General features: G+C 62.3%; 44 protein-coding genes and 1 tRNA gene. 24 read left to right on the top strand and 21 right to left on the bottom strand.

The features are described 5' to 3' along the window. Positions 1–79: 79 nt before the first annotated feature. Positions 80–1381, bottom strand: coding sequence for an ATP-dependent protease ATPase subunit HslU (gene hslU / locus SCH01S_RS13850; RefSeq protein ID WP_046349416.1), 1302 nt, complete (start codon positions 1379–1381; stop codon positions 80–82). A gap of 96 nt (positions 1382–1477) precedes the next feature. Then, the gene (gene hslV, locus SCH01S_RS13845) at positions 1478–2041 is read right to left on the bottom strand and encodes an ATP-dependent protease subunit HslV (RefSeq protein ID WP_046349415.1); all 564 of its coding nucleotides are present in this window, start codon (positions 2039–2041) and stop codon (positions 1478–1480) included. Positions 2042–2124: 83 nt separating this feature from the next. Here hslV and SCH01S_RS13840 point away from each other — a divergent pair, with 83 nt between their 5' ends. Both SCH01S_RS13840 and SCH01S_RS13835 read left to right on the top strand, forming a co-directional pair. Beyond that, positions 2125–2766, top strand: a complete 642-nt coding sequence (locus tag SCH01S_RS13840) for a Yip1 family protein (protein ID WP_046349414.1) — start codon at positions 2125–2127, stop codon at positions 2764–2766. A 66-nt stretch (positions 2767–2832) separates the two neighbouring features. Then, positions 2833–4101, top strand: a complete 1269-nt coding sequence (locus SCH01S_RS13835) for a NupC/NupG family nucleoside CNT transporter (protein WP_046349413.1) — start codon at positions 2833–2835, stop codon at positions 4099–4101. Here the strand turns inward: SCH01S_RS13835 and SCH01S_RS13830 are convergent. Together SCH01S_RS13830 and SCH01S_RS13825 are read right to left on the bottom strand one after the other, a co-directional pair. Further along, positions 4098–4493: a type II toxin-antitoxin system VapC family toxin gene (locus SCH01S_RS13830; RefSeq protein WP_046349412.1), complete on the bottom strand. Its 396-nt coding sequence runs from the start codon at positions 4491–4493 to the stop codon at positions 4098–4100. The genes SCH01S_RS13835 and SCH01S_RS13830 overlap by 4 nt on opposite strands. Beyond that, positions 4490–4738: a type II toxin-antitoxin system Phd/YefM family antitoxin gene (locus SCH01S_RS13825; RefSeq protein WP_046349424.1), complete on the bottom strand. Its 249-nt coding sequence runs from the start codon at positions 4736–4738 to the stop codon at positions 4490–4492. Before SCH01S_RS13825 ends, SCH01S_RS13830 begins: the two co-directional genes overlap by 4 nt. Before the next feature lie 98 nt (positions 4739–4836). Between SCH01S_RS13825 and SCH01S_RS13820 the strand changes: the two genes are divergently transcribed. Further along, positions 4837–5604 carry a MerR family transcriptional regulator gene (locus tag SCH01S_RS13820; RefSeq protein ID WP_046349411.1) on the top strand — a complete coding sequence of 256 codons (768 nt, stop codon included), beginning with the start codon at positions 4837–4839 and terminating at the stop codon, positions 5602–5604. Here SCH01S_RS13820 and SCH01S_RS13815 read toward each other — a convergent pair. Together SCH01S_RS13815 and SCH01S_RS13810 are read right to left on the bottom strand one after the other, a co-directional pair. Then, entirely contained in the window at positions 5601–6449 is an 849-nt protein-coding gene (locus SCH01S_RS13815; protein ID WP_084689585.1) for a helix-turn-helix domain-containing protein, read from the bottom strand. The genes SCH01S_RS13820 and SCH01S_RS13815 overlap by 4 nt on opposite strands. Positions 6450–6643: 194 nt before the next feature. After that, positions 6644–8029: a sensor histidine kinase gene (locus SCH01S_RS13810; RefSeq protein WP_157032975.1), complete on the bottom strand. Its 1386-nt coding sequence runs from the start codon at positions 8027–8029 to the stop codon at positions 6644–6646. 101 nt (positions 8030–8130) lie between these two features. Here SCH01S_RS13810 and SCH01S_RS13805 point away from each other — a divergent pair, with 101 nt between their 5' ends. From SCH01S_RS13805 to SCH01S_RS13795, 3 genes are all read left to right on the top strand, one after another. Further along, a complete protein-coding gene (locus tag SCH01S_RS13805; RefSeq protein ID WP_046349409.1) occupies positions 8131–9375 on the top strand; it encodes a threonine ammonia-lyase in 1245 nt (414 codons plus the stop codon). Between the two features lie 108 nt (positions 9376–9483). Then, on the top strand, positions 9484–10239 hold the full coding sequence (locus SCH01S_RS13800) for an arginyltransferase (RefSeq protein ID WP_046349408.1): 756 nt from the start codon (positions 9484–9486) through the stop codon (positions 10237–10239). Positions 10240–10434: 195 nt separating this feature from the next. After that, on the top strand, positions 10435–10653 hold the full coding sequence (locus tag SCH01S_RS13795; RefSeq protein WP_046349407.1) for a hypothetical protein: 219 nt from the start codon (positions 10435–10437) through the stop codon (positions 10651–10653). 163 nt (positions 10654–10816) lie between these two features. Here SCH01S_RS13795 and ctrA read toward each other — a convergent pair whose 3' ends face one another. Further along, positions 10817–11524: a response regulator transcription factor CtrA gene (ctrA, locus tag SCH01S_RS13790; protein WP_046349406.1), complete on the bottom strand. Its 708-nt coding sequence runs from the start codon at positions 11522–11524 to the stop codon at positions 10817–10819. A gap of 319 nt (positions 11525–11843) precedes the next feature. On the opposite strand from ctrA, the gene SCH01S_RS13785 reads away from it, so the two are divergent. From SCH01S_RS13785 to SCH01S_RS13770, 7 genes are all read left to right on the top strand, one after another. Further along, a complete protein-coding gene (locus SCH01S_RS13785; RefSeq protein ID WP_245612276.1) occupies positions 11844–13094 on the top strand; it encodes a tyrosine-type recombinase/integrase in 1251 nt (416 codons plus the stop codon). Between the two features lie 411 nt (positions 13095–13505). After that, complete coding sequence (locus tag SCH01S_RS16610; protein ID WP_157032973.1) at positions 13506–13769, top strand: hypothetical protein; 264 nt, start codon at positions 13506–13508, stop codon at positions 13767–13769. Between the two features lie 459 nt (positions 13770–14228). Continuing rightward, entirely contained in the window at positions 14229–14585 is a 357-nt protein-coding gene (locus SCH01S_RS16605) for a hypothetical protein (RefSeq protein WP_157032971.1), read from the top strand. A 21-nt stretch (positions 14586–14606) separates the two neighbouring features. Further along, positions 14607–14891, top strand: coding sequence for a hypothetical protein (locus tag SCH01S_RS13780; protein ID WP_245612275.1), 285 nt, complete (start codon positions 14607–14609; stop codon positions 14889–14891). A gap of 638 nt (positions 14892–15529) precedes the next feature. After that, the gene (locus tag SCH01S_RS16230) at positions 15530–19273 is read left to right on the top strand and encodes an RHS repeat-associated core domain-containing protein (RefSeq protein ID WP_169746400.1); all 3744 of its coding nucleotides are present in this window, start codon (positions 15530–15532) and stop codon (positions 19271–19273) included. A 24-nt stretch (positions 19274–19297) separates the two neighbouring features. Further along, positions 19298–19795 (top strand): hypothetical protein, encoded by a 498-nt coding sequence (locus tag SCH01S_RS16600; protein ID WP_157032969.1) that lies wholly within the window; start codon positions 19298–19300, stop codon positions 19793–19795. Positions 19796–20303: 508 nt separating this feature from the next. Continuing rightward, the gene (locus SCH01S_RS13770; protein ID WP_052733947.1) at positions 20304–20552 is read left to right on the top strand and encodes a hypothetical protein; all 249 of its coding nucleotides are present in this window, start codon (positions 20304–20306) and stop codon (positions 20550–20552) included. 694 nt (positions 20553–21246) lie between these two features. Here SCH01S_RS13770 and SCH01S_RS16225 read toward each other — a convergent pair. From SCH01S_RS16225 to traA, 3 genes are all read right to left on the bottom strand, one after another. Further along, positions 21247–21411: a sigma-70 region 4 domain-containing protein gene (locus tag SCH01S_RS16225; RefSeq protein WP_169746399.1), complete on the bottom strand. Its 165-nt coding sequence runs from the start codon at positions 21409–21411 to the stop codon at positions 21247–21249. Between the two features lie 1387 nt (positions 21412–22798). Next, on the bottom strand, positions 22799–23242 hold the full coding sequence (locus SCH01S_RS13760; protein WP_046349403.1) for a hypothetical protein: 444 nt from the start codon (positions 23240–23242) through the stop codon (positions 22799–22801). Between the two features lie 8 nt (positions 23243–23250). Further along, on the bottom strand, positions 23251–26109 hold the full coding sequence (gene traA, locus SCH01S_RS13755) for a Ti-type conjugative transfer relaxase TraA (protein WP_046349419.1): 2859 nt from the start codon (positions 26107–26109) through the stop codon (positions 23251–23253). 172 nt (positions 26110–26281) lie between these two features. Here traA and SCH01S_RS13750 point away from each other — a divergent pair, with 172 nt between their 5' ends. From SCH01S_RS13750 to SCH01S_RS13740, 3 genes are read left to right on the top strand one after another with little or no spacing between them, the layout of a single operon-like run. Then, positions 26282–26605, top strand: coding sequence for a conjugal transfer protein TraD (locus SCH01S_RS13750; RefSeq protein WP_046349402.1), 324 nt, complete (start codon positions 26282–26284; stop codon positions 26603–26605). Further along, positions 26580–26849, top strand: coding sequence for a conjugal transfer protein TraD (locus tag SCH01S_RS16995; protein WP_245612274.1), 270 nt, complete (start codon positions 26580–26582; stop codon positions 26847–26849). The genes SCH01S_RS13750 and SCH01S_RS16995 overlap by 26 nt, the downstream gene beginning before the upstream one ends. Before the next feature lie 55 nt (positions 26850–26904). Then, a complete protein-coding gene (locus SCH01S_RS13740) occupies positions 26905–27180 on the top strand; it encodes a CsbD family protein (protein WP_046349401.1) in 276 nt (91 codons plus the stop codon). Positions 27181–27225: 45 nt separating this feature from the next. Here SCH01S_RS13740 and SCH01S_RS13735 read toward each other — a convergent pair whose 3' ends face one another. Then, positions 27226–27546: a DUF736 domain-containing protein gene (locus tag SCH01S_RS13735; protein WP_046349400.1), complete on the bottom strand. Its 321-nt coding sequence runs from the start codon at positions 27544–27546 to the stop codon at positions 27226–27228. Between the two features lie 282 nt (positions 27547–27828). Between SCH01S_RS13735 and SCH01S_RS13730 the strand changes: the two genes are divergently transcribed. Next, entirely contained in the window at positions 27829–28095 is a 267-nt protein-coding gene (locus tag SCH01S_RS13730) for a hypothetical protein (protein ID WP_046349399.1), read from the top strand. Here the strand turns inward: SCH01S_RS13730 and SCH01S_RS13725 are convergent, their stop codons facing one another. The 3 genes from SCH01S_RS13725 to SCH01S_RS13715 form a co-directional block, all read right to left on the bottom strand. Next, positions 28096–29001 (bottom strand): HEPN domain-containing protein, encoded by a 906-nt coding sequence (locus SCH01S_RS13725; RefSeq protein ID WP_046349398.1) that lies wholly within the window; start codon positions 28999–29001, stop codon positions 28096–28098. An 83-nt stretch (positions 29002–29084) separates the two neighbouring features. Next, complete coding sequence (locus tag SCH01S_RS13720; RefSeq protein ID WP_046349397.1) at positions 29085–29327, bottom strand: RNA polymerase sigma factor; 243 nt, start codon at positions 29325–29327, stop codon at positions 29085–29087. 55 nt (positions 29328–29382) lie between these two features. Further along, positions 29383–31149, bottom strand: a complete 1767-nt coding sequence (locus SCH01S_RS13715; RefSeq protein ID WP_046349396.1) for a ParB/RepB/Spo0J family partition protein — start codon at positions 31147–31149, stop codon at positions 29383–29385. Between the two features lie 578 nt (positions 31150–31727). Between SCH01S_RS13715 and SCH01S_RS13710 the strand changes: the two genes are divergently transcribed. After that, entirely contained in the window at positions 31728–31940 is a 213-nt protein-coding gene (locus SCH01S_RS13710; protein WP_046349395.1) for a helix-turn-helix transcriptional regulator, read from the top strand. 68 nt (positions 31941–32008) lie between these two features. Here SCH01S_RS13710 and SCH01S_RS13705 read toward each other — a convergent pair whose 3' ends face one another. The 3 genes from SCH01S_RS13705 to SCH01S_RS13695 all read right to left on the bottom strand — a co-directional run bounded on the left by SCH01S_RS13705 (position 32009) and on the right by SCH01S_RS13695 (position 35380). Beyond that, the gene (locus SCH01S_RS13705) at positions 32009–32854 is read right to left on the bottom strand and encodes a trypsin-like serine peptidase (RefSeq protein WP_046349394.1); all 846 of its coding nucleotides are present in this window, start codon (positions 32852–32854) and stop codon (positions 32009–32011) included. Between the two features lie 48 nt (positions 32855–32902). After that, positions 32903–34087: a hypothetical protein gene (locus SCH01S_RS13700; protein WP_169746398.1), complete on the bottom strand. Its 1185-nt coding sequence runs from the start codon at positions 34085–34087 to the stop codon at positions 32903–32905. 942 nt (positions 34088–35029) lie between these two features. Continuing rightward, positions 35030–35380 carry a hypothetical protein gene (locus SCH01S_RS13695; RefSeq protein ID WP_157032964.1) on the bottom strand — a complete coding sequence of 117 codons (351 nt, stop codon included), beginning with the start codon at positions 35378–35380 and terminating at the stop codon, positions 35030–35032. A gap of 339 nt (positions 35381–35719) precedes the next feature. Here SCH01S_RS13695 and SCH01S_RS16595 point away from each other — a divergent pair, with 339 nt between their 5' ends. Continuing rightward, entirely contained in the window at positions 35720–35866 is a 147-nt protein-coding gene (locus tag SCH01S_RS16595; RefSeq protein WP_157032962.1) for a hypothetical protein, read from the top strand. 137 nt (positions 35867–36003) lie between these two features. Then, positions 36004–36666 carry a PEPxxWA-CTERM sorting domain-containing protein gene (locus SCH01S_RS17270; RefSeq protein ID WP_245612273.1) on the top strand — a complete coding sequence of 221 codons (663 nt, stop codon included), beginning with the start codon at positions 36004–36006 and terminating at the stop codon, positions 36664–36666. 1839 nt (positions 36667–38505) lie between these two features. On the opposite strand, the gene SCH01S_RS13675 is transcribed toward SCH01S_RS17270, so the two are convergent. Further along, positions 38506–39768 carry a cation:proton antiporter gene (locus SCH01S_RS13675; RefSeq protein ID WP_084689580.1) on the bottom strand — a complete coding sequence of 421 codons (1263 nt, stop codon included), beginning with the start codon at positions 39766–39768 and terminating at the stop codon, positions 38506–38508. A gap of 661 nt (positions 39769–40429) precedes the next feature. Continuing rightward, positions 40430–40567, bottom strand: a complete 138-nt coding sequence (locus SCH01S_RS16585; protein WP_157032960.1) for a hypothetical protein — start codon at positions 40565–40567, stop codon at positions 40430–40432. A 239-nt stretch (positions 40568–40806) separates the two neighbouring features. On the opposite strand from SCH01S_RS16585, the gene SCH01S_RS13665 reads away from it, so the two are divergent. Together SCH01S_RS13665 and SCH01S_RS13660 are read left to right on the top strand one after the other, a co-directional pair. Continuing rightward, positions 40807–41268, top strand: coding sequence for an RcnB family protein (locus SCH01S_RS13665; RefSeq protein WP_046349387.1), 462 nt, complete (start codon positions 40807–40809; stop codon positions 41266–41268). A gap of 724 nt (positions 41269–41992) precedes the next feature. Then, the gene (locus tag SCH01S_RS13660) at positions 41993–42988 is read left to right on the top strand and encodes a sensor histidine kinase (protein ID WP_245612272.1); all 996 of its coding nucleotides are present in this window, start codon (positions 41993–41995) and stop codon (positions 42986–42988) included. Between the two features lie 274 nt (positions 42989–43262). On the opposite strand, the gene SCH01S_RS13655 is transcribed toward SCH01S_RS13660, so the two are convergent. Next, positions 43263–43670 carry a GFA family protein gene (locus SCH01S_RS13655; RefSeq protein ID WP_046349385.1) on the bottom strand — a complete coding sequence of 136 codons (408 nt, stop codon included), beginning with the start codon at positions 43668–43670 and terminating at the stop codon, positions 43263–43265. A 363-nt stretch (positions 43671–44033) separates the two neighbouring features. On the opposite strand from SCH01S_RS13655, the gene SCH01S_RS13650 reads away from it, so the two are divergent. Further along, positions 44034–45791: a recombinase family protein gene (locus tag SCH01S_RS13650; RefSeq protein WP_046349384.1), complete on the top strand. Its 1758-nt coding sequence runs from the start codon at positions 44034–44036 to the stop codon at positions 45789–45791. A gap of 169 nt (positions 45792–45960) precedes the next feature. On the opposite strand, the gene SCH01S_RS13645 is transcribed toward SCH01S_RS13650, so the two are convergent. Then, positions 45961–46036, bottom strand: a tRNA-Ala gene (locus tag SCH01S_RS13645). 201 nt (positions 46037–46237) lie between these two features. Here SCH01S_RS13645 and SCH01S_RS13640 point away from each other — a divergent pair. Next, positions 46238–47248, top strand: a complete 1011-nt coding sequence (locus SCH01S_RS13640) for a DUF2171 domain-containing protein (RefSeq protein WP_046349383.1) — start codon at positions 46238–46240, stop codon at positions 47246–47248. Positions 47249–47359 lie beyond the last annotated feature (111 nt).

Here is a 47359-nt window from a genome sequence, read left to right as displayed (position 1 = left end):
ATGTCGAGCTCAGAGCCCCCTCACCCCGCTCGCGGCTTTGCCGCGAGTCGCCCTCTCCCCGCAGGGGAGAGGGGCTTGGCTACAGCACGTACTTCGACAGGTCCGTATTCCGCGCGATGTCGCTCAGCTGCGCGTCGACATAGGCGCGGTCGATCACCAGTTTCTCGCCCTTGCGGTCCTCGGCGTCGAAGCTGACCTGCTCCAGCAGCTTTTCCATCACCGTCTGCAGCCGGCGCGCGCCGATATTTTCGATCTGGCCATTCACTTCGGCGGCGATGCGGGCCACCGCGGCGATGCCGTCGTCGGTGAAATCGATCTCGACGCCCTCCGTACCGATCAGCGCCTTGTACTGCTGCGGCAGCGAGGCCTTGGTGTCGGTCAGGATGCGGACGAAATCCGCCTCCGTCAGCGCCTTCAGCTCAACCCGGATCGGCAGGCGCCCCTGAAGCTCCGGGAGCAGATCGCTGGGCTTGGCGACATGGAACGCGCCCGAGGCGATAAAAAGGATGTGGTCGGTCTTCATCGGCCCGTATTTGGTCGCGACCGTTGTCCCCTCGATCAGCGGCAGCAGGTCGCGCTGCACCCCTTCGCGGCTGACCGACCCGCCACGCACGTCGCTGACCGCGATCTTGTCGATCTCGTCGAGGAAAACGATGCCGTTCGCTTCCGCGTCGGCGAGCGCCTGGCGGCTGACCTCATCCTGGTCGAGGCGCTTGTCGGCCTCTTCCTCCAGCAATTTCTCCCAGGCGGCGCGGACGTTGATCTTGCGCTTCTTGGTCTGCCCGCCGCCCATCGCCTTGGACATCATGTCGCTCAAGTTGATCATGCCGACCTGGCCGCCCATGCCGGGAATATCGAACGGCATCTGCGGCTGGTGGGCGAGCTCGACCTCGATTTCCTTGTCGTCGAGCACGCGCTCCTCGAACCGCTGGCGGAAGGCGGCGCGGGTCGCTTCGCTGGAGCCCTTGCCGGTCAGCGCGTCGAGCAGCCGCTCCATCGCCGCGGCCTCCGCCTTGTCCATCACCGCGGCGCGGCGGCGCTCTTTCTCCAGCCGGATCGCTTCCTCGACCAGGTCGCGGGCGATCTGCTCGACGTCGCGGCCGACATAGCCGACCTCGGTGAACTTGGTCGCCTCGACCTTCACGAACGGCGCGTCGGCGAGCTTGGCGAGCCGCCGGCTGATCTCGGTCTTGCCGCAGCCGGTGGGACCGATCATCAGGATGTTCTTGGGCGTGACCTCGTCGCGAAGCTCGGGCGCAAGCTTCTGCCGGCGCCAGCGGTTGCGCATCGCAACCGCGACCGCGCGCTTGGCCTCGGTCTGGCCGATAATATGTTCGTCGAGCGAGGCGACGATGGCTTTGGGGGTGAGATTGTCTTGCATCTTTGAACTTTGAACCCGTTCGTCTCGAGCGAAGTCGAGAGACGATTGTGAGGTGACCGACCGTGTCTCGACTTCGCTCGACACGAACGGAACTGGTCAGGTGCTGGAATCGAGGCTTTCGATCGTCAGCTGGTCGTTGGTGTAGACGCAGATATCGGCGGCAACCGCCATCGCCTTGCGCGCGAGCGTCTCCGCGTCCGGCTCATACTCCGCCAGCGCGCGGGCGGCGGCGAGCGCGTAATTGCCGCCCGATCCGATCGCCGCGATCCCGCCCACCGGCTCCAGCACGTCGCCGTTCCCGGTCAGGATCAGGCTGACGTCCTTGTCGGCGACGATCATCAGCGCCTCGAGGTTGCGCAGATATTTGTCGGTCCGCCAGTCCTTCGCCAGCTCGACGGCCGCGCGCAGCAATTGGCCGTGATGCTGCTCCAGCTTCCGCTCCAGCCGTTCGAACAGGGTGAAGGCGTCGGCGGTCGCGCCGGCGAAGCCGCCGATCACCGAGCCGTCGCCGAGCTTGCGCACCTTGCGTGCATTGGGTTTCATCACCGTCTGGCCCATCGAGACCTGGCCGTCGCCGACGATGACGACCTTCCCGTTCTTGCGGACCGACAGAATCGTGGTGCCATGCCATTGCGGCAGGCCGTGGTCATTCCCGCTCATGGCCGGCGATATGGGACGGCGGTTGCGCGGGCGCAACGGCGGGCGCATGATCCTCAAATGACATGAAGAAGAGGGGACCTGGAATGAGTGCCGAGCTTCCGCAGCCTTCGACCACGTCGCTTACCGATCGCGTCAAGAACATCCTGATCCAGCCCAAGGAGGAATGGGGCCGGATCGACGCCGAACCCGCAACCGTGGCGGGCATCTTCAAATCCTATGTCGTGCCGCTGGCCGCGATCGGGCCGATCGCCGGGCTGATCGGGATGAGCGTGTTCGGCATCCGCCTATTGGGCTTCACCTATCGGCTGAGCTTCGGCGCGGCGCTGTCGACCGCGATCGCGTCCTACGTCGCCGCCCTGATCGGCGTCTATGTGCTGGCGCTGATCCTGAACACGCTCGCGCCCAATTTCGGCGGCGAGAAAAGCGACGTGCAGGCGATGAAGGTCGCCGCCTATTCGTGCACCGCCTCGTGGATCGCCGGCATTTTCCAGCTGATCCCGTCGCTCGCCTGGCTGGCGATCCTGGGCCTCTACAGCCTCTACCTGCTCTGGACCGGCGCGCCCCGGCTGATGCGCGTCCCCCAGGACAAGGCCGCAACCTACACGATCGTGACGATCGTCGCGGCGATCGTGCTGTTCTTCCTGGTCGGGCTGGTTGCGAGCAGCGTGACCTCGATGTTCGCGCCGCGCATGCCCCTCCCGGGCGGGACGCTGTCGGTCGGTTGAGTTTTCCGCTTCCCTCAAGCGGCGCGGTGTGTATCGTCCGCGCCGCTTAGGGGACTCACTCACTACATGAATCGCATTCTGATCGGGTTGGCCGGCATCGCGGTCATCCTCTGCCTTGCGCTGTTGCTGTCGACCAATCGCCGCGCGATCCGGCTGCGCGTGGTCGCGCCGGCCTTTGCCCTGCAGGCGGGTTTTGCGCTGCTGGTGCTCGGCACCGGCTGGGGCCGCGACGTGATCGGCGCGATGTCGCGCGGCGTGTCGAACCTGCTCGGCTATGCGAAGGCCGGGACCGACTTCATCTTCGGGCCGCTCGCCGGGCCGACGATGGGCGCGAACAGCTTCGCGATCGCGGCGCTGCCGGTGATCATCTTCTTCGCCTCGCTGATCTCGATCCTCTATTATCTGGGCGTGATGCAGTTCATCATCCGCTGGGTCGGCGGCGCGATCCGGCTGGTGACCGGCATCACCCGTGTCGAGAGCCTGGGATCGGCGGCCAACATCTTCGTCGGCCAGTCGGAAAGCCCGCTGGTGATCCGCCCCTACCTCGCCAGCCTGACGCCGTCGCAGCTGTTCTGCATGATGACGGTCGGCATGGCGGGCGTCGCGGGCACGATCCTCGGCGCCTATGCATCGATGATCGGCGCGCAGCTGCTGCCCTATCTGCTGGCGGCGAGCTTCATGTCGGCTCCGGGCGGCATATTGATGGCGAAGATCATCATGCCGGACGAGATCGCGACGCCCGAGCCCGACGAGGTGGTGGCCACCGAACCCGGTTCCGAGGAGACCGGTTTCGCCGAGGCCACCCATGACGAGGAACGCCCGGCCAACATCATCATGGCTGCCGCCCAGGGTGCCCAGACCGGCGTCAAGCTCGCCGTCGCGGTGGGCGCCATGGTGCTCGCGTTCGTGGCCCTGGTCGCGCTGGCGAACGGCCTGCTCGGCGGCATCGGCGCTTGGTTCGGCTATCCCGAGCTGTCGTTTCAGATGCTGCTTGGCTTCATCTTCCGCCCGATCATGTTCATGCTGAACGTGCCGTGGAACGAAGCGGGCGTCGCGGGCGGTCTGTTCGGCACCAAGATGGTGCTGAACGAGTTCGTCGCGTTCATCGAGCTCGGCAAGATCCAGGACACGCTGTCGCCGCAGACCGTCGCCGTCGTGACGTTCGCGCTCTGCGGTTTCGCCAATTTCAGCTCGATCGCGATCCAGATGGCGGTGACGGGCAATTTGGCACCCAACCAGCGCCCGGTGATCGCCCGCCTCGGCCTGCGCGCGCTGGCGGCCGGCTCGCTGTCGAACCTGATGAGCGCCGCGCTGGCGGGATTGCTGGTCGGTTAGATCTTCAGCACCGTTTCGCCGCCAAAAGCGGCGATCCGCGCGTCATGCGTCATAAATGCCATGCCGTCCGTTCTTGCCTGCGCAAAAAGAATGCGATCGAACGGATCGCCGCCAGCGAGTTGCATCTGCTCCAGGGCGATAACATGCCGTGGCTCCAGCGAATGAATTATCAATCGGGTCGCGGTGAAGAGATCCAGCGCTTCAGCCGCCGAGATCCCGATACCTGGCCGGCGACCTGGCAAGCTGTTCTTGATGGCAATTTCCCAGAGTGACACGATGCTGACACGCACGTCGTTGTCGGGGTCGACGATCATTTTCACTGCCGCCGTCGTCAGGCGCTGCTGATCGATGACCGCCCACAGTGCGACGTGGGTATCGAGAAGCAGTCTCACTCGTCGGCTTCGCCTTCGAACATGCGCGCGATCAGCTCATCGTCGCGATCGAAGTCTTCGACCAGAGTGTACTTGCCTTTACCCAGCCCCAGGACACGCGGCTTACGCTCTGCTTGTGCAGCCGTCATCGTGACGGCCGGCACGCCGTTGCGGGCGATCGTGATTTCCTTTTCGCGGCCGGAGACCAGCGCCTCGATCAGGCGCGACAGGTGCGTCTTTGCCTCATGGACGTTTACGATCGACACGGCCAACTCCTTAGTCCACCTTAGCTAAGGTAGCGCAGGTGGGCACCGTCCACAAGCCCCTTGCGCTTGACCTTACGTCAAGCGCTACAGCGATTCGCATGGACGCGATCGACATATCGGAAGTGGCGCGGCGGACGGGTCTGACTTCGCGCGCGCTGCGCTTTTACGAGGCGCGCGGGCTGGTGCGGCCACTGCGCACCGAAGGCGGGCGGCGCTGGTTCGGTCCGGGCGAGATGGCGCGGCTGAATGCCGTGGTCGCGCTGAAACGCGCCGGCTTCGCGCTTTCGGCGATCGCGCGGATGCTGGACGGCAAATCCGTCGATCTGGCGCGGCTGGTCGAGGCGCAGCTGACCGAAGTGGAGGCGCGCGCCGCCGAACTGGCGCAGGCGCGGACGCTGCTTCTTTCCGTTCAGTCCCGCATCGATCGTGGCGAGCCGATCGACGTCGCGACGCTCTGCTCGCTGATCAGGCAAGGGAATATGAGCATGGAAGCCGAGAACTGGCAGCGGATCACGGACCGCTACATCACGCCGGAGGAGAAGGCCCGCTGGGCCGACCAGGTGGACAAAGTCCCACCCGGCTTCGACCAGGCGGACTATAGCCGGAAATGGACCGAGCTCGGCGAGCGGATCGAACGCGCGCTGCCGCTCGATCCGGCGAGCGAACAGGCCCAGGCTCTGCTCGACGAATGGAAAGCGCTGCTGAAGCCCTTCACCGACATCGCGACGCCCGAGATGATGGCGGGCGCCAGTCGCCTCTACGACAATATGGGCGCGTGGCAGCACGAGCAGAAGCCGCCCTTCTCGATGAAGGTCTGGGAGTTCATCAAGGCGGCCGGCGCGGCGCGCGGACAGGCAGCGGCCTAGGCTTCCGCCACCAACGGGGCGACCTGGCCGGCGAATTCGGTCCGCTTCATTGTCAGCCGGGTGAGCTGGTTCATGTCGCCCTGGATGCGCGTCGGCGTGATGCCGGTGAAGCGCTTGATCTCGCGGATGCAGTGCGACTGGTCGTAAAACCCCTGTTCGAGCAGCTCCGCGATGCAGGCTTCGCCCTTGGCCAGCACCACCGCAGCGCGGAGCGCACGGTATTTGCGCGACAGGAGCTTGGGCGGGGCGCCGTAGACCCGCTTGCACAGCCGCTCCACCTGCCGGCGCGAGAGGCGAGTCGCGGCGACCAGGTCGTCCACCGCGGGGCTGAGGCTGGCTTGCAGCCAAGCGTCGACGGTGCGCGTGAACCAGCGCGACTGCTCGTGCCCGCGCGCGACCAGGTCGCGGACAAGCGCATTGCCGATCGCGACCCGCTCTTCGAGAGTGTCGGCAGCGCGCAGCCGGTCGGCGACGTCGCGCAGCTCGCGGCCGAACAGCTCGGTCGCGTCGATCACCCGGTTGGTGAGCGATGATGCGTCAAGCCCGATCATCGCGCCCCATCCGGCCGGCAGCAGTCCGGCGCCGAACACCTCGGCCGGCCCATCGACCCAGACGTGCGTGACTCCCATGGTCGGCCCGACGATCTGGATTTCGGGCCCGTCCTGCACGTGGCCGTCGGCAAACCGATAGCCGCCCGATCCCTTCAGCATGAAGCGGAGCTGCGCCAGGTCGGCGCGGTCGTCATCCTCGAATCGGGGGATATCGGCGCGGAAATTATAGAAAACGGAAATGAAGTCCGTCAGCGCCGCCTCAGGAGCGGCGTAATCCAGCGAAACCGCCACCATCCATGCGCCCCTGTTCTGGTCTGGGCGCACCATAGCCGATTGCATGACGTCACAAAAGTGGCCCGGCCGAAACGGGTTCGGCCGGGCCTTAAGGTCAAGAACCCCCAATGAAATCGGGAGCCCTTCGGGTCGCAAGCTGTGGATACCGTATTGTCCGCAGAGTCGGATAGGACAGAATCGACACGGCAGACGGTTTAACCGGCGATGAACCACTCTTCGGAGGCGGGAGCGTCGATCGTGCAGCGCAGGCCGGACGGCGCGAAATCGAGATTGACGCTGCCCACCAGCTCTCCGGCGAGCGCCCGCTCGAGCATGCGCGAGCCGAAGCCGCGGCGGCGCGGCGAATCGACCGGAGGACCGCCGGCTTCGGTCCAGACGAGCCGCAGCCGGCCCTCTTCGACGCGCCAGGCGATCGTCACCTGCCCCGAGTCGTTCGACAGCGCGCCATATTTGACCGCGTTGGTGCACAGTTCGTGGATCGCGAGCGCCATCGCCACCGCCGCTTTCGGGGGCACCCGTATGTCGGGCCCATCGAGCGTCAGCCGCTGCTCGTCGGGATCGCAGGCCGCCGCGGCCGATCGGATCACATCGATCAACGAGGCCGCCTCCCAGCTTTCGCGCGTGAGCAGGTTATGGGCACTGGCCAGGGCGATCAGCCGGCCCTCGAATGCATCCTGCCGGGCGTGGTCGCGACTGCCGGCGAAGCTCTGATGCGCAAGCGCCTGCACCACCGCCAGCGTGTTCTTCACCCGGTGGTTCAACTCGTGCAGCAGCAGCCGCTGATGCTCTTCGTCGCGCTTGCGATCTGTGATGTCGAGCGCGACGCCGATGATCCGATCGACCTCGCCGCCGGGCTTCAGCTGAAACTCGGCGCTGACCAGCAGCCAGCGCACTTCACCGCGACTGAGCCGATAGCGGATTTCGGTCTGGAAATGCGGCTCGCCTTTCTTCAGCGAAGCGATCGCGATGCCCGACAGACGCTGGAGATCGTCCGGGTCGATCCGCGCCCGGAATTCCTCATAGGGCACGTCGCGCGTCTCGACGAACCCGAGCAGCCGGTTGAGATCGCTCGAATGGAGAATGCGGCCGGCCTGCGCGTCGTACTCCCAGACGGCCATTCGCGCCGCATCCATTGCCAGCCGCAGCCGCAGCTCGCTGGCGCGGAGCGCCGCCTCGACCGCCTTGCTGCCGGTGATGTCGATGCTCGCCGCCAGCACGCCGAAGGCCGAGCCGTCGGGCCTGCGGATCACCGACACCGAATTGTCGACCCAGACGATCGATCCGTCCGGCCGCACATAGCGTTTCTCGATGCGGTACGGCGTCCCCTCGTGCACCGCGGCGTCGAACAAGGGCACATTCTCCGCCAGGTGATCGGGATGGGTGATCTCCTGCATGGTCAGGGCCAGCAGTTCGTCGCGCGAACGCCCGACCATCTCGCAGAACCGGTCGTTGACCAGCGTGAACCGCCCGGTCAGGTCGACCTGCGCCAGCCCCGCCGCCGTCTGCGCGAAGATCGCGGCGAGTTCCGCGTCCCGTTCGGACGCTGCCCAATCCGGGCGGAGGTCGGACTGTGACGCCATGCCGCTCGCGCGCAAGAGAGGCACGCAGAGTAACCCAAGCACAGCCCCTTCGCCAGCGCCGCGGGAATGACAGCGACAGCCGAGACCGCTAAGGCCGCACGATGGCCACCGCAGCTTCGATCCAGCCCGACGCCCTGCCCGTCACCCTCGCCGACATCCAGGCGGCGGCGACGCGGATTGCCGGATCGATCATCCGCACGCCGACGCTGCACAGCCAGACTCTGTCGCAGATGACCGGCGCACGGGTATGGCTGAAGTTCGAGAACCATCAATTCACCGCGGCCTACAAGGAACGGGGCGCACTCAACACGCTGCTGCAGATGAGCCCGGAGGCGCGCGCCAAGGGCGTGATCGCTGCATCGGCCGGCAATCATGCCCAGGGCCTCGCCTATCACGGCCACCGGCTCGGCATCCCGGTGACGATCGTGATGCCGAAGCCGACGCCGACGGTGAAGGTCACCCAGACCGAAAGCCACCAGGCGACCGTGATCCTGGAAGGCGAGACGTTCGACGCCGCCTATGCCCATGCCCGCCAGCTGGAGGTGGAGCGCGGGCTGACCTTCGTGCACCCGTTCGACCATCCCCACATCATCGCCGGCCAGGGCACCGTCGCGCTCGAGATGCTGGCCGATGCGCCGAACATCGACACGGTCGTGATCCCGATCGGCGGCGGCGGCCTGTTCTCAGGGATGGGCACCGCGGCCCGCGCGCTGAAGCCCGGCATCGATCTGGTCGGCGTGCAGGCCGAGCTCTACCCGTCGATGTATGCGGCGCTGAAGCAGGTCGACATGGCATGCGAAGGCGACACGCTCGCCGAAGGCATCGCCGTCAAGCGCCCGGGCGCGCTCACCTCCCGCTTCGTCGAGGCGCTGGCGGACGAAATCCTGCTGGTCTCGGAGCGCGACCTGGAAGGCGCGGTCAGCCTGCTGCTCCAGATCGAAAAGACCGTCGTCGAAGGCGCCGGCGCGGCGGGCCTCGCGGCCCTGCTCGCGAACCCGGAGCGGTTCCGCGGCCGCGAGGTCGGCATCGTGCTGTGCGGCGGCAACATCGATACGCGGCTGCTTGCGAACGTGCTGCTGCGCGACCTCGCCCGCTCCGGCCGGCTGGCGCGGCTGCGCGTCCGCCTGCAGGACCGGCCCGGCGCGCTGTTCAACGTCGCGCGGATCTTCGACGAGCAGCAGGTCAACATCATCGAGGTCTATCACCAGCGCGTCTTCACCAGCCTGCCGGCCAAGGGGCTGATCACCGATATCGAGTGCGAAACCCGCGACCGCGCCCATCTCGACCGCCTGATCGCCGCGCTGCATGCGGCGGATTACAAGGTCAGCATGGTCGAGCTCGCCTGAGGGCCGGCGATCAAAAGAAGGTAAACCATCTTTTCATTGAAGCTCTGGTGACGAATATGCGTTGATGAGCAGGCGGGGGCGCGATTCTCCCGCTTGAGAGGGCAGGCCGTGAGCGCACCATTCCGCTTCCCGCGATTTTTCGTGACCAGCCCGAACCCCTGCCCGTACCTGCCCGGCAAGTTCGAGCGCAAGGTGTTCACCGAGCTGAACGGCCCGCACGCCGCCGAGCTCAACGACGCGCTCGGCCGGATCGGCTTTCGCCGCAGCCAAAGCGTCGCCTATCGCCCGAGCTGCCCGGACTGCAATGCGTGCGTCTCCGTGCGCGTGGTCGCGCACGACTATCGCCCGAGCACCAGCCAGAAACGGATCCTGAAACGCAATCGGGATCTGGAAGTGACCGCCTGCCGGCCCTGGTCGACCGACGAGCAATTCCAGCTTCTGCGCGGCTATCTGTCCTCCCGCCACCCGGGCGGCGGCATGTCCAACATGGACGAGATGGATTTTGCCGATATGGTCGAGCAAACCCCCGTCCACACCCACATCATCGAATATCGCGAGCCGCGTCAGGGCTTTGCCCCCGGCAAGCTGGTCGGCGCCTGCCTGACCGACCGCCAGGCCGACGGGCTGTCGATGATCTACAGCTTCTACGATGCCGAGCATGCGGACCGCCCGGGCCTCGGCAACTTCATCATCATGGACCACATCCTGCGCGCGCGCGCCGCGGGGCTGCCCTATGTCTATCTGGGCTATTGGGTGCGGGGCTCCAAGCGCATGGCATACAAGGCCCGCTTCGGCCCGGTTGAAAAGCTCAGCGCGGAGGGCTGGGTGCGATTCGAGCCGGAGCCGGCCGAGTCTCTGTCCTGATTCCGCACACCCGGGTTCCTTTCGACACGGACGTGGAACAGGTTCTCGAATCGCGGGTTGATCCTTGCGAAGACGATGTATTGACGGAGACTCTGGTTAACAGTCCGAGAATATAGGTTAACAGACTTTAGCTATATTCTGGATGTGCTAAGTTGATGTCCTGTTTGGAAGCGCTCTCGCGTAGAGGAGGTGCTGATGCGTACGGCAACTGTTCATCCGATCGACCTTGCTCATCGCGGGTATCAGGTCGCCTATCATCCGGGCGAGACCAATCGCTGCCCCGGTTGCGGTCACAGTAATTGGCTGATCGGCCGCGTCACTGCCCAATGCGGCTTTTGCGGCACCGCCCTGGCGCTGGCGCTCACCGCCCCGGGCATGTCGCTGAACGACGACTATCTGGCGCTGGCGAGCTAGAAGGGCGCACTGGGTTTCACACCCGTTCGTTTCGAGCGCAGTCGAGAAACGGGTGCGCGGTACAAGCGCTTCTCGACTTCGCTCGAAGCGAACGGATTAGAGAGAACAACAAAAGGCCGGCAGGTTGCCCCGCCGGCCTTTGTCATTCCCCGCTTGGTAACTCTCAGGCGGCCTCGGTAACGGGCGCCGCCTCTTCTTGCGGATCGCGCAGCACATAGCCGCGGCCCCAGACGGTCTCGATGTAATTGTCGCCGCTGCAGGCCAGGCTCAGCTTCTTGCGGAGCTTGCAGATGAACACGTCGATGATCTTCAGCTCGGGCTCGTCCATCCCGCCATACAGGTGGTTCAGGAACATTTCCTTGGTGAGCGTCGTGCCCTTGCGGAGCGACAGCAGCTCCAGCATCGCATATTCCTTGCCGGTCAGGTGCACGCGGGCGCCGTCGACCTCGACGGTCTTCGCGTCCAGGTTCACCGCCAGCTTGCCGGTGCGGATGACCGACTGCGAATGGCCCTTGGAGCGGCGGACGACCGCGTGGATGCGGGCGACCAGCTCGTCGCGGTGGAACGGCTTGGTCACGTAATCGTCGGCGCCGAAGCCGAACGAGCGGACCTTCGAATCCATCTCGCTGATGCCCGACAGGATCAGCACCGGCGTCTGCACCTTTGAGGTGCGGAGCTTTTTCAGCACGTCATAGCCGTGCATGTCCGGCAGATTCAGGTCGAGAAGGATGATGTCGTAGTCATAGAGCTTGCCGAGATCGAGGCCTTCCTCGCCCAGGTCGGTCGAATAGACATTCAACCCTTCGGCATTCAGCATCATCTCGATCGCCTTGGCGGTCGTCGGCTCGTCTTCGATCAGCAAAACGCGCATAACAGCGGCCCCTCGTCTTGTCGGTGCGCGCGGTGACCCCGTGCGCGCCCAAGCACCTCATTAACCAGTTAACCTTTGAGCGCCAAACGTTAATATCGAGTTAAGTCAGCGCGGTAGGGTTTGCCGGCCAGATGGGGTCTGAAATGTTGCCGCCAAACCACAGACCCGACAACGACGACGCCGAACCGAAGTTCAGCGTGCCTGCGGGTCGGGGGAGGCTGTTGAATGGAAAAATGGTGGAGCCGAGGCCGGGTATCCCGGAATTCCAAGACGGATCGGGATGTCTCCAAGCCTTTGTTTATGAGCGCTTTCGTTCAAAGTGATTCCCAATCTGTCCATGCCCGTCCGGCCCAAGCGCAAGCCTTGTGTGGGACGAAATGTGGGATTGAGGAACCAGACGATGGTTGGGTTGTCGGCACTGCAGGTAAAGAACGCAAAGCCCGGTCGGCATTCCGACGGGCATGGCTTGTATCTGGTGGTTCGCGAAGGCGGATCGCGCTCATGGGTGCTCAGGGTTCAGGCCAACGGCAAGCGTCAGGACTTCGGAATCGGCTCGGCGAAGAGCGTATCGCTGGCCACCGCCCGCGCCAAGGCCTGGGAAATGCGCACGCGCCTAGAGGCGGGCGAGGAGGTCAGACCCAAACCGCCTACGCCGAACGCGGTCGCTACGATCCCCAGCTTTGCCGAAGCGACACGGGCCTGCCACACCGCAATCAAGAGCGGCTGGCGCAACAAGCAGCATAGGGAGACATGGCTGACCTCGCTCGAGATCCATGTGTTCCCGCATTTCGGCGAATCGCCGGTCGACCAGGTGACCAGTCTGATGGTGCGCGACGCGCTGCACCCGATTTGGCTGAAGATTCCGGAGACCGCACGACGCATCCTCCAGCGAATTGGCACTGTGCTCGATTTTGCGCATATCCAGGGCTGGTGCGAGCATGAGGCGGCGCTACGCTCGGTAAGGAAGGGCCTGCCGCGCCAGCCGCCAGACGACAATCACTTTGCCGCCATGCCATATGAGCAGCTGCCGGCATTCGCGGCCAAGCTGGCGAAGCCACCCCACTCTGCCGGTCGCGATGCGCTCCTTTTCGTCATTCTGAATGCCAGCCGCTGTGGCGAAGTGCGACATGCGACTTGGCCCGAATTCGATCTGGAGAAGGCGCTTTGGACAATCCCGGCAGCGCGCATGAAAATGCGCAAGGCACATGTCGTCCCGCTGGCCCCGGCTTCTATGGAAATCCTGAAACGTCGCTGGCCGCTCCGGCATAGCGACACGGGCTATGCTTTCTCATCTCATGGCAAGAGACCGCTGGCTGACATGACTTTGCTCAAGCTGGTGCGCACGCACAGCGGCCAGAAGTTCACTACGCATGGGTTTCGCAGCACATTCACGGACTGGGCGGCTGAGACCACCGATCACCCGAAGGAAGTCGTCGACAAGGCACTGGCGCACCAGCTCGCGGACCGGGTCGAAGCGGCTTATCGCCGGACGGACTTCCTGGAACGGCGGCGCCAGCTGATGCTCGATTGGGCGGAGTTCGTGGGTAAGTCGCTGGAGCGGCGACAGTGACTGCGTTCACTAGCAGCCGTCGTCGAAACAACAGAACGGCATCTGCATTCTTCACCGGGACGGGGACCGGTGGGTATAGTGATAGCGCTGGAAAATATCACTTTCGGCAGTTCGTGCGCGTGGCCGACAACGTGCGAAAATAGGATGCGCTTTAAGTGTCGAACGGGCGAAATCTGGCTGGGCAATTCTGCCCTCCACCTGCTTCGCTCCGACATCACTACCCTTACCAATCGTGGCGGCGGATCATTAACATCCGATTTGGTACTATTTCGAATTGACATGGGTCAGTTTCGCCGCTGGATTAACGCAGATAATCGGACGCACGCGCGGTCGCAAAACGGGGGGGAATAAATGGCCATAAGGCTTGCTTCGTGCGTCGCCAGCGCACTCTTGGCGTTTGCTTCGCCGGCGATGGCAACCGACACGCTGGCTGTCCCCAATGCCGCACAGATTCAGTGGGCTGTGTTCGGCTCGAATGTCTTCTTTCGAAATCTCAATGACTTCGACTCTTCTTGGTTGGGTTGCTGCTACAACTACTGGCTCGACCTAACTACGGACGGTGGTCGGGCGATGTTCGCTGCTTTCCTGACGGCTCGAACAAATGGATCGGCGATATTGCTGACGGTGCCCGCCAAGGGAACAGCTTCAGCCATCAACCAGCTGGGCAATTGGTGACCTGTCCTACGCCAGCGTCGGCTCGATAATTCCATCCGAATACGGCTTCGCCCAGAGGAGACGGGAATGTACCGGAAACTAAGCCGAAAAACTATACGCCCATTTTCGGCCATTGCGTCGTGCTTTCTCTTCGGCTCGCCCGCTCTCGCTGCATGCAGCGGGCTCGTGTGCACAGGTGTGCAGATATCCTACCTCTACGTCGACCAAGGCGGTAGCAACTATATATCGACCTCAGGAACAGAGACCGGTCAGAGCTGCACTCCGATTGGCGGTATCCTTCTCAGACTCGACAATACCGCCAGCACGTCCCAGTGGTTATTTTCTGCCATTCTTACCATGTACTATAATTCGTCAACGGTGGATGTCAGGGTATTTTCCGACAGTTCAGGAAATTGCGCAGTCGCCTATATTACGACTGGAACAGCTTAGCGCATTGCGTTTCAGGGGGGAGGCCAAATTATGATCCGAATGTTTGTTTTACCGGCGCTGTGGCTGTCATTATCCGCCGTCGGCGCTCCTGCCGAAGCCACTCTCACAAACTGTCAGAATCTCTACGTGATACGAATTGACGTTTCCTCATCATCCGCAAGTCAGGGGATCGTATTTGCAGAGACGCCGACCGCAACGAGTGGCTCATTTTATACGTATCTGAACACGACCCTCTCTGATCGGGCATATCAGCAAATATCGGCTATGGTTATTACTGCAAAGGCTACAGGCCAAACAATCAGGATTGTTACAAGCGCGCCGGGAGGATGTAGTATTATGTCTGATTCCTATTTTATTAATGAACTTGAAATTGAGCCCTCCCACTGAAATTGAAAGTCGGAGGAGCAAATGATGAATAGGAATTTTTCACGTCGATTCGCGATGCTTGCAGGACCAAGCGCCATTGCCTGGGCAAGCGCAGCGGCGGGGGCCGAGACGGTCACATATTCCTATGACGCTCAAGGTCGACTCGTCACAGCAGTCCATTCCGGCACCGTCAATAACAATGTCCAAGCGACATACAGCTTCGACGCTGCCGACAATCGTACCAATCTGACGATCACAAATGCCTTCAGCCGGGTTGTGGTCGTGCCGTTGAATGGCCTGACGGTCATTCCGATCCCTGACCCCTGATCTGCTGCGCTGTCGAAAGCGGGGCGCGTCAAGGCATCGGCATTCAAACGGGGGATCAAATGCGGCACGGTCGGATCACAGCTTACGGCTTGTTTCTCGCGGCTTCGACTTCATGTGCGAGCATTGCTCTCGCGCAGTCCACGCCGCCGACGATCAATGCGCCGCCAATCCGCTCGCCCGTTGATCAGAATGGTGTGAACTTGGCCACAGGCGGTTTGCAAGTTAGCTCGTCAGACCTGTCGATAGGCGAAGAAGGCTCAGGTGGCCTTTCGCACGTGCGAACCTGGGTTGGCAACGGTTGGACGCACGGACACTTTATAGTCTTGGAGGGATCAAGCGATGGCTCAAAACGCGTAATAATCGGTGGAAGCAGCACTCGCTTCGTACCCAATGGCATTGGTGGATGGACTTCTGCCGAGGGTAATGGGTCTACTCTGACGTCTGCGTCCACCGTTTATACATACACCGCCGCAGATGGAACGGTCATTATTTTTGATGGTTCTGACGTTAATCGAAATTACTATGGTTTTTGGAGCGGCATTGGCACTAAGGTGACTAAGCCATCTGGAGAGATAGTTAACCTCGTCTATAAGGCTATACCCGACCCTGGTCATACCGACATATTGCGTCTCCAGTCGGTGAACAGCAGCAGCGGTTACCAATTAAAATATAGCTATGCGGCTGACGGCTATACGATTTCGACGGTGACTGGAATTAATAATGGCATCGATTACTGCGATCCGGTCGCCAACAGTTGCAATGGGCTGACCCAGAGCTGGCCGACCGTCACCTACTCGACAGCCACGGTAGGTTCCAACAAGCAGGAAAGCGTAACCGACGCGCTCAACCACGTCACTCGCTACACGACCGACTCGTCAAGCCGCCTTGTCGGTATCAAACGGCCGTCGAGCAGCACCGATAACGTCACGATCGGTTATGATACGAACGGGCGCGTTAACAGCGTTGCCAACACCTTAGCCACGTGGACCTATTCATGGTCGCTTTCAAGCGGGGTTTTAACCGGCACAACGAACGACCCGCTTTCGCATCAGCGCGTCACCACTGCCGATACAGCAAAAGTGGTCTTGCTGACCGATACAGATGCCCTCAGCCGAACGACCACCTATCAATATGACAGCAATGGACGACTGACTTACATCGTGCCGCCTGAGGGCACGATTGTCGGGGGTCCTAGCGGCACTCCGACGGCTGGCTACACGAAGTTTGAATACGACACGCGCGGCAATGTGACATGCTCGATGAAGGTTTCCAAGACAGCATCGGGCACGCAGACCTGCGCCTTACCGAGTACGTCAGATAAGATTGTTACGACGGCCAGCTACCCTTCGTCGTGCACGAACCAGCTTACCTGCAACAAGCCTGATTGGGTGCGGGGACCTCGATCCACGTCTGCGACGGACACAACTTTTCAGACCGACTACACCTATGACTCGACCACCGGCTTCGTGACTTCAATCAAGTCCCCGGCCGTCGGCGGAGTGCGACCGGAAACGCGGTTTAGCTATTCCGGCACAGCCGGCAATCCGAGCCTCTATGCCTTTTACAAACTGACGAGCGGGGGCTCGCCTGCCCAGGCCTCGACCGAGATTCACAAACTGATTGCTGTGTCCGCCTGTGCGACCACTGCGTCATGCTCAGGGGGCAGCGACGAGCTCAGGACGACGGTCGGTTACGGTCCGCAGAGCAGCGGCACGGCCAACAATCTACAGCCGGTATCGGTTGCGTCGGGCGCTGGGGACGGATCGCTCACAGCGACGACCGCCAGCGTTTATGACATGGTTGGCAACCTTTACACAGTCGATGGACCGCTTCCCGGAACGAGTGACACAATCCGCTATCACTATGACTCGGTTCGTCAGCTTACAGGTGTGGTCGGCCCCGATCCCGATGGCAGCGGCGGCGCGCTCAAGAACCGCGCCCAGCGTTACACCTACAATTTGGACGGGCAGCCGACGTACACAGAACAAGGCACCGTCGACAGTCAGTCCGATCCGGATTGGGCAAACTTCGCCCTGCTTCAGCGCTCACTGATCTCTTACGACACTCTCGGTCGCAAAGTCTCCGAAGCGGAAGGCGACGGTTCGTCCTATCTGGCGCTCACTCAATATAGCTATGACAATGCCAACCGGCTGACCTGCACTGCGGTCCGCATGAACCGTAACGATTACGGCTCGCTCCCGTCCGATGCGTGCACGGCAACGACGACGGGGGCCTACGGCCCGGATCGCATCACGCAAAACGGCTATGACGCGGCAAATCAATTGACCAGCGTCATCACCGCCTATGGAACGTCTGTCCAGCGCACCGACCAGACGCTGACCTATACCGGCAATGGGCAGGTCCAGACGCTTAAAGACGCGAAGGACAACCTGACCACCTACGAGTATGACGGCTTCGACCGGCAAGCCAAGCTCCGCTATCCCGCACCCTCGACGCCGAACAGCAGCTCGACAACCGACTATGAGCAGTACCTGTACGATGCTGCCTCGAACCTGACCGAGCGGCGCTTGCGCGACTATTCGTCGAACAGCAGCTCATTGATCGGGTTCAGCTATGATGCGCTCAACCGCGTCACGGCGAAGAACCTGCCGGGCAGCGAACCGGATGTTTCCTACGGCTACGACAATCTCGGCCGCACTACCTCTATCTCATCAAGCGTCGCCTCGTTGAGCTTCACTTTCGACCAGCTCAATCGGATGACGCGGCAGACCTCGCCGCAAGGCAACACCGACTATCAATATGACCTTGCGAACCGTCGCACGCGGCTCACCTGGCCCGACAGCTTCTATGTCACCTATGACTATCTGCTGACCAACGATATGACCGCGATCCGCGAGAATGGCGCAACTTCGGGTGCGGGCGTGCTGGCGACGTTCAGCTATGACGATGCCGGTCGGCGGACGATGCTGACACGCGGCAATGGAACCACGACGAGCTACTGCTATGGCGGTGTCGCCACGCAGCCGGGTTGCACTAGCCCCGGGAACGGCTTCTATTTTACAGGTTTGGCCCAAAACCTGACGAGCACGGCATCGGACCAGAATCTGACGTTCGCGATCAACCCGGCCGGGCAGCAATACAGTCAAACCCGATCGAACGACGCCTATTCGTTCCGGCAAATATACAACACGAACCGAAGCTACACCGCCAACGGCCTCAACCAATACTCCGCCGCCGGGAACACCGTGCCGGGCTATGATGCCAAAGGCAACCTGACCAGCTTTTGGGGTCAGACCTACGGCTATTCGAGCGAGAACCTGCTAACCTCCGCGACAGGAACGAGCGGCCTCAGCTACGATCCGGGGCTGAGGCTGTATCAGGTCAACGGCGCGACGACTGTCCGGTTCGGCTATGACGGGACGGACATGATCGGTGAGTACAACACGTCGAACGCCCTTCAACGCCGCTACGTGTTTGGGCCGGAGACTGACGAGCCGCTCGTCTGGTACGAAGGATCGGGCACAACGGACCGGCGCTGGCTCCACGCGGATGAGCGCGGCAGCATCACCGCCATCTCGGATGGGTCCGGCAATCCGATCGCGATCAACAGCTATGATGATTACGGCGTGCCCGCGACCACCAATATCGGGCGGTTCGGTTACACCGGACAGATATGGCTGGGCGAAACCGGCTCACCTCCGAACGGGCTGTATTACTTCAAGGCACGAGCTTACTCGCCACGACTCGGGCGCTTCATGCAGACAGACCCGATTGGCTATGAGGGTGGCATCAATCTTTATGAATATGCGCAAAGCGATCCTGTAAACGCAACTGATCCGAGCGGTTTGCAAACGAATGCGGACGACCTTCCGCCCATTATAGTAACCGCCTCTAAATCCCAACCGTCTCGGGACGGTGGAACGAATGTCAGCTTTGTCGGTCTGGTAAAAGGAGTGTTCTGCAGTATCTTTGGTTGCGGCCACCATAACCCGCGCCCAAAACCAGTTGCGACCGCGTCGACCGTACAGCAAGGAACTCCTCACAGATATGTAATCAACCGTACATCGGATTGTTCGGCGGATGAGGTATTCAATGACTTTAAACGAGCGGGTCAAAGCGCTCCAGGTGCGCATGCCGCACGAGAGAACTTTACTCCAAGGATAGACTTGGCAGGGAACAATCCGATTTCCCAATTCGTAAACTCGAACAGTAGGACAATCATCAATACCACGCTAGAAGGTCACATTTTCTATCCGGGCGATGTCACGATCCATGTTGACCCTTTGAGCGGGAGCAGGTCTCAAATTACCATTACGGGAACTGGCACCGGCAAGTTTGCTACATTTAACGACGTAATAGGTCGGCTTTTATTTGGAACGGACGCCAATCAAGCTGCGTTCGTTTGCCATCGCCTGTTTTAGTTAACTGGTTGAGGAAAGCAGAACATGTTTAAATCCGTCCGGATATGCTTGTTTTCTGCCGCCTTATCGGTATTTTTGCCAAGCTGCTCCCGCCCGGAGCACTCATATCTGACCATTCAAGTTTGCTTGAAGGACCAGAGGGGAATTTTCCAGTTTTTCGAAATAATGCGTCAAATAGCCCAGTCGGAAAATCTCAGATTCATCGATGGAAGTGCTAAAACTGCTGACGCACTGAAGGTTATGGGAGCTGACAAATATCTAAAGAGCGACCCCGCTCGTTCTATCAATGTCGGCATCGTAGGGGACAGAGGAATGGGTGTTACCGCAGGAAATCTTGGCCTTCCTCCATATCAAGTTGCACTGGGATTCACGGAAGGATCTGACGCCGCCAAAGCCCACCGTTTATCTAGCCATTTGGTTGCTGCCCTGTCTCAATACTGGAACGTTGAAATCGTTCCGAAGGGAAGAGGTGCGTCTCCGATGAAAGCGTGCGACGGGATTCGGCTCAAACAAGACCCCTGACATTCGCGCGTCCTGGATTTTTGTGTCGCGACCCGCTCCCGTATCTCCCCAATCCGTTTCTCTTGGCCGCTTGGTTGAAAAGCGGATCTTCGCTGCGAAGATGTGCACCAGCAACAGCAGCGCTCCCAGCGCCACGATCAACAGTTCAGTTGGCATGGTTTGTCCCCTCTCCCGCGGTCAAGCTGGCCCCGAAATCTGCTGCCGTCAACGCAGTTTCCCTGAGCCCAAAGATGTCGCCCGACGCGGGCATCGAGCCCGCGCCGGGCGAGTTCTTGCTCGATCATTTCTGCCCAGAATGACGGCGGCCGAACCTGAGCCTCAAGGACGACAGGGCACCACCATTTTGCCGGCCGGCAGGCTCCCGCGCGCATTCGGCAAAACCGAGCGGGCCGACAAAATCGTTTCCCCCATCGCCGCTCGCGCGGTCGCGCAAACCGCGCGATCCTTGACCCCCGCGACAGCCGCCGTCGCCCGCCTCCCGTCTTTCACTTCTTCAAGGAGACGGACCATGGCCTACCACTTCCAAGCCTGGGATTTCGAGTCGCCGGCTTACACAATCGAGGACCACGAGGCGTACATCGCAGCGGTCACGCAGGCACAGGTTCGCGCCGCCCACAGCTACTTCCATCAGCACGTCCTTCGGGAGGACGATGGCAGCTACATCGTTATCGACGAGGGCAGTTACGAACCAATGATCGACTGGGAGGACGAACGCATCGTCTGCACCATCCTGGGCGGGATAAGCGACGAGTTCTGAACACGGGAGGGGCTTCGTGCCCGCCTTTTTCGCGCTCGCAAGGGCATGGCCCCCTCTCGGCAATTCGCCGGCAATGAATGCTATTTGGTATCAAATTGAGAACAGATGAGGATCACTCAAGCCCATTCGGGACACGCCCGATCCGACCGGAAGCCCGACTTTTCTCCCAAATACAGAGCTTTGCACGCATTGGTCGCTGCGTCTCGTTCTGGACCATTGACAATGCACACCTTACGCGGTGAACCGCGGTGTTTTTGGCCGAATTCCGCCGTTCTTCCGCCTGACCACCAGATGCCGCTGTTATGGTCATGGCCCATCACCGACCATCAATGGTGGTCAGGCGCGCACCTCCCTGGAAAAGCGGGCAATATGGCGCGGGATCGAGGCCGGCGCGTTGCCGATCGGGGCTGCCAGCGCTGGCCTGAGCGGGCGGACCACCAGCCGGTCCGGGAGCGCGATCGAGGCAAGCTGGCCGTATGAAGGCCGGAGAGAGCGTAGGGCAAGATAAAGGGATGACTCCCCCTGCGGGGTAAGCTGTTGTCTGCACATCGTTAAGGAGACAAGCGGCACCGGGGGAGAGACACCCGGTGCCGCTACCGCATTAAGCATCTGAACTTGCCTGCGAACTTACGGTGCCAAGAGTCTCGCCGCCGCGCTTCGACCTGCGCCATGCGATGCGGGCAGCGCTGGCGGGTTACCAGGACCATCGCTGCCACCACGGGAGCCGCTTGCCTTCGACCGCGCACGAGATGCCCAACAGGGCGCGCACCATCTCGCGCTTGACGCGGCGCTCGCTGACTCCGGTCAGGTCGGCGATCTCGGTATAGCGGAGGTCTTCGACGCGGTGCAGCAGGAACACAGTCAGGTGGCATCAGCGGCAGCATCTCCGTTCCCACCGCGTCGCTGAGCAATTTTAGCCTTCGCGGCATTCAGATTTCGGTTTCCGCCTCAATTACGCCCCTTGCGGGCGTAGGCGTATTTCTGGGCGCCGGCCCGAGCTACGGCGTGGGAGGCGCTAGCGGTCCGTCGGGCAACGTGAGCGGCTCGATTACGTCTACGATGCAAGCGGGAGCAGGCGACGGCGGTGGTGTTGAGGTGGGAAGTGATTTCAGCAGCCCGCCGAGTGTAAGCGGAGCAATGGGCCGAATTGCTGGGGGAGCTTACGGTGCCGCTGGCGCTCGTTTCTCCGGAACGATCGCTACCAATCCGATCGGGTGCAAACAGCTATGATCAAGCAGACCCGCATACGAAGGATTTGGACGAGAACGGTCATCAACCCCGTACTGGTTGGCGTTGTCGCCCTGGCCATATTGATCAGCTTTGTGGTCCAGCGGCTTCGAGGCGATGCAGGGCCGAGCTACTCCGTAATCGCTGCGATCGTGGTAGGGTTGGCCCTCTTTAGCTTCATACTTTATCTGGTGATGCGCTCGATCAGGGACGCGATAGGCAGGCGTTTCGGGGAGGATGGGTGATCCGCATAGATCGATGTGGGCTTGCCTTGGGTGGGCTGATTACGTGCCGCAAGATAAGAAGCCGGACCCTTGCGCGGGTTCAGTTAGGGCTGAGGGCGTCAATCTCACCGGCATTTTGGGTCTCGGCGTAACGATCTCGGTTGGTAAGGTCACCGTCAACGGCTCGGGAGCGAGTTCCTGGTTCGTAAGCGTAGGCGTCGGTGCAGGCCTGGAGGCCAAGCATCGCCGACTTTGCCACTTGATACAAGGACCTATCTTCTTTCGCGGGATATGCAGAAAGCTACAACGGTTCAGCTCCAATAGCCGGCGGACGGTATCTGTTCGGCTCATGTAGGGCAGCATGCCTTCGGGGCTCGTTGTAGGGTGAAACCTTGCTGCAAACAATTCAGCGCCCCCCGGTTTGTCGACCGCCAACGGAAACGATCTTAAGCGAAGTTGCGGCCATCGCTGGCGACTTCTCGGACGCAACCGCTGCGTTTTCCCTCGGTTCTCTCGCGCTCGCAGCGGTCACCTCTGAGACCATTGTGGGCGGACTGACATTCGGCGGATTGTCCGCTGGTTTAGGTGCGTTGTCGGCTCTTGGGGCTGGTCGATTGCTTCACCCGAACAGGGAGAGCCAACCGGAAAGCGTCGGCAGCGGAAGAAACCCGCGCCAACGCCGCCGCTACGTATATTTCGAGTGGCTTCCTAGGCGAACCAAATTGCCATTTGCGCGTGCAAGTTCGGCATAATTCAACGCGGCGGTCATCGGAAGATGCCTCGCGTCTTGTCTGTCTATCTGCTCAAGAACTGCGCCAATGCGATGAGCGCGCCAGTGCCGCCCATCGCCAACACGCACGTCCAGATCAATGCCTCGCACTGCTCGGCAGACGTTCGCGCGGTTGCGAGCGACTGCTCGAGCTGCCGGGTCATGTGTATCAGCTTCTGCGCAGCGCTATCGATCGTGGCACGACTGTTCTCCCGCGATCGCTGCGTTGTGCGCTGAACCGTTTCTGCAAATGTCTCATGCGTGACCTGAACGGCCGGGCAGGACTGGATCGCTTTCAGCGCCTGCGCCAGCCCGGCCTGCTGCTCGGCCAAGGCTTCAATCGATGGCCGATAGTCCGGCAAGGCATTGCGTTCGGCGGCAAGGCCCTCAATCGCGCGCTGGAGAAGCGCGAGCCGCCCTTCCATCGCGTGAAAGGCCTGTGTGGCTGAATCGGATTCGGTGTCGCTCATTGGCTCAGCTAGATCCCAATCCCGCGTGAACGCGAGCGGCCGATCCAGTCCTGGAGGCTTTGGGACAAACTTGCTCCGCCCGGGGCAGGAATTCCGAGCTCGTGCACGCGCTTGCGGAGCAACGATTCGAGCTGGGGATCGCGGTGCAGCGCCTTCGCCACACTGGTGAGCGCATCGGACGCGCGCCTGGCGCCGGCCTCGTCAAAGCTGTGATTGCACTGGGCGTGCTGGCGATGAAGCTCCTGCCATTGTTGCACGAAGCGATCGGCGCGGCATTCGGGATTGGTGCGGAGCTCGGCTTCGAGCTGCATCGCGCGGATCGCTGCCGCCGTTCGCCCCTTGGCGGCGTCATCGATCAAGGGGCGGTTCGCGACGAAAGCATTGCGCAAATCGCGTGCTGCTTCGGGTCGGAGCGCGTTCAGCGCCTCGGCAGCTTTGTTCAGTGCGACCTGCTGGTGAGGGAGCGTATCCATCCCAAGTTGCCGCACCCGAAGGATGTCGGCCTGAGCGCGAGCGTAATGCTCGACCGCCCGATCGAGTGGTGTCCGCAGTGGCGCAACCGGAATGGGCGTCGTCCTCAGGTTTAGCCCAGCAAAGGGATCGCGTGCCAGCGGCCGCGCCTTTTCCTTGCCGATCCCCTCCTGCGACATTCGGATCTCGCGACGGTCAGCGAAATGGCGCGCATAATCCGCAACCATGTCCTTCGACCGGTCGCGCGAGAGCGTGCGCGCCAATTGGCCGGCATCGGCAAAGTCGTCCTCGCCGTAATGCAATTGGACCGCGTCCCGATGCCGAGACAGTGCGACATAAGCGGCGTGGCGGTCCAGCCCCGGGGTTGCCAGCACATGGGCGCGATCGACGGTGATGCCCTGCGCCTTGTGGATGGTCGCGGCATAGCCGTGATCGAGATGCGCATAATCCTTGAAGTCGAAAGCAACTGCGCGGCCATCGTCCAGCATCACGGCCATACGCACGGACGTGATGCTCCGAACCGTGCCGAGCGTACCATTTTTGACGCCGAGACCGCGCTCGTTCTTCAGAAACATGGCCCGGTCGCCGGCCGCGAACCTGCGCTCGCCGCGCTCGGTGGCGATCACGACATCCTCGCCAAGCTCGCCGGTCGCCCGCAGCCGATCGCGCGCGCGCTCATTCATCAGCCGCACTTCGTCGCGGGTGTGGGTGAGAATCAGGCGTGAGGCGCCCGGCTCGGCCGACCGTTCCCGATTCCAGCGCTCGATCAAGGATTCGCGTGCCGCCGCGCGATCCGGCGCCGCATGAACCATGCCGCGCTCGGCATACGCCTCGATGGCGGCGCCGGTCCGGCCGGTCGCAAGCTGCCGCGTGGCCTCGCGCTGCCAGCCCTCGCGCTGGCGACGCACTTCGGTGATCTCGACCGCGCCGTGGCGCTCCGCGATCGAGCGGAACGCCGCACCGGCTTCGATCGCCTGGAGCTGCTCTGGATCGCCGACGAGCACGACTTTGGCGCGGCGCTTTTCGGCCTCGGCGATGATCCGCTCCATTTGGCGCGTGCCGATCATGCCGGCTTCGTCGATGACGAGTATGTCCTTGCTCGTGAGCAGGTCCCTGCCCTGCGCCCACTGATGCTCGAGGCTGGCGATCGTGCGCGATGCGATGCCGGAGCCGGCTTCTAGATTCTCAGCAGCAATGCCGGACAGCGCGAGGCCCTGGACACGATATCCGCCTCGCTCCCAGCCCTCACGTGCAATGCCCAGCAGAGCCGATTTGCCGGTGCCGGCATAACCAACAATGCTGGCAAGATCGCCCGGCCGGGTGATATGTCGAAGCGCGGCTTCCTGCTCCTCTCCAAGGACAAGGCCGCGCATCCTGGCGGTGGCGCGGGGGCTTTCAAGCGCCGCCGCCGGGATGCCATGCCCGCCGCATTCCATCAGGCTGGCCGTCGCCTGGTCCAGCCGGCGCTCGATCTCAAGCATGGTGCGCGACGTGAAGCGCTCTTCGCCACGCCCATCGCGACCGAGCTTGATCAGCTCAGGCGCGCTTCGCACCGCCGCCATCGCGTGGTCGAACTGCTCCTTGCCGTCGGTGTGCCGATGCACGAACATCGCAAGGTCGCGCGTCGTAAACGTCGCCTGGCTGTGCGTGATTGCATCAAGCGCGATCTCCGGATGGGCGATAATCCGTTCGCCATTGGCGCGTGCGATCGCCTGGTGCTCGACCAGCCGTTCGGAGGCGCGGCCCTGCTCCGCCATCCGCGATGCCGCCGGGCCGATCTTGTTCTGGGGCTCAAGGCCGATGCCCTGGGCTTCGAGGCTCCGGTGGTCGACATGCGCGTCGATGTCGAGCTCCGCCAGCCGCTCGTTGACGTGATCGGCCCAGGCTTCGCGCCAGTGGTTGAGCAGGTCGGTACGGTTCCAATCGCGCACCTTCGCGCCGAAGCCCTCTTCGCCCACTTCGCGGGTCGCCAGCATCACGTGCGCGTGCGGCTTCGTCAGCCCATCGGCGCCCATGTCCCAATGCACGTTCAGGTCGGCGATCATGCTGCGGTCGACGAACTCGCGTTGCACGAAGTCATGCGCGAGCGTGACGCCCTGCTCCTTCGTCAGCTCGCGCGGGATCGCGAACTCGATCTCGCGCGCGAGTTGCGCATCGATCCGCTTCTCCGCCGCCTCGACCGCGTTCCACAGCTGCTCGCGGTCGCCAAGATGCTCGGGTGCGCCGTCGGGCAGCATCACTTCGGAATGAACGACACCGGCCTTGTTCGAGAAGTCATGGTGGCGGTCGAGCCGCTGGTCGTGCAGCCGCGACGCGGAGCGATAGGCGGCGGCTGCCAGCGCGCCCGAGCCGTTCGCGCGGGAGATGATCTTGGCGGAGAAATGGTAGATCGCCATCGCGATCATACCATCTACACCTCAACGAGCACGTCGGCACGACGTATAAGCGCGCCCTCAAAAGATTTCATCTTTCTCGGGACGCCGAAATCCCAAGTCGTTCCAGCGCATTGCGACTGATCGAGCGGCCCGATAACTGGTGCATCCTCAACGTGCAACTGAGGCTGATCTCATGCGCAAACCGCGCGACTATGATGCCGAACTGAAGGCGCTGAACGAACGTGCAGCTCAGATCAAGAGCCGTAGGCTGCAGCAGCTCAGCGAGCTGGTGATCGCGGCCGGTGCAGACGCACTGCCGCTCGAAACGCTTGCCGGCGCGCTGGTGGCGGCGGCCAAGGAGAAGGATGCTGCCACAAAGGAGGGCTGGCGCAAGGCGGGCGCCGCGTTCTTTCAACAGGCGCGGCGCACTCCGAACCGCGCGGATCCAAACCGCGGTGCAGTTTCGCCGGACAGCAGCCCGACGCTGCCGCTTGCTGGCGGCGCGCGCGCGTCATGATCTGCGCGCGTGGCAAGTGAAGCGACGCGAGCGCACGCGCCAGTTAATCGAGCTCGGCGGGCTGATCGTGAAAGCCGGCCTCGTCGAAGCCGCCGACGATGATCGAGCGGTGATCTTTGGACTGCTGGTGGAGGCGGCAGCGAAGCTGCGCGGTCCCGATCGCGAGCAGCACCTGCTGCTATGGCGTCGTCGCGGCAAGCGCGCATTTGACGCTGCAGACGAACCGGCACCGAAACCAGAATGATCCGTTGTTGCAGCCGAGCTGGCGTTCACGCCGGCGCGCAAGCAAAGGAACAACGATGAACAACGACACACTTGAAGGCGGCACCCGCAACATCGGTGGCCGGGTCAAGGAAACTACTGGCGTCCTCACCGGCGACGAGCGGCTGCGCAGTGAAGGCGTTGCCGACCAGGTCGGCGGCAATGCGCAAAAGGCAGTCGGCGCCGCGCGCGACGCGGTCGCGCCGATCATCAACCAGGCGAAAGATTTCGCGCGTGCGAAGCCGATGGCGACCGCCGCGCTGGTCGGCGTGCTCGGCGTCGCGCTTTTGAACACGCTCCGCGGCCGACGCTGAAGCGGAATGTCCCGCAGCTCTCACGAGCTGCGGGACGCGGGCCGATCAGTCCGCGGGATTCCAGAGGATGACGAAGCGATCGTCGCGTTCGTCGGCGGCTTGCGCCAGGTTCGCGTAGAGCCGGCGCGGCCCGAACTCCGGCGCCGCCAGGCTCAGCGACACATAGTCGCGGCCGCTGGCTTCGGAGCGGCGCAACCAGCCAGCGCCGATCTCGACATCGCCGGAGACGACGCGGTAGTCGGGCTGCACGTCATTGCGCTTGCGGGCATTGGGGACGATGCTGATTTCGGCGCGGATGCTGAGCGTCCTGAGCTGGCCCTTGAAGCTGCCGTTCTCGTCCTTGGCGACGTAACCGATGGCAGGCATTGATCTTACTCCTTCTCGCGATCGGGACCGTTCCCGTCGACGCGGACCGAAGTTGGCCGGGCAGAAGGAGCCGCCTGCACCGTTTGCGGCCGAAGCGCGAGCGGAGGACCTGAGCTGCCGCTAATCTTGGTTCGCGAGGAGCCGCTTGAGCGGCGGGGAAGAATGGCGGCAAGCGACGGTTGCGGGCGGCTCCGTCCGGCCATAGGTCGAGCGTGAACAGACGGGATCGGTCCCGATCCGGGGAGGATGAACTGCCCTGCCCGCCCGAAGACGAGACGTGCAATGACAAATGAGTCCAGGCCAGGCCCGCTTGTCGATACGACCAAGGACATCGAAGCCTTCGCCGAAAGGGTGATCGAGTTCGTGGCCGATGCGGTGTTGGACGGCGCGATCGCCGGCGGCCTGGTACCGGAAGCGTTGATGCTTGCGGCGGTCGAAGTGGCGGCAAGTCAGGACGGGGATTCGGAGCGGGTCGCGGAATGGCTGACGCGAATCGCTGAGCGCATCAGGGCAACCGACGATTCGGCTGCTCCACGGCCAGAAATATGATCAGGCTGCAGTGCTACGTTCAAGTGCCGCGAGGCGCTCTTCGCACGCTGCACGGACAAGTTCCTGCAGCACACAGATACGCTCGCCAATCCAGGCGAGGTCTTCGGCGGTGATCTGATAGTTCGCCGAGTAGCGCGCCTCGACATAGGCGCGCTTCAGCCGCTCGAAGCGCGAGCGATCGTGTCGGGTCGCGCGCGGCCACCCCGCGACCAGTCGCGGCTCTTTGTCCTCGGCGAGCGAGCGCAGAAATTTGATGTTATGAGAGCGCGGAAAATACAGCGTACGCACCAGCAGGAAACAGATGTAAAGGCGCTCGGTCGCCTGATGCAGCAAGAACGCGGCCTCGACGGGCCTCGCCCGCTGAATGTTATCGGTCGCGTTCTGAAAGAACGTTTCGGCACTGGGCAGCCAATGCTCGAAATATTCCCTCGCCATCCTGTGGGCATCGGTCGGCGTCAGCGGCTTCGGCGTAGTGAGCGTGTGACACGGCAGCTCGTAAAGCGCGATGCCGTCACGCGCGATATCGACCCAGAAATACTCGCCACGCGTGAGCGCTCGGTTCACGTCGTCGAGCGACTGCACGATGATGTTAACCGGACGACCGATCGCCGGATCGCGCGCGATCCGGTCCTCTGCGACATACCAGTAGTCGGCAATGTCGGTCAGGTCCTCATGGCTGACGATGATCAGCAGATCGAAGTCGGACTGGTAGCCATTCTCGGGCTCATCAACCCAGTCACTCCGCGCGTAGGAGCCGAACAGGATGATCTTGTAGACCTTGCCGTTCCGCTTATGCGGCTGGGTCGCACGCGCGATCGCCTTCTCGAACTCCTCGAGCAGAATGTCCCGCACGCGGTCCAGCTCGTGCTGCTGGCGCTCGGGCAGATGATCAAGGTCGGTGCGCATCCGGACTGATCCTAGAGTCTGGCGGGGATTTTGCCAGTCCGGCCGGTGCGTGGGGCTTCCGCGCACCGGCCGGATTTTCTGCGTCAGAACCAGCGCTGCCACCAGCGCAGGGGCTCGCCGTCCATCTGGCGGCGGATGTGGTACAGCGCCCGCGCCAGCCGCTTCTGCACGCCGTTCCGGCTCAGGCGCGTGCGGGCGGCGATCTCGGCATAGGACCGGCCGTCACGGCATTTGGCGAGGAAGATGTCACGCTGCATGCGAGGGAGATTGGCGACCGCCCTTTCCAGCCGCCGCAGCTCATCGGCCTCATCTGTTTGGGGCGTCATGGGACACTCCATCCGAAAGAGGCTGGCGGCGCTTCGTGCGCCGCCAGCATCAGGGTCAAGCGGCGTGCGCCAGCTCGGGAGCGGGAGGCTCCTCGGCATCCGCTTGCGGCTCGGGTGCGGTCATTTCCGCCAGCTGGGCAGCACGACTAACCGTGCCGACGCCGCCGCGCCCGGTGTAGGCGGCGGGCGGGAAGGCCATCCATTTCGGGACCCAGCCTTCGACCTTCGCGCGGCCATTCTCGCCAGTGAGGCAGTCGCGGACGATCCGGCGCTTGACCTTGGCGGTCGCGCTCGCGTTCGCGCTGGCGACTGTCTGGCCCGCGACCTCGGCCAGCACAGCGTCCAGCACCTCGCGATCCCGGAGCAAGTCCAGCAGTGCGTCATCCGGCTGCCAGACCTCGGCTACGCTGACGCTAAGCTCGCGCCCCAGCAGTTCGATCAACGGCGTTCCGGCAGCAAGGGTCTCGCCCATGACAATAGCGAGGATATCGAGCACCGCCTCGTCGGGGAGGGTCAGCAGCTTCGCGACCAGCCCGGCCACGTCCGCCGGACCGTCATAGCCGCCGGTCACCGTTGGCGCCTCGGGATCGAAGCCGAGCAGCGTCAGCACGGCGCGGCGCTTCTCGTCGAAAGCGGTTTCGGACGCGCATGTCTCGACGCTTTCCGCAATCGCATCGCTGTGTCCCCGCTGCGGCTCGACGCGAACGGTCCAGAGGCAGGACCCCGCAATCGCATGCGCGACCATGACGCGAAGCGCGATAGACGGTGCTGACGTAAGCTTGGCGCGCACTGCCGCATGCCGATGCAGGTCGATATAGTTTTGCAAAGGCGCGCTGACCTCCGGCCGGACGGGCTTGGCCGGGGCCTCGCCGCCCGCCTGCCTCTCACGCTGCCGCGCTTCCTTCAGGCTGACATAGCCTTCGTGGATCGCGACATCGCCACGCGGGGAGACAGCGATGAACACCTTGCCGCCTTTGCGCTTCGGACAGCGCTCGTGCTCCCAGCTATGGAAGTATGTTCCGGCCGGGAGCACGATGACCTCGCTCCAGCCCGCGTCGCGATACTGGGCTGCCTTCGCCTCGATCGCCGCGTTCTGCGCGGTCCAGAAGGTATCGGCGCAAGCGAAGTAGCTGTCCTCCCCGAACAAGTCGGAGACGATTGCGCCCTGATATTCCGCCAAGTCGAACAGCGCCGCCTTGGTCGGGATCGTCTGTCCGCCGAACAGCCACGCCTTAAGGCTGTAACCCATCGGGCAGCGCAGCGGATCGGCGTCGAACAACGCCAGCCATTCGCGCTGACGCTCCTTGCTGGCAAGCGTCAGGTGCTGGACCGAAGCCCGGTCGATCTCATCACGGCGATAGAGCTGGCGGATGCGCGGCACCAGGTTGCCGAGCGCGAGGGTGCGCTTTACCTGAAGCTCGGTGAGCCCGAAGGTGAGCGCGATCTGCTCCGGGCTGCGGCCTTCGCGGACAAGCCGGGTGAAGCTTTCCCACCGTGTCACTTCGTCCGGGTCCAGCCGGGCAATGTTCTCGATCAGCGAAGCCTCAAGCGCCGCCGCATCGTCACCGGCTTCCATCACCGCGCACGGCAGCGGGTCGATGCCGCAGGCTTCCTCCGCCACAGTCACCGCCGCGAAATAGCGCCGCTTGCCTGCCACGATCTCGAACGTGTCCGGTGTCCCGTTCGCCCGCACGATCAGCGGCACGAGCACGCCCCGCGCTCGCACAGATGGCAGAATGTTGGCGATGTCGGCCTTGGCTTTGCCCCGCATGTTGGTGACCGAGACTGTCAGCTGGCCCAATGCGATATGACGCAGTTCCATTGCTCCTGCTCCTTTCAAAAACCACCGCACCCGGCGCCGGAATGGCGGGGTGGGCGGCAGGAGCGGACCGGCAGGCTCGCTGGCAGAGGCGGGCCGCACCCGCAGGGGCGAAATGAAATGGAGCAGCCGGCGCAGCCGGCTTGCGGCGCGCCGCGGCGAGCCTAAAGGGCAGCGACGCCCACCCCGCCAGACCAAAGCCGGAGGCACAACGCCGCCGCGCCGATCAGGCGCGGCGACCGCCGGGCCGAGGCTGCGACTCGGCCCCACGCGTCAGTCGGCCGTCACCCGCATGGCCCGAGACGGCGGCACGCCGGCTTGGTGGAGCGAAGCGGATTAGGACGCGGTCGCGCACACCGCGAGACGCCATGCGACACCTTGGGCTGCTTTAGAGGGTCATGGGGGGCTCGATCGGGCCCGAACCGAACTCAGTTAGGCCCCGAAGGTCCTTTTTGGTGCACCAGAGGGCCCCACGCTACCGCACAGCGCGATCTGATGTCCCAACCTCTTGAGCCGGTGCGAAAACATCCCAATCCTGCGCGCGGGGAGCCAGTAAGCCACGCACAATGCAGGATTGCTCCATGACGACCGAGACTCACGACCGCATCATTCGGATCAAGACCGTTCTTGAGCGCACCGGCCTCAGCCGCACGACCCTTTACCGCCGCATCCAGTGCGGCAGATTTCCGCGCCAGGTGAAGATTTCAGACCGGTGCGCCGGCTGGCGGGAGTCCGACCTCCAACATTGGCTCAAGAATCCAATGTTCTTCCATGTCGACGATCTACCTGGTTGACGATCAGAATGCCCCCTTCGTAGCCGTTCGCCCGCTCGCGTGGCAGCTTAGCGCCATAACTCTTGCGCTCAATGCGACCAATAAGCGTTGAGCGTCGCCTCAAGCTGATTGTCGATCCGCCGGCCCGCGTTGGTCGTGACCAGGCCCTGCGTATGGATGCCGATCGCATAGCGGCTATTGCCGAGCGTCACGAATACCGGGCTGCCGCTCATCCCTTCGCCGGTCGAGATTGTATAGACGATCGCGGTCGGGGTCGCCGAGGCTAGATAGCCGCTGTCCATATATTGCGCGCCAGCGCCGACAAGCTGCGCGGGCGCAAGCTCCGCAGCCGCCCCATAAGTGTCTGCCGGATAGCCGGACACATTGAGCAGCAGGCCCGGTGGATAGCCGCCATCAAAGGCCTGATAGCCGAACCAGCCGACCCCGGCCCGTCCCGGATGATCGGTCGCAATGATCGCCCAATCGTCATCCTCGTTCCAATGACCCACCCAGTTCGGCGCAACAAGGCAGGAGCTGACCGCCAGCTGGTCGAGCTCCCCCGACCCGGTCCAGCCCGCTCTGATCAACATGGTCTTCGCGCGGCCAGCGCGGGGGTGATAGAGATTGTGCGCGGCGGTCGCGATCCGGGACGGCGAGAAGAACCAGCCGGTCCCTTGGCCTTTCGCACCGCTCTCGAATTCGATCGCCAGCAGCGCGATCGCCGAGAAGGGATAGGCCTCCGAATTGGGCACCGCGTGGAGCGGATGACCGATGATGATGTCATAGGTCTGCATCGATTTTCCCGCCGCGCCCCGGTGAACGGCATGGCCGCGTTCCGGTCGGCCGAAGATCGCCTGGTCCGCCGGCGGATGCCCAACCAGCGGATCCTTCGCGTGGCAGGGTTCTAGAACCTTGTCGACGAGCATCTCGGCCATGACGGATCTCCGGACTGCGTGGCGAACGGGGGTGACGATGATCTGAGGTCAGGTAGCCTTCTTGTCTTTTCCCGCGGGCTGAGTGGGGGCGGATTGCGGCGCAGCCTGATCGGGAACACCCGGCTGGCCAGGCTGTCCGCCCTGGCCGCCGCCGGCTTGGCTGCCTTGACCCGCACGACCTTGACCTGCGCCGGCCTGACCGCCTTGGCCGGCGCCGGCTTTGCTACCCTTGGTCGGCTGCAGAGGCGTCTGACCGACCGCGGGCTGCGTCGTCGTATCCTGCGTGGGGGTGCGCAGATAAGAGAGCCCCGGCAGCCACAGATCGCCCGCCCCGCCATCGTCGATCGACGCCTCGAGGCTTGTCCCGCCCGCCCGCTTCGCCGCAAGCGCCGCCTGGGACGTGAGCAGTTTTCCCCGCGCGTCGGCGAGCGCCGCCTGCGCATTGACGACGTCGGCCTTCGCGCCGAGCTCGCCCTTCTTGGCGGTAAGCGTGTCGGTTAGCCCCTTGATGACGCCGGCGATCAGCGTCCCCGGAATGCGCACGATGTTCGGCGCCTCGGCATCCTTGGTGATCGTCGCTGAAGTCAGCACGCCATGATCGAGTGCCAGCACCTGACCGCTGTTTGCGGCCCCCGATCGGCTGAGCTCGAAGGCCACCGCTGGCGCGCCGTTTGGGATGTTCATCCCCAATTGGGTGAAGGTCACGCCGTTCACCGAAACATCGATCAGGCCCGGCCGCAGCGGACGGTAACAGATTCCGATTTTACAGTCAGCATCGCCGGTCGGGATCGCCGGGAAGGTGCCGGCCAGCGAAATATCGGCATTGAGCGCTTCGTGCAGCAGCGCGGCGCGCAGCGCCAGCTCGGCGAGCGCCGCTTTGTCGGTGGCCTTGGGCTTCGCCTGCAGCGCCTCCAGCGTGATCTCGCGCTTGGCATACACACGCAGGCCGGTCGTGAGCCGCTTGCTGGCGTTCTGGACCTCGGTCGGATTTGCCGGGTTGAACCGCACCGTGACGAGGGTGTCGACCTGATCCCGCGACAGCGCGGTTTCGAGCACCGCCGCGATCGCCCCGATACCCTCGCCGGCGCCTTGCACCGTGTCGAGCAGCTTGGTCTCCGATGCGATGCTGACCGTCTTTAGCAGGCCATCCTCGACCTCGACCTGCACCTTGTCATTTTCGACCGGTGAGCCTTGGTAGTTGAGATAAAAGAGGCCTTTATCGACGTCGGGCATGAGCGGGAGCAGCGCCATCCGCAGCGCGAAGCCGCGCGACGGCTGATAGACGAGCTGGGCCGAGATCCGCCCCGTTGGCAGCCAATAGGCCGTTCCCGTTGGCCTGAGCGTTGTGGACGATTGCAAGCTCGTCAAGCTGGTGCTGGCGCATCCCGAGAGAGCCACCGCAAGCAATATCGCAGCGAATCTCCGCATATGTCCCCCCACGCGCGCAGCCCCTGCGTACGCGCCAGATCTTCATAACATACAATATGACCGGGTATTGATGTATTCCTCGAGGAGTTTGCACCGTTTTGGATGGTATCGCGGGACTGACCGACTAATTTGAACTCCTCGATAGCATAAGGGATGAATCATTTCTTGGAATCGCGCCTTAAGGGGCAACATCGCGGGTCCGAGCAGGCTCGGGCAATCGTAGAGGCTGCGATCGCAAAGTGATCGCGGCTATGCTGACAGTTCGAACGTCCTTTGGGCAAAACTAACGAGCGTTTGAAAATGGAAACGATGGCGAGCCGTTGAATGGTGACTTATTCGTCTTTGCGGCCTGAGCTCGCTGAACGGAGGTCCGCTCCCTATCTCAAACGACCGAGAGCGGACTGTCGGGTAAGCGCCCATTCGCGACATCGACCGCGGGTTCCATTTTGCTCCGAAACGGACATTCACGATCTGCAGAGTTGGTCGGCAAGGTCGCGCCCAATTGCGCCATCGCCGGCGGGTTCCAAATTGCCCCGAAGCGGACGTTCGTTGGCGGCACGGCAGACCGGCTAGATCGCGCCCATTCGCGACATCAGTACCGGGTTCCACTCGCTCTGAAGCCGCCATTCGGCACAAATGACTTGGCGAATGGATTCTGCTGGATTGACGCGGCACAAGCTCGGCCGTGGCTAGGGACGATCAAGAAGTAAAAGTACAAACTGCTGTCGGCGAGCATCATTGCAGTTGCTATCGGGGCGCCTGTCGAGCGTCGTTGCTCAAGGCCTTCGCGCGTTGCGCAGCGTCCGCCCGGACGGCCTTCGCTTCCTCGTCGAGACGGGTAGCGCCGACATCTGCCTGGCGGCGGATCGCTTCCCCTTGCTTCTTCGTAGCTTCTTCGGCTGCCTGACGGGCCTCGCGCGCGGCTCGATCGGCGCGATCCACCGACTCGCCGATGCGCTCGTTCGGCCCCTCGCCCGTATAGTTTTGCCCCGCGAGGTTGGCATTGACTTGGTCCTGCTGCTCGCCAGCCTTCTGGGCAGGGCCGTGGCACGCTGCCACAAGCCAGAGTCCAGCGGAAGCGATGAGGATGAATCTCATATGTGCAGCCTCCTTAGTCCGATAACGCATCATAGGCGGAATGCTCTGATCCCGAAGCCCGCGAGCTGGCCAGCATGGCAGTAGATACAACAGCCTTGGCCAGAAGTCTGCCATCCAATCCCAGCCGCCAAGCGCTATTCCATTCTAAACTGTGGCCACGGCAAGCAGGGATCGAAGGCCGGGCGCGCGCGTCCTCACGTTATGCGGCACAGTGAGACTTGCCCTGCGCCCATCTTCGGACGCCGACGGTCGTTGATGCCGGGGGGATGATATTGTGGATGCAACGGCAGCCTGAAGACTGCAATTTACGCCTCGCTCTCACGCATTTAAGCTCGAGATTTGTCGCAATTTGTCGCGGGCGGGGTGAAATGCCTGCGCGGTATTTTGAAAGAAATTACCTCCGTGGTGCGCAAAGCCATTCTCCCTATCGATCCCCGCCTGCTGCATGTCAAAAACGCCGAATTTGCCGACGACAATACTTGGTGAAATATTTCGTTTCTCAGTCGTTCTCCGAAACAACTTTGCTGTAAAATAAAGGGTTAGTGTAACTATGAAGGTGCATGTATATGCGCTCCTACTACGTGGGGGCATTCACAGGTCGGAGGACCTCAGGGAGTGCCAAGATGACAAAATCGATGCTGCTTATGAGCGCTGCCGCGATGAGCGCAGCTCTGGCTAGCCCGGCGTTGGCTGATATTATTCAGGTCGACACGAGTTCCATTCAGGGTAGAGAGGTTCTCTTCAACGTTGGCCAGCAGAGCGGGAACTCGGTGAACGGGTTCCTGAACGATAAGGCCAATACCAGCGTCACCTTTACCGGCGCTGCCGGCGCTATCCTTCGAGCGAACGGTGGCCAGTCGCAGATCACCGGCGATCTGGACAACAGCACACCGCAACCGAACGACACGATTCCGCTGCTCGGGATGACGTTTGGGCTCACGGACAACTCGACGTTCAACAATGTCGAGTTCAGCCTGTTCAAAGGTTCAGCAACAAACGTGAATTTTTCGCTCGTGAATGAAAGCGGGCAGACGTTCACCTTCGACAATCTTGCGCTCGGGGTCGGCGAGAACAAATTCGGCTTCCAAGCGATCAACGGGCAATCGATCCGCAGCGTAAGCTTCGATACATTGGGCGGCGGAATCCAGGATGTACGTCAGGTGCGGCTGGGATTGACCAATGCCGTCGTGCCTGAACCGGCCGCATGGGCGCTGATGCTCGCCGGATTCAGCATGGTCGGGTCGGCTATGCGTCGGCGGCAACGCACGACCGTCACCTTTGCTTGAATCGTGAGCCGAGAGGACCGCCTCGAACAAAGGCGGTCCCTCTTTGTGTTCAGGGCTCGAGGCCCGCTGCCCCGGAACTGAGGACGTTGCAGTCAACTACTCCTACGCGTGAGTTCGTCGCCCACAGAGATCTCACCCGGCGGGATCTCGCCCGTCATGGTCGGTTCAGAGTTGATTTGCGCGGGCTGGCACAGCAGCGCCAGAAGTTCGGCTACCGCCACCCCCCAGGCTTCCACCTTGGGGTGTTGATAGAGTGCCGAATCAAGTTGGCCGATCGATATTCCTCGAATCCTCTTGCTCCTTGGCGATATGCAAGGCGGCGCAGAGCAGCGATCCGAATGCTCGCCTACCCGGAAGGGCGACAGGATCTGCTCTCAGGTTTGATGGAAATTCTGGAGAGTGGGGAGGAAAGCTGCGACGAGGGCGAGTCCTGCGAGCTCCGAGACAACTCTTCGTTCCGCGATCACTTTTCCATCTTTCATGAATGCTACCTTGAAGGGCATCACATCATCTGGTGTGGGGAACACCTCGGCTGTTGTCTCGCACACTTGGCCACCTTTCAGGCCCTCCATGAGAAATGAAATCAATTTTCATCACTAATGTGCTTGCGACTGCGGCGCCCAATTACGTGAGCTCGGTCGCTGTTGCTTAGATCAACTCTCTTTATATGAACGGCCACGCTTTGCGCCAACGCATTGCGGCTGGCGCATTTGGCTGCTCCGCATCGTGCCTGGCTTGTGCAAGCGCGTCGCCAAACCGTGCATAGCGGTAACTCTTGTAGTGGAATTCGGCCGTAGGTATGCGCGCGATCCCGTACCTGGTCATCAGTTCGGCGACGGTCGCTTCATCAGGCTCTGAATGGAAAGTCATTGCGATTGCTCCAGAGCGATCGAGGCTGCCCTGCGCTGGCTCATCCCCTCAAGCTGCGCACTCATCTGGAGCAGCGCCCGCGAGCGATGCTGAAACGAGTTGTGGCGAGTGCCCACGCGGCCCTCAGCATAGTCGCTCGCTAAGACTCGCGCGACAAGGCTGACCTGAGAGGCCAAAGCCTCGGCTTTCTCCGCGGTGGACGAGCTCATGACTGCTCGCGGGTCGCGAACGGGAGCTGTCCCACAAACGAAGCCACCTTCGTCTTCCCAACGATCGATCTCTGTGGCGAGATTTTTTCGCCTGCCAAGTGCCGATGGGACTCTACCGGCGAGAAACGGCACAAAGCCGGGAAGGCTTTCCGCAGATGGACTGCCTGAGTGATCGACCACGGCCGTTCTCCAACTTGGCGCGGGAGCTCAGATCATCTCTCAGCCGCACTGGGCGCTGCAGGGCGAAAACGCGCGGTGACCTCAATATAGGAGGTCGACACCTCATCTTTTAGAGCGGGAACCGCGAATAGCACACGTAACGGAGCGGCGGCGGCTCCCATGGCGCGAAGTGCTGCTTTAATATGCTGAGAGCATGTGCATCCCCACGAATGGCGGCGTTCCGCATCCGGGCTCAGAGGACTGAATGACTGAAATCGGCCGATTGTGATGATCAAGGCCGCTTCTAAAAGAAGCGGCCGTTCGCCGGCTGTAAGGACCAGGGAGGCTGATTGCCTCTTCAGTGAGCGCCTGAACGTCAGCTACCGCTACCGCCCGACGCCTTCTGAACGGCGCTAGAGGGCGCTACCTGCGGATCGATGCTGCCGATAGCCAGAGCAATTCAGAACTGGCTACGGATGTCCTGAACGGGCGCACGCGGCTGGCCTGCTCGCCCAAGCGGCCCGTTTGGGCGTTGCGATCTATTATCGAGGGCGAACGACCGGCAGGGCTCAATCATACATCAACCGGAGATCGGCAGGTATCACGGCGATATATCGCCGCGGCGCCGCTGCCAGCGATCGAGCAACGCTAGGGCCGGCGTGACGGTGATGCCGTGGAGGAGAATCGACGCGAGCACCACGCCGCCGACAATCGCCCACAGCCGGCGAGGATCGGCAAAGGAGGCATGGTTGAGCGCGAATGCGAGATAGTAGATCGAACCCATCCCGCGGATGCCGAAGAAGGATATCACCAGTTGCTCGCGCCAAGGCAAGTTTGATCCAAGCAGGCTGAAGAGGCCAGCGGCCGGACGTGCAACGAGCAGGACGCCGGCGACGAACACCAGCATCCGCCAGTCCAAAGACGCGAGCAGACCACCAAAGGCGACCATGCCGCCGAAGAGGACGAGCAGCACCATCATCAGCAGCCGCTCCGCTTCTTCTGCGAAGCCATGAAGCCGTTGGTGATACTCATGATCGCGGCTGGCGTTGCGAAGCGCGAGCGCCGACACGAAGACAGCCAGGAAACCGAAGCCGCCCAGCATTTCGGCCACACCATAAGCGAGCAGCGTCGCCGCCAGCGCGACAAAGCCGTCCCCGGTGCGCGAGAGGTTAGCGCGCATCGGGAGATGGAAGGTGAGATAGCCGAGGCCCCGGCCTATGGCATAGCCCATGGCTGCGCCGAGGATCGTCTTCCACAGCAGGTCTCGTATGAACCATTCCAGCAGATCGCCGGCGACGAACGTCGCCGCTGTGAGCGCGATCGCAAGATGGACGAACGGGAAGGCAAAGCCGTCGTTGAACCCGGCCTCCGATGTTAATGCAAAGCGCGCTTCGTCCTCTGTGCCTTTGCCGGGGCCACTTACCTGAACGTCGCTGGCGAGCACCGGGTCGGTCGGCGCGAGCACGGCAGCGATCAGCAGGGCTGCAGCCGCACCCGCTCCCGTCAGCCCCCATGCGAGGCACGCAACGATCAGCATGGTGATCGGCATCGCGATACCAAGCAGCCGCCAGGTCAGTGCCCAGCTGCGCAGCCCGATCATCCGGTCGATCTTTAGCCCCGCGCCCATCAACGAGACGATCACGACCAATTCGCTCAGCCGCTCCACCACCAACGGGAATTCCAGCGGATGGACCGCGAATTGCCTGAGCGGCGGCAACGCGAACAGGGCCGCTCCCACGGCCACGCAGAGAATCGGCAGCGACAGCGGCGCCTTGCGCAGAAGCATCGGCAGCCACGCCGTCATCAGCACCAGCGCACCTAATCCGGTCAGAAGCAGCACGTAGAGAGGGTGCGAGAGCTCCAATGAAGTTCCTTCCGCTGCTGCGGTCAGCGCATCAGGCCTGCCGCGCGCAGGGCATCTCTATCACCCGTCCCACGTCCCCGACACCGGCTGCCGTAGTGACTGCGCTCTGCCACGTTCGGGCGCGAGGATCATTGGCTTCGGGAATCCAGCGGGCGGCTGCTCGACATTTAGGAATGCCGGATCCTGCTACCGCCGAGGATTGACTCGGGAGGTTCGATTACAGCGATCTCTCCCCTGCCGGTACCGTTTTCGACGCCATAGATGACAGAGCTTCCGTTCTCGTCGCCCGCAACCGCAACGATGCGCTCAACATTGATGTAGATCGAACGCTCCGGCTGCCCAAGCGCTGTACACTTTATCCAATCTGACATAGGTTCCTCCATCCGGCTCGATAAACTTAGATGCGCACCACCGTCTCGAGAGAGGGCCAATCTGATCAAGGCTGTCGAGCCGATGCTGGCGGCCGAATTGCCTTAGGTGCCTTCACGTTTATGAATGGCGTATCGTGGACTGCCAAAACCAGTCGGCAGGCAGATCCGCTCCGCATGGATCAATTCGAAAGTTCCCGGCGGCACGAAGGTGCCCAGCGGTTGAAGAGAAAATCAGCCTTGGACCGCGAAAAATCATACAAACAGCGTCGGACCCGCAGAGCGCGTCCTCCTCATTCCACTCGAGCAAGCTTCAGCGACAGCACCGGCCGTGGCAGCTTCCGCCGGGCGATCGCCTGGGCGGCAATCTCAGCTGCCGCCGTCAGGAACGCCGTAAAGTGCTTCGGATGGACACGTTCGAAATAGGTCATGATTTTTTCCAATTTGACTGAAGCTGTACGCGCATGATCAGATTAGTTCCCCATTTCTCAGTATATAGAGCGCTCAAGCTCATGCGACATTTTTCTGAACGCCATAATGAAATAAACTGCCCATTATAGAAATAGGTCCTTGATCCCCAACATATCGTCGCCATTTGAGTGCGTTGATTTCGCTGTTTTTCAAATGATCACAGCGCAAATCTCCACAGAACTACGAGAAGGAGATTTGTATGCGAAGTTTGATCGTCACAGGCCTGCTGGCAGGCGCCGTATTGTCGTCTGCCGCCTTCGCGCAGTCGGCGCGAGAAATCCGCAAGGATGAACGCACGGTACAGACGCATCAGGAGGATTTGCGTCAGGCGCAGGAGCGGGCAAGCCGAAGCGACATTCGCGAAGCGCGCGAGGACCTCCGAGAAGCCCGTCAGGAGCTTCACGAAGATCGACGCGACCAGCGCCGCAGCGCCTATGTCTCTCCCTACCGCAATTGGAGTTATAGCAGCGTCAGCGAAGGGACCAGGCTTCGCCCGCGCTTCTACGGATGGCGCTACGCGATCTCCGATCCTGGGGCGCGCGGCCTGGACCGAGCGGCGCGAAACCAGCGGTGGGTGCGCTACGGCAACGATATTCTGCTCGTGAATGTCCGCAACGGGCGCGTGCTGCAGGTCATGCCGAACCGCTACCGGGATATGTGAACTGGAGACGGTCCGGCCGCCACGCAGCTGGGCCGTCCTTCGCTGTGAAGCCGGACAATAGAGGTCAGCGATTTTACCTTCAGCCGGTGGGGAACAGGCTGTCACTCAGGAGTGCATCATGTTCAAGTCTTCGCGCCGGCGGTCCGATTTCGTCAGGCTTTCTCCGGCCGAAGCCGCTCGACAAGGGCGCGCCGCAAAGCTGGCTTGGGAGCACATGCCGCGGCCTGGCACGGCAGTTGAGTTTCTCAACTCGCATCATGCCGGACTCGGGGGGCGGCCCATCGATCTGGCGGTTAGCAGCGAAGCTGGCCTCAGCGCAGTAGAGGGCGTGATTGCTGCCCTCAGCGAAAGGTCCTGCCAGGCCTCCGGCGGCAGTAATGGCTTGGCCCAGTTCAGCATGCCGGATGTTTACGTCGAAATAGGCGAGCTTCGGTCACCCGCATGAGCAACGAGCCGGGCCTGGACGAGACTCAGTCAGCAGACCTTCGTCCGAGCCGCCACTTTAGGTCCCATATGGGCGCTGGAATCACAGCGGTTCAGTCGATTTGTTCTGAACGGTTGATACCCGCTCTCGTCGTAACCGGGAGTCCCGGTGAGATCAGGACAGGGATACCCGCTCATGTGTTGGTCGAGAAGCCAATCAGCGCTGGGCACATAGTGGATGCGACCAGGCTAGCTCTGGATCGCAGAGATGGTTGAGCCAAGGCCCCTCCCAAACGAGACAGTGACCAGTCTCGCTATGGCGCTCGTTGAGTCGTCGAAAGCGCCTTTACTCCTGCTCGACGGCAATATGGTCCTCATCGGTGCAAGCAGCTCATTTTGTAACACGTTCAATCTCGATCCGGCGACGATCGCCAACCGGAGTCTGGCCGATCTGGGCGCCGGTGAGTGGGACGTTCCACAACTCAACTCGCTCCTCAGAGCCACTATTGCGGGCGCGGCCGAGATTGACGCCTATGAGATGGATCTTGTCCGCGACGGCAAGGCGAACTGCCGTCTTATTCTGAGTGCTCACAAACTCGACTATTTCGATACCGACAAAGTCCGCGTTGTGCTTGCCGCTGTAGACGTCACCGCGACGCGCCTGGCCGAAAAGCAAAAAGACGACCTGATTCGTGAAAAGCACCTTCTGCTGCAGGAACTCCAGCACCGTGTCGCCAACAGTCTGCAGATCATCGCAAGCGTGTTGTTGCAAAGCGCGCGGCGCGTTCAGTCGGAGGAAACTCGTCTGCATCTTCGCGATGCTCATAGCCGGGTCATGTCGATCGCGACGCTGCAAAAACAGCTGGCGGTCACCCAGCTGAAGTCGGTTGAACTCCGCACCTATTTCGCTGACCTGTGCCGAAGCATTTCGGCTTCCATGATTGACGATCCGCAACGGCTGTCTCTCGAGACGATCGTGGACGACACCGCCACAAACTCTGAGGTTTCGGTCAGCATGGGCCTGATCGTGACGGAGTTGGTGATCAACGCAATCAAGCATGCGTTCCCAAATAGAGCCACTGGCGGAAAGATCACGGTGTCCTTCGCAGCTGATGGAGGCGCTCGGCTGCTTGCCGTATCGGACAACGGGCGCGGAATGCCGTTGGGCAACAACGGCGGAAAGCGGGGACTCGGCACCGGGATCGTCGAGGCCTTGTCAACGCAGCTGGGCGCGACCGTGACCATCGCCGATGCAAGCCCGGGGACTCGCGTGGAGGTTCGGCACATACGAATCTGATCGGCAACAGTCGATCGCTCGCCAGTGTCCGTTTAATCGTCACGAGTCGGCGTTGCCTGACCGGTCCGCGAATGTCCCGTATTAAAATCGCGCCAACCCGACCCGAGGTCCGCAAAGGGCGCGACCTTGCCGAGCAACGCCGCCGATCGCGAATGTCCGGTTCTGAGCAAAATGGAACCTGCTGCTGATGTCGCGAATGGGCGCGGATCAGCCGGCCAAGACGGCCAGGATCATATCTCGATCAGAATGTCAGGTTAGGGTGGCGAGCGGACATTCAGCCGTTCGGTAGCTCTGCATATTGTGGCAGACCGTCGGCGATCTCGTACCATGGCGCCTTGGATGCCACAAAGATGTGCATCGAAGGCCGGATGTTCGGAGTATCCAACAGTGTACCCATTGTCACGTGGACGTACGCGCCGTCCCGTACGACCGAGAAGAGCAGCGATCCACACGATCGGCAGTGCACGTCATGAGCGGCTTCCTTGTTACCGTAGATGAGAAGAAAGTCGTCACCTTTAGCGATATGAAGCGCAGATCGACTAATGCCAGCCAGCGGCTTGAATGCGGAACCGGTGGCGCGGCGGCACTGGGAACAGTGGCAATTCAGCGCGTACTCGAAGTCATCGAGCACCGCGTACTGCACCGCGCCACAGAGGCAGGCGCCGCTTAGCTGCTTTGGCATACTCGGACATTAGGCGTTCTACCAACGGCGGCAATGGGTCGCCGCCGGTCGGCGCGATCCCGCCAATCCGAATGTCAGCTTTGCCGGTCGGCAGCGGACCATCCCAGCGTCGCAGGCCGATCTTCCGGGTGGGGTCGCGAGCGGACCTTCAGCGGCAATGCTCGGGAATGTCAGCTATCTCACGCGGCCCGCGCAATGCGGAATGTCGCTAATGGGCGCATTTGCGACGTTCCGATCGCCGTCGCCCAACAACTTGAGTGCCGCTTGCCTCAGGTCTGGCTGGCGTCCCCGCTCTATGTCGAGCGGGGCAGGCGCAACTGACAACGCTCCTGGTAATGTACCTCCACCCCCGGAGGGCCCAAGATGTCACACATACATGGACTCCAAACGCACCCCGTTCGCTGCGCCATCTACACTCGAAAGAGCGTCAAAGAAGGGCTCGATCGAGAGAACAACAGCATCGAAGTTCAGCGCGAGATTTGCTCGGCCTATGTGCGGAGCCAGCGCCACCGGAAATGGACGGAGAACTTTCAACGTTACGACGATGGCGGGTATTCGGGCGGCAACCTCGAACGCCCTGCCCTCCGACAGCTGCTTGCGGACGTCGAGAATGGCCACATCGACGTCATCGTCATCTACAAACTGGATCGGCTAACACGATCCCTGGCCGACTTCATCCGGTTGATCGACCTGCTCGAACAATATGGCGTCACGTTCGTCAGCGTCACCCAGGCGTTCGATACGCAGGACAGCATGGGCCGGCTGGTGCTCAATATCCTGCTGACCTTCGCCCAGTTCGAGCGGGAGATGCTGGCGGATCGGATCAGGGACAAAATGGCGGCGATGAAGCGGGCCGGCCGGTGGACAGGCGGAGCCCCGCCCTTTGGCTATGACGTGGTCAAGGCCAAGCTGATCGTCAATCCCTCCGAAGCAGCAATCGTGCGCGAGATATTCGAGCGCTATCTGGTCGTCGCCAGCTCGGAAAAGCTGACGAACGAGTTCCGCGCGCGAGGGCTCAAGGCAAAGTGTTGGATCAATCGGCGCGGCGAGCAAAGCGGCGGCGGGCTCGCCACGCGTGGCATGATCTACGCGATGCTGGGCAGCCCGGTCTACACCGGCCAGTTTCACTTCAAGGGCGAGGTGTTCAAAGGCCAGCACGAAGCTATCATCGACCGCGATCTCTGGGATCGCGTGCAAGTCCTGCGTGACTCGCGAAAGCTGAAGCAACCGGCCGCGCGCCCGCAGGATCATTTGCTGCTCGGCTTTTCATTCGATGACATCGGCCGCGCGATGCGGATCGAGGGCGGCATCAAGCGCCAATCGCGCTATCGCTACTATATCTCGGATGCCAATCACCGCGCCACCAAGCGCGGAATCAAGCAGCTCCGGGCCGGCGGAACGGATCTGGAAGAGCTCGTCCGGACATCGATTTGCGCGCTGTTCCGTCGACGTTTCGATCTGAGCGGCGCTATTCATTCAACAGGCTTGCGGGATGCAGCGACGGACCGACTGATTGATCGCGGACCGACTGCCGCACGTCACCTGGAGACCTTCGATCGGCGCCGGCTTCGGTTTGCATGGGAAGCTCTCATCGACCGGGTCGAACTCTCGCGCGAATGGGTGCGAATCGTGCTTCGCTGCGACCAGATGGCAGCGCTTCTTGCTTGGCCGGGGACCGGCCTGTTCCGCCCAAGAGGCGCGGTAACCGCGGAACCGCATCGCACTTACGCGCTTCAGGTCGAAGCTGTCGCGGTCCGCAGCGAGCGCCGCTTCCGCCTGCCACTCGATCCGAAATCCACGACGACAAAGCCGCAAAAGGGCCTCATCTCGTTGATGCGGTTCGCCCGCAAGGCACAGGAAATGGTCTATGAGAACCGTGCACTCTCTATTGAAGAGGTCGCGACTCGGCTTGGGCGGCGGCCGGCCTTCGTGGCGCGGGCGCTTCGGCTCAACTATCTGGCGCCGGACATCATTGCAGCCATCATGGACGGCGCCCAGCCAAGGGATCTGACGCGCAAGGCGCTGATGTATTCGAGCATCCCAATGGATTGGGCGCAGCAGCGGGCGCTGTTCGGATTTTCGGCTCGACGCGATCCGTCTGCGAACGATCAATATTACTGAAGGCCGTGGCTTCGCTTGGCCGCTAACCTGCGCGCGCAATCTGGCGATACCTTTCCAGAAGGTGCCAGACCATGCTGCCAAAGCGCAAGAGAATGTGGGACGACTCTGTGGGACGGCAATCGCCCCGCTCGATCAATGTCTTTGAACTCAACGGAAAAATCCGCTGGAATGGTGGAGCCGAGGGGGATCGAACCCCTGACCTCGTCATTGCGAACGACGCGCTCTCCCAGCTGAGCTACGGCCCCGCACCATGTCCTTGGCGCCGGGCTGGCCGGCGCGAAGCAGGGCCCTTACTCGCGCCTCCCGCACGATGCAACACGCTTCGTCGCACGACCCCGTTCCGACCGGAACTAACGCAGGTTGGATGCGCTGACTCGTGTGGGAGTGTGCGGCCGCACAGGGCCGCGCTTTGCCTCCTGAACTCTAACGAGAGGAGCATCCGAACAATGGCAGATCGGGACAATTATCGCGGCTATGGCGAGCCCAGCGGGCGCTATTACGAAGGTCGCGAATATGATCGCAGCGGCAGCAATCGCAGCGACCGCGGCCGCGACGATTGGCGCGGCAGCGACAACAGCAATCGCGGCGACCATGATCGCGGCTTCTTCGAAAAGGCCGGCGACGAGATCCGGTCCTGGTTCAGCGACGATGACGATCGCGGGCGCGATCACAACCGCGACCGGGACCAGCGCTATGGCGGGCGCGACAGCTGGCGCGGCGAGTCTCGCGACTATGGCCGCAGCGCGACGATGGGCGGCCGTGACCGCGATTTCCGTCAGGACGCGAGCGAGCCCTGGGGCGGCGGCGACCGCGGCGGCTGGAGCGACCGCGACTGGCGCAGCCGGCGCGAATCGAGCGGCGGCTATGAAGCGGCCGGCTCCCGCTATGGCGGCACCAGCGATTACCGCAGCCGCGGCGGACGCTTTGAGGATCGCGGCGGCTATGGCGGCGGCATGGGCGGCATGGGCAGCGGCGACTGGCGCAGCGCGCATCCGCAGGACGAGAATTATCGCGACTGGCGGCGGCAGCAGATGGACTCGCTCGACCGCGACTATGACGAATATCGCCGCGAGAACCGCGACAAGTTCCACAGCGAGTTTTCGAACTGGCGCAACCAGCGCCACCAGCAGCGCTCCAGCATGCGCCAGGTCCGCGAGCATATGGAAGTCTGCGGATCGGACGGCGAGCATCTGGGCACCGTCGACAAGGTTGCGGGCGACCGCATCATCCTGACCAAGAACGACCCGGCCGCCGGCGGCCACCACCACTCGATCCCCTGCTCCTGGATCCAGTCGGTCGACGAAAAGGTCACGATCAACAAGACCGCCGATCAGGCAAAGGAACAGTGGCGGGATATCGAAAACCGCCGCGCCCTGTTCGAGGATGACGACCAGCACCGCGGCGAAGGCGCCCACATGCTGAACCGCAGCTTCTCGGGCACCTACGAGGACCGGTGATATAAATCCTCCCCGGAACGGGGAGGTGGCAGCCCGAAGGGCTGACGGAGGGGGGCCCGGCTTTCAGCACGGCCTGGAGTTGGGCCCCCTCCACCACTCGCCTGCGGCGAG

Origin of the sequence: Sphingomonas changbaiensis NBRC 104936, assembly GCF_000974765.1 — a bacterium.
In the GTDB taxonomy this organism is placed as follows: Bacteria; Pseudomonadota; Alphaproteobacteria; order Sphingomonadales; family Sphingomonadaceae; genus Sphingomonas_B; species Sphingomonas_B changbaiensis.
This window is presented reverse-complemented; position numbering and strand designations above follow the sequence as displayed.

Bases quoted from the DNA above. Each gene is read 5' to 3' on its own strand.
- hslU (WP_046349416.1), bottom strand. From the start codon at position 1,381: ATGCAAGACAATCTCACCCCCAAAGCCATCGTCGCCTCGCTCGACGAA.
- SCH01S_RS17270 (WP_245612273.1), top strand. From the start codon at position 36,004: ATGACAAAATCGATGCTGCTTATGAGCGCTGCCGCGATGAGCGCAGCT.
- SCH01S_RS13810 (WP_157032975.1), bottom strand. From the start codon at position 8,029: ATGGCGTCACAGTCCGACCTCCGCCCGGATTGGGCAGCGTCCGAACGG.
- SCH01S_RS13795 (WP_046349407.1), top strand. From the start codon at position 10,435: ATGCGTACGGCAACTGTTCATCCGATCGACCTTGCTCATCGCGGGTAT.
- hslV (WP_046349415.1), bottom strand. From the start codon at position 2,041: ATGAGCGGGAATGACCACGGCCTGCCGCAATGGCATGGCACCACGATT.
- SCH01S_RS13700 (WP_169746398.1), bottom strand. From the start codon at position 34,087: ATGCCCGACGTCGATAAAGGCCTCTTTTATCTCAACTACCAAGGCTCA.
- ctrA (WP_046349406.1), bottom strand. From the start codon at position 11,524: ATGCGCGTTTTGCTGATCGAAGACGAGCCGACGACCGCCAAGGCGATC.
- SCH01S_RS13820 (WP_046349411.1), top strand. From the start codon at position 4,837: ATGGACGCGATCGACATATCGGAAGTGGCGCGGCGGACGGGTCTGACT.
- SCH01S_RS13725 (WP_046349398.1), bottom strand. From the start codon at position 29,001: ATGCGCACCGACCTTGATCATCTGCCCGAGCGCCAGCAGCACGAGCTG.
- SCH01S_RS13705 (WP_046349394.1), bottom strand. From the start codon at position 32,854: ATGGCCGAGATGCTCGTCGACAAGGTTCTAGAACCCTGCCACGCGAAG.
- SCH01S_RS16605 (WP_157032971.1), top strand. From the start codon at position 14,229: ATGATCCGAATGTTTGTTTTACCGGCGCTGTGGCTGTCATTATCCGCC.
- SCH01S_RS13730 (WP_046349399.1), top strand. From the start codon at position 27,829: ATGACAAATGAGTCCAGGCCAGGCCCGCTTGTCGATACGACCAAGGAC.
- SCH01S_RS13715 (WP_046349396.1), bottom strand. From the start codon at position 31,149: ATGGAACTGCGTCATATCGCATTGGGCCAGCTGACAGTCTCGGTCACC.
- SCH01S_RS13650 (WP_046349384.1), top strand. From the start codon at position 44,034: ATGTCACACATACATGGACTCCAAACGCACCCCGTTCGCTGCGCCATC.
- SCH01S_RS13835 (WP_046349413.1), top strand. From the start codon at position 2,833: ATGAATCGCATTCTGATCGGGTTGGCCGGCATCGCGGTCATCCTCTGC.
- SCH01S_RS13780 (WP_245612275.1), top strand. From the start codon at position 14,607: ATGATGAATAGGAATTTTTCACGTCGATTCGCGATGCTTGCAGGACCA.
- SCH01S_RS13805 (WP_046349409.1), top strand. From the start codon at position 8,131: ATGGCCACCGCAGCTTCGATCCAGCCCGACGCCCTGCCCGTCACCCTC.
- SCH01S_RS13770 (WP_052733947.1), top strand. From the start codon at position 20,304: ATGGCCTACCACTTCCAAGCCTGGGATTTCGAGTCGCCGGCTTACACA.
- traA (WP_046349419.1), bottom strand. From the start codon at position 26,109: ATGGCGATCTACCATTTCTCCGCCAAGATCATCTCCCGCGCGAACGGC.
- SCH01S_RS13695 (WP_157032964.1), bottom strand. From the start codon at position 35,380: ATGAGATTCATCCTCATCGCTTCCGCTGGACTCTGGCTTGTGGCAGCG.
- SCH01S_RS13720 (WP_046349397.1), bottom strand. From the start codon at position 29,327: ATGACGCCCCAAACAGATGAGGCCGATGAGCTGCGGCGGCTGGAAAGG.
- SCH01S_RS13740 (WP_046349401.1), top strand. From the start codon at position 26,905: ATGAACAACGACACACTTGAAGGCGGCACCCGCAACATCGGTGGCCGG.
- SCH01S_RS13815 (WP_084689585.1), bottom strand. From the start codon at position 6,449: ATGGTGGCGGTTTCGCTGGATTACGCCGCTCCTGAGGCGGCGCTGACG.
- SCH01S_RS16610 (WP_157032973.1), top strand. From the start codon at position 13,506: ATGGCAACCGACACGCTGGCTGTCCCCAATGCCGCACAGATTCAGTGG.
- SCH01S_RS13665 (WP_046349387.1), top strand. From the start codon at position 40,807: ATGCGAAGTTTGATCGTCACAGGCCTGCTGGCAGGCGCCGTATTGTCG.
- SCH01S_RS13655 (WP_046349385.1), bottom strand. From the start codon at position 43,670: ATGCCAAAGCAGCTAAGCGGCGCCTGCCTCTGTGGCGCGGTGCAGTAC.
- SCH01S_RS13735 (WP_046349400.1), bottom strand. From the start codon at position 27,546: ATGCCTGCCATCGGTTACGTCGCCAAGGACGAGAACGGCAGCTTCAAG.
- SCH01S_RS13640 (WP_046349383.1), top strand. From the start codon at position 46,238: ATGGCAGATCGGGACAATTATCGCGGCTATGGCGAGCCCAGCGGGCGC.
- SCH01S_RS13750 (WP_046349402.1), top strand. From the start codon at position 26,282: ATGCGCAAACCGCGCGACTATGATGCCGAACTGAAGGCGCTGAACGAA.
- SCH01S_RS16585 (WP_157032960.1), bottom strand. From the start codon at position 40,567: ATGACCTATTTCGAACGTGTCCATCCGAAGCACTTTACGGCGTTCCTG.
- SCH01S_RS13840 (WP_046349414.1), top strand. From the start codon at position 2,125: ATGAGTGCCGAGCTTCCGCAGCCTTCGACCACGTCGCTTACCGATCGC.
- SCH01S_RS16600 (WP_157032969.1), top strand. From the start codon at position 19,298: ATGTTTAAATCCGTCCGGATATGCTTGTTTTCTGCCGCCTTATCGGTA.
- SCH01S_RS13710 (WP_046349395.1), top strand. From the start codon at position 31,728: ATGACGACCGAGACTCACGACCGCATCATTCGGATCAAGACCGTTCTT.
- SCH01S_RS13760 (WP_046349403.1), bottom strand. From the start codon at position 23,242: ATGAGCGACACCGAATCCGATTCAGCCACACAGGCCTTTCACGCGATG.